The 56,351-nt window shown below is 66.4% G+C and carries 56 protein-coding genes, 1 tRNA gene and 3 pseudogenes (1 of these 60 running past the window's edge); 30 read left to right on the plus strand and 30 right to left on the minus strand.

Going from position 1 to position 56,351, the window contains the following annotated elements:
- Window positions 1-443 precede the first annotated feature (443 nt).
- Window positions 444-1,322, minus strand: a complete 879-nt coding sequence (locus ACLMAL_RS32240) for a CHAT domain-containing protein (protein ID WP_412002522.1) — start codon at window positions 1,320-1,322, stop codon at window positions 444-446.
- A 572-nt stretch (window positions 1,323-1,894) separates the two neighbouring features.
- Here ACLMAL_RS32240 and ACLMAL_RS32245 point away from each other — a divergent pair.
- Window positions 1,895-2,690, plus strand: a protein-coding gene (locus tag ACLMAL_RS32245; RefSeq protein WP_412002575.1) for an IS5 family transposase whose coding sequence is annotated in 2 segments (ribosomal slippage) — window positions 1,895-2,215 and window positions 2,217-2,690 — 795 coding nt in all. Because the reading frame shifts where the segments join, the coding sequence is not laid out codon by codon here.
- A gap of 578 nt (window positions 2,691-3,268) precedes the next feature.
- Entirely contained in the window at window positions 3,269-3,553 is a 285-nt protein-coding gene (locus ACLMAL_RS32250) for a hypothetical protein (protein ID WP_412002523.1), read from the plus strand.
- 267 nt (window positions 3,554-3,820) lie between these two features.
- Here ACLMAL_RS32250 and ACLMAL_RS32255 read toward each other — a convergent pair whose 3' ends face one another.
- The 6 genes from ACLMAL_RS32255 to ACLMAL_RS32280 form a co-directional block, all read right to left on the minus strand.
- Complete coding sequence (locus ACLMAL_RS32255; RefSeq protein WP_412002524.1) at window positions 3,821-5,965, minus strand: hypothetical protein; 2,145 nt, start codon at window positions 5,963-5,965, stop codon at window positions 3,821-3,823.
- 143 nt (window positions 5,966-6,108) lie between these two features.
- A complete protein-coding gene (locus ACLMAL_RS32260; protein WP_412002525.1) occupies window positions 6,109-7,476 on the minus strand; it encodes a hypothetical protein in 1,368 nt (455 codons plus the stop codon).
- Entirely contained in the window at window positions 7,473-7,673 is a 201-nt protein-coding gene (locus tag ACLMAL_RS32265; RefSeq protein WP_412002526.1) for a hypothetical protein, read from the minus strand. Before ACLMAL_RS32265 ends, ACLMAL_RS32260 begins: the two co-directional genes overlap by 4 nt.
- A gap of 13 nt (window positions 7,674-7,686) precedes the next feature.
- Window positions 7,687-8,808, minus strand: a complete 1,122-nt coding sequence (locus tag ACLMAL_RS32270; protein ID WP_412002527.1) for a tyrosine-type recombinase/integrase — start codon at window positions 8,806-8,808, stop codon at window positions 7,687-7,689.
- Window positions 8,805-9,263, minus strand: a complete 459-nt coding sequence (locus ACLMAL_RS32275) for a hypothetical protein (RefSeq protein WP_412002528.1) — start codon at window positions 9,261-9,263, stop codon at window positions 8,805-8,807. The genes ACLMAL_RS32270 and ACLMAL_RS32275 overlap by 4 nt, the downstream gene beginning before the upstream one ends.
- A gap of 109 nt (window positions 9,264-9,372) precedes the next feature.
- Window positions 9,373-9,457, minus strand: a tRNA-Leu gene (locus ACLMAL_RS32280).
- Between the two features lie 457 nt (window positions 9,458-9,914).
- Between ACLMAL_RS32280 and ACLMAL_RS32285 the strand changes: the two genes are divergently transcribed.
- The 5 genes from ACLMAL_RS32285 to ACLMAL_RS32305 all read left to right on the plus strand — a co-directional run bounded on the left by ACLMAL_RS32285 (window position 9,915) and on the right by ACLMAL_RS32305 (window position 13,064).
- Window positions 9,915-10,271: a helix-turn-helix domain-containing protein gene (locus ACLMAL_RS32285; protein WP_328400971.1), complete on the plus strand. Its 357-nt coding sequence runs from the start codon at window positions 9,915-9,917 to the stop codon at window positions 10,269-10,271.
- Between the two features lie 214 nt (window positions 10,272-10,485).
- On the plus strand, window positions 10,486-11,847 hold the full coding sequence (locus ACLMAL_RS32290; protein ID WP_328400969.1) for a M20/M25/M40 family metallo-hydrolase: 1,362 nt from the start codon (window positions 10,486-10,488) through the stop codon (window positions 11,845-11,847).
- Window positions 11,848-11,867: 20 nt separating this feature from the next.
- On the plus strand, window positions 11,868-12,395 hold the full coding sequence (locus ACLMAL_RS32295; RefSeq protein ID WP_412002529.1) for a YbhB/YbcL family Raf kinase inhibitor-like protein: 528 nt from the start codon (window positions 11,868-11,870) through the stop codon (window positions 12,393-12,395).
- A gap of 247 nt (window positions 12,396-12,642) precedes the next feature.
- Complete coding sequence (locus tag ACLMAL_RS32300; protein ID WP_412002576.1) at window positions 12,643-12,897, plus strand: Tn3 family transposase; 255 nt, start codon at window positions 12,643-12,645, stop codon at window positions 12,895-12,897.
- Window positions 12,894-13,064 carry a hypothetical protein gene (locus ACLMAL_RS32305; protein ID WP_412002530.1) on the plus strand — a complete coding sequence of 57 codons (171 nt, stop codon included), beginning with the start codon at window positions 12,894-12,896 and terminating at the stop codon, window positions 13,062-13,064. The genes ACLMAL_RS32300 and ACLMAL_RS32305 overlap by 4 nt, the downstream gene beginning before the upstream one ends.
- A 1-nt stretch (window position 13,065) precedes the next feature.
- On the opposite strand, the gene ACLMAL_RS32310 is transcribed toward ACLMAL_RS32305, so the two are convergent.
- The 6 genes from ACLMAL_RS32310 to ACLMAL_RS32335 form a co-directional block, all read right to left on the minus strand.
- A complete protein-coding gene (locus ACLMAL_RS32310) occupies window positions 13,066-13,209 on the minus strand; it encodes a hypothetical protein (protein ID WP_412002531.1) in 144 nt (47 codons plus the stop codon).
- 13 nt (window positions 13,210-13,222) lie between these two features.
- Window positions 13,223-14,674, minus strand: a complete 1,452-nt coding sequence (locus ACLMAL_RS32315; RefSeq protein WP_412002532.1) for an amidase — start codon at window positions 14,672-14,674, stop codon at window positions 13,223-13,225.
- A 213-nt stretch (window positions 14,675-14,887) separates the two neighbouring features.
- Entirely contained in the window at window positions 14,888-15,082 is a 195-nt protein-coding gene (locus ACLMAL_RS32320; protein ID WP_412002533.1) for a hypothetical protein, read from the minus strand.
- A 240-nt stretch (window positions 15,083-15,322) separates the two neighbouring features.
- Window positions 15,323-16,051, minus strand: coding sequence for a GTP cyclohydrolase II (locus tag ACLMAL_RS32325; protein WP_412002534.1), 729 nt, complete (start codon window positions 16,049-16,051; stop codon window positions 15,323-15,325).
- A gap of 95 nt (window positions 16,052-16,146) precedes the next feature.
- The gene (locus ACLMAL_RS32330; RefSeq protein ID WP_412002535.1) at window positions 16,147-16,983 is read right to left on the minus strand and encodes a GTP cyclohydrolase II; all 837 of its coding nucleotides are present in this window, start codon (window positions 16,981-16,983) and stop codon (window positions 16,147-16,149) included.
- Between the two features lie 215 nt (window positions 16,984-17,198).
- A complete protein-coding gene (locus ACLMAL_RS32335) occupies window positions 17,199-18,668 on the minus strand; it encodes a carbohydrate kinase family protein (protein WP_412002536.1) in 1,470 nt (489 codons plus the stop codon).
- Between the two features lie 487 nt (window positions 18,669-19,155).
- Between ACLMAL_RS32335 and ACLMAL_RS32340 the strand changes: the two genes are divergently transcribed.
- Both ACLMAL_RS32340 and ACLMAL_RS32345 read left to right on the plus strand, forming a co-directional pair.
- On the plus strand, window positions 19,156-19,434 hold the full coding sequence (locus tag ACLMAL_RS32340) for a hypothetical protein (RefSeq protein ID WP_412002537.1): 279 nt from the start codon (window positions 19,156-19,158) through the stop codon (window positions 19,432-19,434).
- Between the two features lie 55 nt (window positions 19,435-19,489).
- Window positions 19,490-19,906: a hypothetical protein gene (locus tag ACLMAL_RS32345; protein ID WP_412002538.1), complete on the plus strand. Its 417-nt coding sequence runs from the start codon at window positions 19,490-19,492 to the stop codon at window positions 19,904-19,906.
- A gap of 46 nt (window positions 19,907-19,952) precedes the next feature.
- Here the strand turns inward: ACLMAL_RS32345 and ACLMAL_RS32350 are convergent, their stop codons facing one another.
- From ACLMAL_RS32350 to ACLMAL_RS32360, 3 genes are read right to left on the minus strand one after another with little or no spacing between them, the layout of a single operon-like run.
- Complete coding sequence (locus tag ACLMAL_RS32350; protein WP_328400949.1) at window positions 19,953-21,029, minus strand: quinone-dependent dihydroorotate dehydrogenase; 1,077 nt, start codon at window positions 21,027-21,029, stop codon at window positions 19,953-19,955.
- A gap of 4 nt (window positions 21,030-21,033) precedes the next feature.
- Window positions 21,034-21,315, minus strand: coding sequence for a DUF5703 family protein (locus ACLMAL_RS32355; RefSeq protein WP_328400947.1), 282 nt, complete (start codon window positions 21,313-21,315; stop codon window positions 21,034-21,036).
- Window positions 21,315-22,337, minus strand: coding sequence for a YncE family protein (locus ACLMAL_RS32360; RefSeq protein ID WP_412002539.1), 1,023 nt, complete (start codon window positions 22,335-22,337; stop codon window positions 21,315-21,317). Before ACLMAL_RS32360 ends, ACLMAL_RS32355 begins: the two co-directional genes overlap by 1 nt.
- Before the next feature lie 165 nt (window positions 22,338-22,502).
- Here ACLMAL_RS32360 and ACLMAL_RS32365 point away from each other — a divergent pair, with 165 nt between their 5' ends.
- The 4 genes from ACLMAL_RS32365 to ACLMAL_RS32380 are packed head-to-tail and all read left to right on the plus strand — an operon-like array spanning window position 22,503 to window position 25,656.
- Window positions 22,503-22,859: a hypothetical protein gene (locus ACLMAL_RS32365; RefSeq protein ID WP_328400943.1), complete on the plus strand. Its 357-nt coding sequence runs from the start codon at window positions 22,503-22,505 to the stop codon at window positions 22,857-22,859.
- Window positions 22,860-22,865: 6 nt separating this feature from the next.
- The gene (locus ACLMAL_RS32370; protein WP_412002540.1) at window positions 22,866-23,399 is read left to right on the plus strand and encodes a hypothetical protein; all 534 of its coding nucleotides are present in this window, start codon (window positions 22,866-22,868) and stop codon (window positions 23,397-23,399) included.
- Window positions 23,399-25,492 carry an MMPL family transporter gene (locus ACLMAL_RS32375; RefSeq protein ID WP_412002541.1) on the plus strand — a complete coding sequence of 698 codons (2,094 nt, stop codon included), beginning with the start codon at window positions 23,399-23,401 and terminating at the stop codon, window positions 25,490-25,492. Before ACLMAL_RS32370 ends, ACLMAL_RS32375 begins: the two co-directional genes overlap by 1 nt.
- A 17-nt stretch (window positions 25,493-25,509) precedes the next feature.
- Window positions 25,510-25,656 (plus strand): hypothetical protein, encoded by a 147-nt coding sequence (locus tag ACLMAL_RS32380; RefSeq protein WP_412002542.1) that lies wholly within the window; start codon window positions 25,510-25,512, stop codon window positions 25,654-25,656.
- Between the two features lie 27 nt (window positions 25,657-25,683).
- Here the strand turns inward: ACLMAL_RS32380 and ACLMAL_RS32385 are convergent, their stop codons facing one another.
- Entirely contained in the window at window positions 25,684-25,989 is a 306-nt protein-coding gene (locus tag ACLMAL_RS32385) for a hypothetical protein (RefSeq protein WP_412002543.1), read from the minus strand.
- Window positions 25,990-26,037: 48 nt separating this feature from the next.
- Here ACLMAL_RS32385 and ACLMAL_RS32390 point away from each other — a divergent pair, with 48 nt between their 5' ends.
- Entirely contained in the window at window positions 26,038-26,388 is a 351-nt protein-coding gene (locus ACLMAL_RS32390) for an HPF/RaiA family ribosome-associated protein (RefSeq protein ID WP_406230527.1), read from the plus strand.
- A 397-nt stretch (window positions 26,389-26,785) separates the two neighbouring features.
- Here ACLMAL_RS32390 and ACLMAL_RS32395 read toward each other — a convergent pair whose 3' ends face one another.
- Entirely contained in the window at window positions 26,786-26,965 is a 180-nt protein-coding gene (locus tag ACLMAL_RS32395; RefSeq protein ID WP_412002544.1) for a hypothetical protein, read from the minus strand.
- 439 nt (window positions 26,966-27,404) lie between these two features.
- On the minus strand, window positions 27,405-27,899 hold the full coding sequence (locus ACLMAL_RS32400) for a hypothetical protein (RefSeq protein WP_412002545.1): 495 nt from the start codon (window positions 27,897-27,899) through the stop codon (window positions 27,405-27,407).
- Between the two features lie 170 nt (window positions 27,900-28,069).
- Between ACLMAL_RS32400 and ACLMAL_RS32405 the strand changes: the two genes are divergently transcribed.
- Window positions 28,070-28,210: a hypothetical protein gene (locus ACLMAL_RS32405; RefSeq protein WP_412002546.1), complete on the plus strand. Its 141-nt coding sequence runs from the start codon at window positions 28,070-28,072 to the stop codon at window positions 28,208-28,210.
- A 12-nt stretch (window positions 28,211-28,222) separates the two neighbouring features.
- A pseudogene (locus tag ACLMAL_RS32410) lies at window positions 28,223-30,988 on the plus strand (Tn3 family transposase); the annotation flags it as partial.
- A 78-nt stretch (window positions 30,989-31,066) separates the two neighbouring features.
- Here the strand turns inward: ACLMAL_RS32410 and ACLMAL_RS32415 are convergent.
- Window positions 31,067-31,906, minus strand: a complete 840-nt coding sequence (locus tag ACLMAL_RS32415) for a dienelactone hydrolase family protein (protein ID WP_412002547.1) — start codon at window positions 31,904-31,906, stop codon at window positions 31,067-31,069.
- A gap of 74 nt (window positions 31,907-31,980) precedes the next feature.
- On the opposite strand from ACLMAL_RS32415, the gene ACLMAL_RS32420 reads away from it, so the two are divergent.
- A complete protein-coding gene (locus ACLMAL_RS32420) occupies window positions 31,981-32,967 on the plus strand; it encodes a GlxA family transcriptional regulator (protein ID WP_412002548.1) in 987 nt (328 codons plus the stop codon).
- A 67-nt stretch (window positions 32,968-33,034) separates the two neighbouring features.
- Here the strand turns inward: ACLMAL_RS32420 and ACLMAL_RS32425 are convergent, their stop codons facing one another.
- Window positions 33,035-33,646, minus strand: a complete 612-nt coding sequence (locus tag ACLMAL_RS32425; protein WP_412002549.1) for a recombinase family protein — start codon at window positions 33,644-33,646, stop codon at window positions 33,035-33,037.
- Between the two features lie 116 nt (window positions 33,647-33,762).
- Here ACLMAL_RS32425 and ACLMAL_RS32430 point away from each other — a divergent pair, with 116 nt between their 5' ends.
- The gene (locus tag ACLMAL_RS32430; protein ID WP_412002550.1) at window positions 33,763-34,224 is read left to right on the plus strand and encodes a YrdB family protein; all 462 of its coding nucleotides are present in this window, start codon (window positions 33,763-33,765) and stop codon (window positions 34,222-34,224) included.
- 252 nt (window positions 34,225-34,476) lie between these two features.
- Here ACLMAL_RS32430 and ACLMAL_RS32435 read toward each other — a convergent pair whose 3' ends face one another.
- From ACLMAL_RS32435 to ACLMAL_RS32450, 4 genes are all read right to left on the minus strand, one after another.
- A complete protein-coding gene (locus tag ACLMAL_RS32435) occupies window positions 34,477-35,340 on the minus strand; it encodes a heme ABC transporter ATP-binding protein (protein ID WP_412002551.1) in 864 nt (287 codons plus the stop codon).
- A gap of 391 nt (window positions 35,341-35,731) precedes the next feature.
- A complete protein-coding gene (locus tag ACLMAL_RS32440; protein ID WP_412002577.1) occupies window positions 35,732-36,805 on the minus strand; it encodes a FecCD family ABC transporter permease in 1,074 nt (357 codons plus the stop codon).
- A 358-nt stretch (window positions 36,806-37,163) separates the two neighbouring features.
- On the minus strand, window positions 37,164-38,270 hold the full coding sequence (locus tag ACLMAL_RS32445) for a heme/hemin ABC transporter substrate-binding protein (protein WP_412002552.1): 1,107 nt from the start codon (window positions 38,268-38,270) through the stop codon (window positions 37,164-37,166).
- 20 nt (window positions 38,271-38,290) lie between these two features.
- Entirely contained in the window at window positions 38,291-39,265 is a 975-nt protein-coding gene (locus tag ACLMAL_RS32450; protein ID WP_412002553.1) for an aldo/keto reductase, read from the minus strand.
- A 294-nt stretch (window positions 39,266-39,559) separates the two neighbouring features.
- Here ACLMAL_RS32450 and ACLMAL_RS32455 point away from each other — a divergent pair, with 294 nt between their 5' ends.
- The 8 genes and pseudogenes from ACLMAL_RS32455 to ACLMAL_RS32490 all read left to right on the plus strand — a co-directional run bounded on the left by ACLMAL_RS32455 (window position 39,560) and on the right by ACLMAL_RS32490 (window position 44,457).
- The gene (locus tag ACLMAL_RS32455) at window positions 39,560-40,489 is read left to right on the plus strand and encodes an undecaprenyl-diphosphate phosphatase (RefSeq protein WP_412002578.1); all 930 of its coding nucleotides are present in this window, start codon (window positions 39,560-39,562) and stop codon (window positions 40,487-40,489) included.
- A gap of 13 nt (window positions 40,490-40,502) precedes the next feature.
- Entirely contained in the window at window positions 40,503-41,273 is a 771-nt protein-coding gene (locus ACLMAL_RS32460; protein WP_412002554.1) for a histidine phosphatase family protein, read from the plus strand.
- A gap of 71 nt (window positions 41,274-41,344) precedes the next feature.
- Window positions 41,345-41,929 (plus strand): DUF3090 domain-containing protein, encoded by a 585-nt coding sequence (locus ACLMAL_RS32465; protein WP_328400927.1) that lies wholly within the window; start codon window positions 41,345-41,347, stop codon window positions 41,927-41,929.
- A gap of 3 nt (window positions 41,930-41,932) precedes the next feature.
- Complete coding sequence (locus tag ACLMAL_RS32470; protein ID WP_412002555.1) at window positions 41,933-42,733, plus strand: SCO1664 family protein; 801 nt, start codon at window positions 41,933-41,935, stop codon at window positions 42,731-42,733.
- Between the two features lie 61 nt (window positions 42,734-42,794).
- Window positions 42,795-42,982 (plus strand): annotated as a pseudogene (locus ACLMAL_RS32475) (aldo/keto reductase); the annotation flags it as partial.
- Window positions 42,935-43,366: an aldo/keto reductase gene (locus tag ACLMAL_RS32480; protein ID WP_412002579.1), complete on the plus strand. Its 432-nt coding sequence runs from the start codon at window positions 42,935-42,937 to the stop codon at window positions 43,364-43,366. The pseudogene ACLMAL_RS32475 and the gene ACLMAL_RS32480, both read left to right, overlap by 48 nt.
- Before the next feature lie 116 nt (window positions 43,367-43,482).
- Window positions 43,483-43,740: pseudogene (locus ACLMAL_RS32485) on the plus strand (MarR family transcriptional regulator); the annotation flags it as partial.
- 246 nt (window positions 43,741-43,986) lie between these two features.
- The gene (locus tag ACLMAL_RS32490) at window positions 43,987-44,457 is read left to right on the plus strand and encodes a nitroreductase family deazaflavin-dependent oxidoreductase (protein WP_412002580.1); all 471 of its coding nucleotides are present in this window, start codon (window positions 43,987-43,989) and stop codon (window positions 44,455-44,457) included.
- A 55-nt stretch (window positions 44,458-44,512) separates the two neighbouring features.
- Here the strand turns inward: ACLMAL_RS32490 and ACLMAL_RS32495 are convergent, their stop codons facing one another.
- Entirely contained in the window at window positions 44,513-45,379 is an 867-nt protein-coding gene (locus tag ACLMAL_RS32495) for an LLM class flavin-dependent oxidoreductase (protein WP_412002556.1), read from the minus strand.
- A 275-nt stretch (window positions 45,380-45,654) separates the two neighbouring features.
- Between ACLMAL_RS32495 and mshC the strand changes: the two genes are divergently transcribed.
- Together mshC and ACLMAL_RS32505 are read left to right on the plus strand one after the other, a co-directional pair.
- Window positions 45,655-46,893, plus strand: a complete 1,239-nt coding sequence (mshC, locus tag ACLMAL_RS32500) for a cysteine--1-D-myo-inosityl 2-amino-2-deoxy-alpha-D-glucopyranoside ligase (RefSeq protein ID WP_412002557.1) — start codon at window positions 45,655-45,657, stop codon at window positions 46,891-46,893.
- A 227-nt stretch (window positions 46,894-47,120) separates the two neighbouring features.
- Window positions 47,121-48,221, plus strand: a complete 1,101-nt coding sequence (locus tag ACLMAL_RS32505) for an MBL fold metallo-hydrolase (protein ID WP_412002558.1) — start codon at window positions 47,121-47,123, stop codon at window positions 48,219-48,221.
- 583 nt (window positions 48,222-48,804) lie between these two features.
- On the opposite strand, the gene fadD11 is transcribed toward ACLMAL_RS32505, so the two are convergent.
- The 3 genes from fadD11 to ACLMAL_RS32520 form a co-directional block, all read right to left on the minus strand.
- Window positions 48,805-50,622, minus strand: a complete 1,818-nt coding sequence (gene fadD11, locus ACLMAL_RS32510) for a fatty acid--CoA ligase FadD11 (RefSeq protein WP_412002559.1) — start codon at window positions 50,620-50,622, stop codon at window positions 48,805-48,807.
- An 83-nt stretch (window positions 50,623-50,705) separates the two neighbouring features.
- Window positions 50,706-51,812 carry a methyltransferase gene (locus ACLMAL_RS32515; RefSeq protein WP_412002581.1) on the minus strand — a complete coding sequence of 369 codons (1,107 nt, stop codon included), beginning with the start codon at window positions 51,810-51,812 and terminating at the stop codon, window positions 50,706-50,708.
- A gap of 359 nt (window positions 51,813-52,171) precedes the next feature.
- Window positions 52,172-53,056 carry a LysR substrate-binding domain-containing protein gene (locus tag ACLMAL_RS32520; RefSeq protein WP_412002560.1) on the minus strand — a complete coding sequence of 295 codons (885 nt, stop codon included), beginning with the start codon at window positions 53,054-53,056 and terminating at the stop codon, window positions 52,172-52,174.
- 70 nt (window positions 53,057-53,126) lie between these two features.
- Here ACLMAL_RS32520 and dapA point away from each other — a divergent pair, with 70 nt between their 5' ends.
- The gene (gene dapA / locus ACLMAL_RS32525; RefSeq protein WP_412002561.1) at window positions 53,127-54,074 is read left to right on the plus strand and encodes a 4-hydroxy-tetrahydrodipicolinate synthase; all 948 of its coding nucleotides are present in this window, start codon (window positions 53,127-53,129) and stop codon (window positions 54,072-54,074) included.
- Between the two features lie 409 nt (window positions 54,075-54,483).
- Here dapA and ACLMAL_RS32530 read toward each other — a convergent pair whose 3' ends face one another.
- On the minus strand, window positions 54,484-55,659 hold the full coding sequence (locus tag ACLMAL_RS32530; protein ID WP_412002562.1) for a lipase family protein: 1,176 nt from the start codon (window positions 55,657-55,659) through the stop codon (window positions 54,484-54,486).
- A gap of 214 nt (window positions 55,660-55,873) precedes the next feature.
- Here ACLMAL_RS32530 and ACLMAL_RS32535 point away from each other — a divergent pair, with 214 nt between their 5' ends.
- On the plus strand, window positions 55,874-56,351 hold the 5' portion of the coding sequence (locus tag ACLMAL_RS32535) for a dienelactone hydrolase family protein (RefSeq protein WP_412002563.1). Its footprint extends 245 nt past the window's final position; 478 of the gene's 723 nt are visible here — the first part of the coding sequence; it begins with the start codon at window positions 55,874-55,876; its stop codon lies beyond the right edge, outside the window.

Raw genomic sequence — 56,351 nt, forward strand, 5'->3', positions numbered from 1 at the left:
GAATCTCAGCCCAATCCTCCACGGAAAGCATCCCTTCGTCCTCCTGGCTCGGTTAGAGCCAGGGTCTGCGGACAGGGGGTCAAAATTCAGATGCCACGCGGTGATCAGTTTTCACGTTCCGCCGACACCGACGAGCTGTCGGATGCGAAACACCTGCCGCCTTCGCTGCCTGATTCACCGATCCAGTTGCGTTGAACACCAATCGGATAGGCTCGCGATCCACCGAACCGGACCGTTGCGTCGAACTCACCGATCGATCACCGAACTGACCAAGACCACCCGAAAACGACACGGCCGCCGCAACCTCTCAATCGAGAATGTTGCGACGACCGCATGAACCCGCCTCATCTCGGGCCGTTGGCGTCCGCTTGGAACGTCCGGAACTGCCGATTTGCGAGAGTTTCGACGGGACCGCGCCCTGAGGCGAAAGGTACGTTCAACCGTTACTGCTTCGGCACGGCTACGAGTTTCACCGACTTCGGCTCAATACCGTCCGCGACCGCTAGGCACGCCGCGTCATGATCCCCGCCTTGCAACTCCACGCCCGCTCGCCCGGCCAAAAACGCAGCCCACACAGAGTGGCCATTAGCTACCGACGAATAGAAGCTGGTGGCGAATACCATTGCGTCCACGTCAGCCACGCTGCCCCGCATACCTATTGCCAGTGGCGCGAAATGCTCAACGAGCGCCTCTGCCGTCGCAGCCGAGTCACAGGCGTTGAGCACCACCAGTTTCGGCGGCTCGTCGGTCGCCGCACACGCCGCCGCCAAAGCACTCTCGGTGACCACAACGCCCTCGTGTTGCTCGTCCAGATCTCGTTCGAGCGCGATCAGCTTGTCTCCACCGTGGCCGGCGAAGTGCACCACGTGTGGGCGGAACTTTGCGATCCCTTCCTGAAGGTCCGCAGCCGTCGCGGACAGCCTTACATCGAACTCGACGAGGTCACGGTGCAAAGCGGCTTCCACGGCCTTGCGGATACGGGTGTGTTCGCGCGTGATCCGCAAGTCTCCCTCGGGCGAGGCGCCCAGCATCAGGATTCGGAGTGTCTCCACCGCAGGTTCGGCCGATGCACGGACGAGTGTGGCCTTACCTGAGATCACGTCGTACTTCGCACCGGTGTGATCGAGTGTGTCACTGCCGAAGGGGCTTTGAAGTACTTGGACTTCCCGCAGGCGCATTGTCTTCGATTTGCCATTCGGCAGCGTGTCCGTCACCTCGTCACCGTCTTCGACGTCAGCATCTACTCTGAAAGTGATTCCATGCTGGGGGCCGAGGTCCATGGCCTCAATATCGAATACAGTCGCTGTACCGTCGTCAGCCACGCGGCGTAGCTTCATTCTCTTGCCCTGCATGTTTCGTGGAACCATCCGAGCCCCTTCGACGTCACCTTGGCTGTCAGAAGTGTAGTCATGGGACGGTTACGGGCCGCAGCACCTGGCTGACGCCCTCGGCTAAGGCATACTTGGAAGGCGTCCCGCTCGGGCTGATGCCTTGTGTCCTGCATTGCCGCTGATCCCGAAACAGTGCAGGCCCAGCCTCATCCATTGAATTCCCTTAGACCATGTCTCACGTCGCAGAATCAGGAAGCGCAGTCGGCAGCCAGTTGTACTCACCACTCCTGGGGGTGCGCAGTTCGAGCCAGTTGATAGCATGAGTGCCGGTCGGACAGACTGCTTCGGCGTACGCGACTAGGAGGTGGTCGCCGCCATTGATTTGGGTCAGGCCAGGCCGAATATTTCGGGGGCATGCGTATAGATGTACGTTTGCCGAAAACCCACCTCCTTCGCGCACTATCAAAGAACCGCATCTGACGTTGATGTGATGCCTGCAGGGCGTCGGGAACCGTTGTGCTGCATGATGTCTCGTCGTGGTCATCGAGTTCTCCAGCCGGTTGGTGTCCGATGAGTTGTGGGAGCTGGCCGAGCCGCTGCTGCCGAAGTTCAGCCCTCGCACGCAAGGCGGTGGGACCGCACCGATCGACCAGCGGTCGGTATTCACGGCTGTGGTGTATGTGCTGACCAGCGGTTGTGCGTGGCGGATGCTGCCGCCGTCGTTCGGGGTGACCGTACCGACTGCGCATCGCCGGTTCACCGTGTGGATCTGCGTCGGTGTCTGGCGGCGGTTGCATCGGGCCGTGCTGGACCAGCTTGGCAGCCGAGGATTGATCGACTGGTCACGAGTGGTGATCGACGCATCGTCGGTGCGAGCAAAAAGGGGGACCTCTGACCGGTCCGTCCCCGGTGGACCGCGGCAAGGCGGGCTCGAAGATCCACGTGCTGTCCGATCGCGCCGGAGTGCCTTTGTCCGTGGGCGTTTCGGCGGCCAACACCAACGACGCCGAGGCGTTGAAGCCACTGGTCCAGGCAATCCCTGCGATACGGTCGCGGCGCGGGCAGCGTCGGCGCAAGCCCGCGAAGCTGCACGCGGACAAGGCCTACGACACCGCCGAAATGCGCAGTTGGGTGCGCGATCGCGGCATCGCGGTCCGCATCGCCCGCAAGGGTGTCGAATCCTCGCAGAGACTGGGTCGCCACCGTTGGGTGATCGAGCGCACGATTTCCTGGCTGACCGGCTATCACCGGCTCAACATCCGATATGACCGCAAGGCAATCCACTTCTGCGCGTTCCTCACGCTGGCCGCGGCACTCACCTGCTTCAAGAAACTGATGAAGCCGAAACCTCCGACGTGAGACACGGTCTTAGGAAGATAGGAAGTTCGGTGATTCACTGGTTCCGTGCGCGAACCGCAGGATCTGCCCGATGAGGTGATCAACGCCGTATGGGATGAGGTCGGTCCCGACATCGACCGTGCGCTAGATCGTGTCCGTTCAGTTCGTGCGTTTCGGACCGCTCCAGGATCTGTGCTCGCAGGTGACGACGCAGTGTTCAGACCTTCCCCCTACTCTGTTAGCGGGGCTGTCGTATCGTGTCTGACCTCGGGCATGGACCACCTGCATGCCCTGAAGTCACATGTCGTCGGCGGGCCCATGCTCCACATCTCATCGCCATTCAGCCTCGCCCGCGGCGCCCTTGAAAATCTGTCGATTGCGTACTGGATCCTGCATCCGGCTGAGCGGGCTGATCGAGTGCAGCGCGCCCTTCGGTGGTGGGCGCAGAACTGCCTGGATGCGGAGCGGGCTCTCCGGCCGGTAGGAGCTATCGAAGACGGCGAGACAGAATCGGCTCTGCTTCAGCTGGAGGAAGTGGCACGACGGACCACTGGCGTCACCGCCGCCCTATCCGCAGGGGCCACAGCAGTACAGTGGCGGTGAAGTACACCGACCAGCACGCGGTAGAGGCTCGGCAGGTCCTCTTTGCATGGCAACTGTGCTCCGGGTTCGCGCACGGTCGAGGCTGGGCGATCCATGGAATGTCCAGCGCCGAGACTCTCCGCGTCGCCGAGCAGGATGAAGAGATTGTCCAGTTGTCGCCAAACGACACAGCCATTCTGTGGGTGACCCTTACGTCGCTCAGTCTGACCTCAGAGACCTTCCACATTCTCGACCAAAAGGCAGGCGAGGCTTCCGAGCAAAGTTCAGCGGCCGAGCGCTAGTCGAACCCAACCGGAAGTGACCGGGCCGCCTATGAGCCCCACAGGACCGCTGCGCGGACGGGAAACCAGCAAGCCGCCGCGCCCCTTTCCTCCCGACTCGTCATGATCCCAGGCTCTGACTCTGGCTGCACTTCGGGAAAGTGCGCTGTAATGGCTCATATCGCGCGTTGGGTCAGTCGTTGGTCTTGGCCGCGGGAATGCGGCCAAGACTATCTGGGCCTGCCCGGAGAGGTTCGGCCGGCAGCGGCCACGCAACTTCCGAGGGTGTCAGGGTGGTGACTGCGACGTATCCACCAAGCCGTGCGGTGCGTAACGCCGAAACGGTTCGTCCGGGCATCTGATTCGTAAGGTCAGGTATGGCTCTTGGTGACAGATATCGTGGTCCGCCACCGTTCGTCGCTCGCGTCGCGTGGCCAGCTGCGCAACAGACCGCGAGGGTTTTGCGGCTTGGTCTTCAGACTGCGCTTCGTGTAGTTCGTATCGAGTCGCGAGCCAGGCGCGCCAGAGTGCACGTTGTTGCCGGTGGCGGGATATGCGCTCTCGACGCAGCTGCGGGAGGCCGTGTGCGGTCGCGATGTCGTCGAGAGTGGTAGGACCTTCGTAGATGCGGCCCTTGGTGTGGGTGAGAAGCCCGGCGGTGGTAAGGGTCGCCAGCGCGGCGTACCCGCTGCTGCGGTTCATTCGGGCGGCCGCAATTGCTTCTGTCGGAGTCGCTGCCTGATCGCCGAGCACGGTTTCGTACAGCCGGCGGCAGTGCAGTCCGAGGATGCTCCAGGCCGGATGCACCGGCTCTACCCGAACCGTTTGGCTCCCTGCCGGATTCGATGAGTCCGGATGGTCGTCGACTTGGGGTCTGACCAATGCATAGGCATCAGCGAGGAGCCCTGCGCCACGTCGTGTCCTCAGAATAGGAGAGCCGGGGAGGTCGCGAAGTTCGCGCAGGACCTGCCAGACGGTGGTCTCCGGGATTCCCGCGGCCATGAGCGATACCGACCGGCCGCCCAGCTCCACGATCGGGACACCGCGCACGACGGTCCCGCCGATCGCCGAGCCATACGCCAATGCCTGAAGGACAGCGAGCGCGCTCCAGCGTCGGGGGGATCGTGGCCATTGCGCGTCGACCCACTGTGTCGCGGCGGTGAGCCAGCGAGCTTGTTTTTTCGTTCGCGAATTGTCTCCCCACCACCCCCCTGTGTGCTCTTTGGACTTGTGCGCGAGTGAGCGGAATTCGAGTGCGATCCGGTTCGCCCAGCGGCAGGCCGCATCCCAGTCGCGACCTAGCGCGGCGTCAGCCCCAGCCCCGTAACGGTGGTAGGCGTCAGCGAATCCGGCCCAGGTCCCACCTGCGGCGGGGAACTGTGCACGAATGTCGTTGAGGCAGTACCCGCGCAGCACGGCGGCGGCGAGGACGGCCTGGCGGGCAGCGGAGCGGTCCAGGCGTCCGTCCCGCGCGCGCCAGCGACCGTTCGCAGGTGCCGAGCCGTTGATGGCGAATGCGCGCACCGCGCTCGGCATCGGTGTCCTGAGCCGGATCTGCGTGCGCAGTCGTGCACGGTCGCCGCTGTCCTCCCATAGCGGGGAGGCCTCGGCTCCGGCGGTGCCCGTCGCGCGCGATGTGTGCACAGTGGTCGCGCGCACCGTGCATGGAGCCGATGCGGAGCCGGCCGGGTCATGCGGGAGCAGTGCACGGTCGTGCATCTCCAGCAGTCGGGACAGGCGGGGAACGAACCCGGCGTCGGAGCGGACGGTGAGCGCTTGGACCGCGTCGTCAAGGCTGCCGTCGAGTTCGCGGAATCCGCCTTCACGACAGCGAGATCCGGGCGGGGTGATGCAGCCGGTGGCGGGGTTCAGCATCGGGGTGATGTCGAGGCTGGGTAGCTGCTCGGCGAGCAGCCGTAGCAGAGGTTCGAGGTCAGCTCTGGTGAGAGCGATGCCCATCGGCAGTGGGATCAGGACGTGGCGGCCACCGCTGGTGCTGCGGTCGGCGATCGCCTTGCCGCCGCAGTCGCCGATCCAGCGCAGGCACCGCGCGACATCATTGTCGACGCCTTGGCGGCCACAGTGTTTGGCGTCGAAATCCAGTGCGAGCAACCGCGTACGGCCGCGGAGGTACAGCGGCACCGCCGCGGGATAGGCGGGCAGTCGGCGGGTCAGCTGCTGAGCATGCGCGCGATAAACGCCGTCTTCGGGGCTCCACAACCGCATGGAGCGGCGGGCGGCCAGCAGAGGCGCCAGGGTGGTGAACAGCGCCTGCGCTTGCGCGTAGGTATCGCTGGAAGGGGTTGGGGGACAAGGGAGTAGGGGTTGCCCAGGTAGGTCAGGAATGGCTGTGCGCGCTGGTGCGTCGCCCGAGAAGAGGGCCGTTGCAGGCGCGTGCAGGCGTGAGCTACCCTGGGACGTGCTAAGCCTCATTAGCGCGACCTTCGGGTTGTGAAGCGGGCCCTCAGTTCCAGCTGGGGGCCTTTGCTATATCTGGAGTTGCGATCAGGGGCAGGATCGGTGCGGGGGCCGTCTATTTCTTGTGTTTCACATGGGCTCACCCACTCGCTGACCGATCAGGCTGTTCGGATCGGAGTTCTTACCTCCTGCTGTTGGTTGATCGGCAGGCCGAGGGATTGTGCTCGGTACACGATGCGACCGATGGTGGATGCGTGGAAGCGCTCACCGGTTTCTTCTGCCATCTCGTTGGCGATGAATTGATGGGCCAGGCCACGCGCGGCTTTCTCGAGCACCGAGATCAGGTGCTGCTCAGGCATCGGGGTCTGCCTACGGCTCCTCATGTGCCGTGCGATGTGGACGATGATGTCCGCGTCGTTCTCTGAGATCCCGGCGGCAGCAGTGGCCGCCTGCACCGCTTCGGAGGTCGGAGGTGAGGTCACCTCGGCAACGGTGGCCCCCGATGTGGGCGAGGCCGTGCTGGGGAAGACAGTGGAACCGTAGGCCGGGACAAGGGTGATCGGCGACGGCGCAGGGACCGGCGCGGCTTGGGGTAACTCGGCGATCTCAGATGGGCTGTCGTCGGTGTCGTGAGCTGCCGATGTTGCCGACACTTCGTCGATCATCTTGGCGTAGCGTGCAGCCAGCCAGGCATGCAGCCACATGAGGACCACGACCATGGTCGGCGCGACACTGTACTGCGCGGCGCGCCCGAAGTTCGCGGCCGCCAAGTGCGGTCCGGCGTTCAGCGAGACGGTGGCGAGCAGCAACGCCGCTTCGAAAAGCACAATGCGCGAGCGATCGACAAGCCTGCCCAGCCGGGCCGCGATGGTCGCCTGAGCCATGATCTCGAGGATCGGGATAGAGATCAGAGCCTCTAGACCGAAAGACAAAATCCACAGCACCAGCACCGGCCCCGTCGGGTCGGCGTGGTCCGGCGCAAAATTCATGCCTACGTTGATCGCTGACCACAACAGCGCACCGACTATCGCGACGCGCAGTCGGGTCGACATACCCGTGGTGCGCCGGTAGAGCATGCCCACCTGTGTGTCGGGGCTGGTTTCGCGCCGCCGCGCCGCCAATGCCCGCTCGTGCCAACGACGCTCGCTGGCAACGGCCCGACGATCCTTAGCCGCCTGCTTGTGGTCGCGGTAGACGTCGGCACCCTCCAGCGCCGCGATACGTGCACGCTGACGTCGCTTCTGGCGGCGCAGCCGGACATGGAGCCGGTATTCGGCCGCGATCTCGTCTTCGGTCATCGCGCGATACAGCAGCGGATCATCCTGGATCGTGACTGTGTCGTAGGCATAGTCCAGCCACTGTCGCAGCGGGCGAGAACCCGGGCCGCTGCGGCGAATCAGCCCCCACCACAGCCGCGTCCACGGCCGCCGGATGGCAGTCGGTTCGGGTGCCGACGCGGTTGAGGTTGCGGTCGTGTCGGCCGAATCGTCGACGTGTGACGCCCGGTCACGGGGTGGTGCGGTCATCGGGTGGGGTCCTTCCAGCAAAACGGGCTCAGACCGGCATGGGCCCAGGCGGGATCGTCACCTGACAGCAGCGGGTGCAGCTCACCGGTGAGCGCGACGAGCGCTTCGACGACTTCTTCGCCGGTGAACGCGGGAGCGGAGTCGGATCTGAATTCGCCAGCGTGGGTGGCTTGTTCGTGGATCGCGGAGGTTGTCATGAGCTGATCTCCCTCAGATGTTTCGGCCCGACTTGATGCCAGCGCGCGTCGGCGGCAGGCTCGGCGGCGATCCAGAAATCGCTGCGCGACTCCCGGCATGGTCGAGGCTGGGTTCTGTCGTGGCCAAGGGGTGGGGTTCACCGGTGAGGTGAGCAATAGCGGTGGCGACTTCGTTGATGGTGGCGGTGGTGTAGATGCCGGTGGTGCCGCGGCTGGCCTGGCTGTGTCGGGCGAACTCGCTGGCCACGGCGTGGTTGTAGTGGCGTTCGATCCATGTGGTGGTGGTGTGGCGCAGCCAGTGAATGGAGATGCCGTGCGTCTGCACCCACGGCAAGTGGCGGCCGAGGCGTTCGAACAGCGCGTTGTAGCGACGGCGGGTGATGGGCTTGCCGTTGCGTGCACGCAATAACTGTTCGTTCGGCAGCGCATCGCGCTCCTCGCCGTGGCGGCACAACGCGCGCATCAGGGTCGGGGAGACCGGCTGCCAGAGTTCGGTGCCACCCTTTTCCCGCAGCAGGATCAGCGACTGGACCGGGTCCAAGTCCTGCGGACGCAAGCTCAGCGCCCCGCCACGGCGGCATCCGGACTCGGTGTGAAGCCGCAGCAGCAGGGTGTCGAGCTCGGGGTCGTTGCCCGTGGTCGAGGCGACATGCACGATTTGCGCGAGCAGATTCGCCGGCAGCGCGCGCCGGTTGGAACGGGTGCGTTTGGGTTTCTTCAGCCCGGCGACGGGGTTGTCACGCGGGTCGATCGTCCGATTGTCCTCGGCGTGCCTGTACAGCCGTCGCAACGCGTCAGTGACGTGGCGGACCACATCGTTGCCTCCGCGGTCGCTGCGACGGATCACCCGCTGTGCACGGATCGCCTCGCACAACACCTGAAAATCGGCGGTCGTCGACTCGTCCAGACGCCGCTGGGCCCACCCGGGCTGGGCGAGGATCTTGTCCCAATAGGTCTGGTAGTGATCGCGGGTGCGCCCCTGCGGCATCGAGGCCAGCACCTTCGGGATGTGCTCGGCGAAAGTCGGCACCGCACGAGCGGTTTCGGTCCCTGCTGCCAGATCGGCGAGGGTGAGTCCGAGACTTTTCATCATCGTCTGCATCGCGGCGATGTCGGAGTCTGTGCGCGTGCTCATGCGTCGGCTCCTTCGGCGAAGCGGCGCGCAAGGATCTCATCGAGCACGTGGGCCGGGTACACCACCAGCAGAGACTGTTCGGGGTCGGCGGCCAGCAGAACGCGGTCGTGGATGGCGATGTGTGCGCCGCGGCGTACGGCCGCGGGCAGGGACAGGTGTCCGTGCTTGGTGACGCCGCGGCGGCCGTAGCCGGGGCGGGTGATCACGATCAACCCGCTGTTGATCCGCCACGACAGCAGATCCCCGGGACGCCAGTCCAACGCGGTCAGGACGGCCTTGTCGATCACGCGCCCGTTGGTATCGACCGGACGGATGCTGTGTACCGCCGAGGACTTGGGCGGTAGCTCGACGTTGCCCAGCGGCAACCCCGGCGCGCCGGGAATCGCATGAATGCCATCGGTGGCGTTGAGCGCAGAGAACGATGGAATGACCGGTGCGAGTGTGTCATGGCTCACAGGAATCACCCCCGGAGGGGGTGAAACCGCAGGTCGCGAGAAAATTCCCATGATGGGTGTCCAGGCTGAGCCTGGACCCCTTTTCTGAGGCATATTTGCCACAATTTTGTGTCCGGAGGGGGACTTGAACCCCCACGCCCGTTAAAGGGCACTAGCACCTCAAGCTAGCGCGTCTGCCATTCCGCCACCCGGACCGGTGGTGCTCAGCAAGGTTATCGGATGTGAGTGCGTGGAACCAAATCGCGCGTCTACCTGGCAATTCTCGGGGATGTGGCCGGGAGGCCATGCGTTCACGGAGGAAGTGGCGAATGCACGGCGCCGTGGCCGGGTCAGCAGAGTTCTTCGATGGTTCGTTCGAATCCCAGCGGACTGTGGCCGTCGGCGATTTGGCGGTCGATGAGATTTTTGATGGGGGCGAGATGTCGAGGGCTACGCCGGCGTCGCGGCTATCGCCTTGCCCATCGCGCCGAGTCCGAGGACCGTCACCGGAGGGTGCTGGGTTTCCGCCATTGCGGGTCGTCCCCTTGGTTGGTGAATGTGGTGGTCAGCGCGCTGGAACCAAGGTTGCTCTTTGCCCGACGGACCGACAAGTACCTACTATTCGGTCGGGTACTTACCACTCGGTTTGTGAACAGGTAACGAGGTCGGACCATGGGCGAAAAGAGATCCGGACCATACTTCTGCGGCATCGACGCGGCGATGGATGTCGTCGGCGGGAAGTGGAAGGTGCTGATCCTCTGGGAGCTGGAGAACCACGGTGTGCGCCGCTTCGGTGAACTGCGCCGCGGCCTGCCGGGGGTGTCGGAGAAGATGCTCATCCAGCAGCTGCGCGAGCTCGAGCAGGACGGCATCGTGGACCGCGAGATCTATCGCGAGGTCCCGCCACGGGTCGAATACCGCCTGACCGAGCTGGGCACGGCGCTCAACGCCGCACTCGAACCGCTCGGCGCTTGGGGCCGCGCCCGCATAGATCGCATCGGAGCGGCCAAAGTCCACTCGTCCGCGTGATCGAGTGCCACATCGTGGTGGCCCGGTCTCGCGTTTCGCCCAAGCCATGTGCCACTCGCCGGCGATCACCCGGGCGGTTTTCCGCTCAGGCTGATGTTGGCCGCGGGCGTCCGTAGGATTGCCCACCACAAGCGGTGCTGTGCAGGCGTCCTTCACCCGGCGCGGCGGGAGGCGCAGCATGGGATCCCGGCGGGTAGATGGTAGGAAAGGGTACGTGTCAGCAAGTGGCGAAGGATCCGGCCCGAAAAGTAGCAGTCGTGCGGTGTCGGAGGTGGTGGAGCTGGTCAGTGCGCTGATCCGGTTCGACACCTCCAACACCGGCGATCTGGCAACCACCAAGGGTGAGCGCGAGTGTGCGCAGTGGGTGGCCGATCAGTTGCATCAGGCGGGCTACACCACCGAGTACGTGGAGTCGGGTGCGCCGGGACGCGGAAATGTGTTCGCGCGGTTGAAGGGCGCCGATTCCAGCCGGGGCGCGCTGATGATGCACGGTCACCTGGATGTGGTGCCGGCCGAGGCCGCAGACTGGAGTGTGCACCCTTTCTCCGGCGCGGTTCGTGACGGTTATGTGTGGGGGCGTGGCGCGATCGATATGAAGGACATGGTCGGCATGATGCTGGCGATCGCGCGCCAGTTCAAGATCGAGGGGACGGTGCCGCCGCGCGATATCGTGTTCGCCTTCCTCGCCGATGAAGAGAACGGCGGCAAGTGGGGATCACAATGGCTGGTGGACAACCGGCCCGATCTGTTCGCCGGGATCACCGAGGCAGTGGGGGAGGTCGGCGGGTTCTCGCTGACGGTCCCGCGCCCCGACGGCACCGAACGCAGGCTTTACCTGGTGGAGACAGCGGAGAAGGGGCTGGGCTGGATGCGGTTGCGCGCCAAGGCCCGTGCGGGCCACGGCTCGTTCCTGCACGAGGACAATGCCGTCACCATCTTGGCCGACGCGGTCGCCCGACTCGGCAAACACACCTTCCCACTGGTGCTTTCGGATTCCGTCGCCGAATTCCTGGCCGCGGTATCGGAGGAGACGGGCCTGCAATTCGATCCGGCGAGCCCCGACATCGAGGGCCAACTCGCGAAACTCGGCACCATTTCCCGCATTATCGGCGCGACGCTGCGTGACACTGCGAATCCGACCATGTTGCAGGCCGGTTACAAAGCCAATGTCATCCCACAGACCGCGGAGGCGGTCGTGGACTGCCGCGTGGTGCCCGGACGGCAGGAGGCATTCGAGCGCGAGGTGGACGAACTGATCGGCCCGGACGTCGAACGGGAGTGGATCACCAAGCTCGATTCCTACGAAACAACCTTCGACGGGCATCTCGTCGACGCTATGAACGACGCCATCCTCGCCCACGACCCACAGGGCCGCACCGTGCCATACATGCTTTCGGGCGGCACCGACGCAAAGGCGTTTGCGCGCTTGGGTATTCGCTGCTTCGGCTTCGCACCGCTGCAGCTGCCGCCGGAACTGGACTTCACCGCGCTCTTCCATGGCGTCGACGAACGCGTTCCGGTGGACGCGCTCGAGTTCGGCACCCAGGTATTGGAACATTTCTTGTTGCACAGCTGAATCAATCCGGAGAGGACCCCATGACCTACAACCCCTACGACGCGCTCCCGCAGGTGCCCACCTTCACGGTGACCTCGGAAGACATCACCCCAGGCGAGTCGCTGCGCAACGATCAGGTGAGCGAGTTCTTCGGTGTCGGCGGCAAGGACATCTCGCCGCAGTTGTCGTGGTCCGGATTCCCGGAGGAGACAAAGAGTTTCGCGGTTACGGTGTACGATCCGGACGCACCGACCGCGGCGGGCTTCTGGCACTGGGCCGTCGTGAACATCCCGGCGACGACCACCTCGCTGCCTGCGGGCGCGGGGAGCAAGGGCGGCACGCTGCCCGAGGGTGCGATCAACCTGCGTAACGACGCGTCGTTCCCCGGCTTCGTCGGCGCCGCGCCCCCCGCGGGCCACGGACCGCATCGGTACTTCGTGGTGGTGCACGCCGTTGATGTGGAGAGCCTGGAGGTCCCCGAAGATGCGACACCGGCGTTCCTCGGATTCAACCTGTACTTCCACACCCTCGCCCGCGCGACCGTGGTCGCCACCTATGAGGTGAAGTAGTCTCGAAAACCGTTGTGGCCCTGAGCGAGACTTGGGTTCCAGTGGTTGTTGCAACACTCCTGTGAAGGGGTGTTGTGGACTTCGAGATTCGGGCCGACCGTGACAAGTCGCAAGGTTCCAGACGGTTGGTCCGCGAGCGAGCTGCATACCTGCAGCTTGTGCGCGAGAGGCTGAGCAACGAGGAAGCGTGCCGGATCGTCGGGATCAACGCGAGGACCGGCAGGCGATGGGCGAACGGACGCAACGCATGTGGCCGATTCAAGGCGGCACCACCGAGCAATGCGGTGGTGCCGCCTTCGCCGTCAGAGCCAGGTCGCTACTTGTCCGAGGGCGACCGTATCCATACCGCCACGACCTCGGACGGCGAATCTTCCATGGCAAGAAAGGCGAGATCACCCGCAACTACTACGAAGGGATGGAAGACCAACTCTCCGCCCTCGGGCTCGTCTTGAACTGTGTCGTACGTACTGTGGGAACACCGTCTACATGGATCGGGCAGTGAACCAGCTCCGTGCCCAGGACTATCCGGTGCTCGATGCCGATGTCGCCCGGCTCTCGGCGTTCATCCGGGACCACATCGGCATCGATGGGCACTACGCGTTCCACCTGCCCGATCCGGGCGGGAATCATCGGCCGCTGCGCGACCTCGACAGCGCCGACGACGACTGACTCATCGGGCCAACCGTCCGGACAGCGGCAGGATCGTCACGGCCTTGCCGCCGTCGGTCGTGCAAGTCCACCGGTCGACGTCATCGACCGTGCTCCGTGCGGCCAGCTTGTCGTTCGTCGTCTGCACCTCGTCCTCGACGGGCACCCGGTAGTACGCCCTACTCCGGTGCCTGGAAGCCGCCGATCTTCTGCTCGAGCAGTTCGGCCAGCCGAAGCGGGGTGCGGTCCTCGAACATCGGACCGATGAGCTGCACTCCCACCGGCAGCCCCTCGGGGGACCGGCCCGCAGGTATAGCGGTGGCAGGCAGGCCGGGCATGGTGGCCACACCGGCCCAGACGAGCTGGTCGAAGTACGGGTACTCGACGCCGTCGATGTCGATGTGCCGGTTCTCCAGACCTCCGTTGTGGTTGTGCGGGAAGGCGGGAGTGGGCGTGATGGGGCACACCACGGCATCGAACTCGGCGAAGAGCTGCCGCCAGCCGTGGCGGTGGAGTTCGCGACGGTTGTTCGCCTCGACCCAGTCGCGGTGGCTGAGCACCATGCCGCGCAACCGCGCCGCATCGAGACTCCGGTCGTCCGCGCTCAGGGCGGCGGCGTGGGTCTGCAGCTGTTCGTACACGTCGACGGAAATACCTGCGGCGGCGTTCGACAGCATCAGCAGCATGTAGAGCGTCGCCGCTTCGGTCGGATCGGGCAGCAGCGGACTGCGCCGTTCGACGCGGGCGCCCTCGTCGACGAGCGCCTCGGCGACCCGGTTCACGCCCGCCCGCACCGCCGATCCGGTCGGAATGAGCGGATGGTCCTCGATGATCAGGACACGGAAGTCCGACAGCCGCTCGTGGCGCGCGGGCGGCAGTGCGACGTCGTAGGCGACGCCGTGGGTCAGCGGGTCCGGTCCGGCCATCACGTCGAGCAGCAGCGCGAGGTCGCGGGCGGTGCGCGCCATCGGGCCGACGACGGCGAGGTCGAGGTCGATCGGCAAGGGCGGCGCGGGCGGCGCGACCATGCCGCGGGCCGCCACCAGCCCGAGTGTCGGCTTGTGCGCGTAGACACCGCAGAAATGCGCGGGGGTGCGCAGCGAACCGGCGAGGTCGGAGCCGATGGACAGCGCACCGAATCCGGACGCCAGGGCCGCCGCCGAACCGCCGGACGACCCACCCGACGTGCGGCCGTGATCCCACGGATTGTTGGTGGTGCCGTAGATCTCGTTGAAGCTCTGGATATCTCGCAGCATCAACGGCACATTGGTCTTACCGAGCAACACCGCGCCGGCCGCCTTCAACCGCGACACCTGCACCGCATCCTCGGCCGGCACATAGTTCGCGTGCTGCGGCATGCCCCAGGTCGTGGGCAGCCCGGCCATGTTGTAGGACTCCTTGACCGTCACCGGAATACCGAGCAGCGGCCGGTCCTCGCCGCGGGCGCGCGCCTGGTCGGCATCGCGTGCGGCGGCCCGCGCACGGTCGAAGTCCGGCACACAGATCGCGTTGATCACCTTGTCGTCCCGCTCGATACGAGCGATCGCCTCCTCGGTCAGTTCCACCGAGGTCACCTCACCGGCCCGCAACGCCGCCAACAGTTCTTCTGCCGACTGAAGATTCCATTCCATGAATCCGACGGTATCGGCGCGCCACAGAAGCCATAAAATGCCGATTCGCACAACGGGAAAGTCGAACGGACCACCTGCGCCGGTGAAGTCACACGCTCGTTCTGCCATCGAGGACGGCCCACCCCAGGTCACAGCGTCGGCAGCGGGCCAACTCCATGAGCACAGGGCATAAGAATGCTGCGCCGTGCAACGGGATAGATGTCTCAATACTCATCATGTTCCTGCCCCGGCCACAGACAATTCGCCCGCCCGCTGGCCATGGCGCGCGGCGGGATCGGTGTCGGCCTGGAAGTTCAGGAGACCTTCATCGGACACCCGCGGGTACTTCGCGAGGCTGCGAACCGACATATGCCCGGACAGCTTCATCAGCACCGGCGTGGACGCGCCCTTCTCCGCAGCGTGGGTCAACCGCGAATGTTCTCGCCCGGGTTCTGTCGGTTCGACGCGGTGCCGGAGCTCCTCGGCGCCGGATCTCGGGCGACTATCCCTGCCGCGGAACCCAACTCCCGTCCACGCAAAACGCTCGGCTGGGAAACCACAGCCGAGCGTCTGACTGAGCTCCTGGCCGAAACCAGTTGACCAACAGCGTGTCGCAACGACCCCTAGAATCCGCCAGATGCTCAGGGCCACAACGATTTCGATTGACACTCATCGTAACCGGACGTCGGGGATCGTGACGGTTCTCACCGCGAGAGCGAATCGCCGCATGCACCAGGACACCGGCGGACACCACCACGGCCCATGTGACCGCCGAAACCTCGACGACCAGCCCACATCCTCGAGCGGGATCATGTGCCCGCGACGTTCCCGCTTGGCCTCGAGATACTTGCGCGCCTTGTCGCTGCGCGGCCGCGTCCCCAAAGGCACCACCGTGACGGTGATGGCCTGATCCCGCACCGCACGCACCTTGTCCGGATTGTTGGTCAACAGCCGCACCGAGCGCAGCTCCAATGCCGTCAGCGCCTCGGCGGCGAGTCGGTAGCACCGCATATCCGAACGCAGTCCGAGGCGCTCGTAGCTGTCGAACGTGTCGACTCCCAGACGCTCACTGGTGCGCAGGCCGCGCGCCTTGTTGATCAGACCGGCGCCGCGCCCTTCCTGCTCCAGATACACGAGCACACCGCACCCGGCGTTCTGGATGAGGTCCATCGATTTGTCCAGTTCGGGACCGCAATCGCAGTCCTCGGACTGCAGGGCGTCGCCATAGAGACAGCGGGAATGGATTCGGACCAGACAACCGTCGGTGATCTGGCCGAAGACGAGCGCATGACCGCCGTCTTCGCCACCGGGAATCGGCATGACCCGGACGCGGAGCTCACGCCCCTTACGAGTCAGCCGATGCCCGGTGGCGGAGAGGCCCGATGCCGCTTTGGCCATGCTCCTCCGATGCATAGTGAAGCGGTGCACGAACTGTGAAATTGCCAGTCGCACAATGCATCCATGGTAGCCGGAGGTCAGTTCCCATGGCACTGCTACGCGGGGACGGCGGCTCGCTGGGGGACTTCGTAACCGATGTGCTGCGCGGCATTGTCGACAGCGGGTTGCGTGGCGGGAGCCGACAGGCCCGGTTCGGCAGGCAGGTATGCGACGGCTTCGCTCGGCATCGCCCCGGGCTGCGGGGTGGGATCGTGGCTCGGCTCTTCCGCCGCGGCAGCGGAGGTGCGCCGCCAGAACGCCAGACGGCTCTTGCGGACGCCCCTGAGTCGACGACTGCGGCGTGGACGCTGCACAGCCGGGAAAGTGCCCAAGGCATCCGATTCCCAGTCTGCGGGCGCCCATGGCGCGTCGTCGGTCGGAATCCAATGACGCCGACGTCGACGTTTGGCCTCCAGATACGCGGCAGCGCGTGCGCTCAGTGGACGGGTGCGCAGCGGAACGACGGTCACCGTAAGGCCGGCCAACCGAAAATCCTCGGCCTTGGCCGGGTTGTTGGTCAGCAGCTGCACCGATCGCAGCCCGAGTTGCACCAGACTCCTGGCCGCGTGGTTGTAGGTGCGGGCATCCGCCGGGTAGCCGAGTGCCTCGTAGCTGGCGAAGGTGTCGCTGCCGGTGCGCTCACTCTGCTGATAGCCGCGCGCCTTGGCGATCAGCCCGACACCGCGGCCCTCCTGCTCCAGATACACCAGGACGCCCGCGCCTGCCGCCTGGATGAGGTCGAGTGCCTTGTCGAGTTCGGGCCCGCAGTCACAGTCGTCGGAGCCGAGCGCATCACCGTAGAGACACCGGGAATGCACCCGCACCAGGCACCCGTCGGTGAGCTCACCGAAGACCAGTACATATCCGTACTCGGCGCCACCGGCGACTTCCATGACAGAAACCTGTATTTCGCGTCCCTTGCGGGCGAACCGATGAGTGGTCGCACCGAGTAGGGACCCGGCTGTGATCAATGCTGCCCCGGACCCGAGCCGGAGCGACGCCGTTGGATGTGCGTGGTCACGACGGGGACTGTAGCGGATGTGTGGTGTCGTGCAGATGAAGTGCGAGACATGGTGGTAAAAAGTCGCCGTTCACGATGATGCGATGCTCACCGATTCGCGGCATAACGCTCGACGATCTGGTCGATATCGCCGGTCAGCGGCATGGCGCTCGGCACGTCACCGAGCTTCTGCGTCAACAGCATGGCCGCGGTCGCCCAGTCGAGGTCTTCCCGGCCGAGCGACCCCTCCGAAACGACCACCCGGTAGGCGAGGGCCGCGGAGAAGGCGGCTGCCGCACCCGGCGCGTTCTTGAGTGCCTGCGGAAAATGCGTGACGTCGACGTTGAGCCGATCCGATCGCATCGCACACTGGAATTCGCCGACCGTACACACTGCGCCGACCCCGAGCCCGCGCAGCCGCTGCGCGACATCGTCGCTCGACGCGGTGGTCACGGCCGGGAGCATTTTGTCGAGCTCGTCAGCGGAACCCACCAGGTAGTCGACCGCATCGAGATAGCGATAGAGATCCTGTGGTACCCGCAGACTCGGGGTCGGACAGACGATCAACCGCGGTTTGGGTCGCATGCTCGCGACCATGGCCAGCACCTGTCCGATGATGCCGATCGGGTGTTCGAATGTCAGCAGCACCACATCCGAGGCGCTGAGCGCCGCACGCACATTCGGACCATCGAGATCCGCTCCTTCCAAGCGGACCCGATCGTCCTGCACGCCGATCAACGCCATGTCGCCGCTCGAGGTCATGATGACCGCGGTGATCGGTGAGGGTGCGCGAGTGGCGGTCTTGATCAGCTCGGTCCTGACACCGGCCGTGCCGAGGTATGCCCTGATGCGACGGCCGTTTTCATCGTCCCCGAGCGCGGAGACGATGCGGACCTGGAGTCCGAGGCGCGCGGCCGCCACCGCCCGGTTGAGCCCTTTGCCGCCGGGATGCTCGCTGTAGCCGTTGCCGCGAGCGGGCGCGTCCACCGCGGGGATGCGGTCGACACGGAAGAGGTGGTCCATGACCGCGTCACCGACCACCGTCACCATGCCCGGTCGGGGCTGCGAGTTCGGCAGCGTCACTACGATTTTCGGTGTGGGGGCCATCTGCGGGATGGTGTAGCTGGATTCGCCTGCGAGCAGGCCGGCCAGCGCGGTGAACGCGTCGTGCTCCGAGGAGGTGCGCAGCCGCTTCACCGTCGGTGCCTCGGGAATGGCCTCGGCCCGCAGCGTCTCGTGCAACCGCTGCCACATCTCGGCCAGATACTCCCGCCGCTGCCCGAGGTTCTCGGCGTAGAGGCGATCGAGATCGATTCCGTCCGGGGGGCTTTCACGAAACAACCCGAGCGAGAGTGCCGCATCGGCGATCAAGCGGTCGGTCGGCTGCAAGCGGCGTGCCATGTCGCTGACGACGGGCAGCATGGATTCCTCCGGTGACCGGCCCGTCCGCAGCGCGCGCTGCCGGACGACCACCAGGTCGAGCAAGGGCTCGACATCGATCTCGGTGTTGCGCAAGCGATCCGAGCTCAGGCCGGAGTACTTGCACAGCCGCGTGAGGATATTGCGTATCGCGACCATGCGAGAGTCCTGCGGAAGGTTCTGCAAGATCCGCCCCTCCCTGGGTGCTGTCGATTCGTTGTGCTCTGCCGGCGAACTACCGGACGATCGGGGTTTAGCGCGAACACGATCCGGCAATCCCCAACTTACTCCGGCAATTGACCATCATGAAGGGCAAATGCCACACTGGTTTCGGCGATCTGATCGCCCACCAGACGACTCGGGAGGGTTTGGTGATGAGGGTGCTGCTCCTGATGCGACATGCTCGGCGGCGCGGACAACACTGCGTCGGCGACTCCGAAACCGAGCAGGAGACCAACCGCGCCACGGTCTAGGCGAACGGTTCGCGTTCACCCGGACATCCGACAGAAATCAGCCGCCGTCGTCGCTCCGCTCCGCTTCTTCCGATGGCAGCAAGACCCGGTCGATACGAGTTACTCGGATCCACCGGGGCCCACGCTCCCCGGCCGCAGCATCGGTGACGATTCCTCAGCCCATGGAGACAGCCGTGACGATCTACGAAAGCAGCCGGTCTATGACCAGCAGCGTCACGCCCGAATGGGCATGGCGAGCAGGCCCCGAGGAACCGGCGTGGCGACTGAGCTGGTTGCCCCATCCACTACCCCGCGAACAGGCACTGGCCGGCATGGAACTGCAGGAGATCCTCAGCCATCCGGACCTGGCATCGGACCCCGCCGCGCAGGCGCTGGCCGATCGACTCGGAATCACCGTGCGGCAAGCCATCGGCCTGTTGCATCAACGGATGCTCGACAGGAGTCATTCGTGACCATGTTGTACCCCCCAGAGCTCACCAGGCTCGAGCTGTTGCACCGGAGGCACCCATGAACGTGCATATGACCGAATGGACGATGATCAGTGACATAACCCCCGAATCTGCGTACAAGACCACCGGATCGGGGGCGGCAGTGTGGTCGTTGAGCTGGCTGCCCGACCAACTGCTGACCAGGGAACAGGCTTTGGCCGGCATGGAACTCGACGAGATCCTCAGCGATCCGAGCGGCGTGCATGACCGGGATGCGCACTTCGAAGCGACCAAGCGAGCGGACACCATCGGCATCCGCTGGGAGCAGGCGGTGATCCTGCTGTCCAAGCGGATCCTGGCGCGTATGCATCAGCATGTGGGCGAGATGCCGGAACCTGAGGGTGCCGCGGCCGGTGCACCGGTCACGACTGGGCGCACCTTCCGCTCACGCCGCATTTCGATGCATCGCAGTGGGCCGCCTCGCGTGCTCGGATAGCAGCGCGGCACACCATGCAAGGCTGCACCGAATGCCGCCGCAGGTGTCAGGAGCGATCGCCGTGCTCGGCGCCGATCGCGTCGGCGATCGATTTGTACCCGTTGTCGCGCAGCCGGGCGGCGATGCCGCGATGGATGTTGCGAGTCCAGAAAGGGCCGCCGTAGATGAAGCCGGTGTAGCCCTGCAGCAGGGTAGCGCCCGCGAGGATCCGCTCCCAGGCCTGGTCGGGGGTTTCGATGCCGCCGACGGAGATGAGGACAAGGCGGTCGCCGACGCGGCGGTAGAGGCGGCGCAGGACATCGAGGGAGCGCTCGGCGACGGGAGCGCCGGACAGGCCGCCCGCACCCATGGCTTCGACCTCGGCGACAGGAGTGTGCAGACCGTCGCGGCGGATGGTGGTATTGGTGGCAACGATGCCGGCCAGGCGCAGTTCGACCGCGAGGTCTGCCACCGCGTCGATGTCCTCGTCGGAAAGATCGGGGGCGATCTTCACCAGCACCGGAACCTGCACGCTGTCGAGCACGGCCTGCAGCACCGGGCGCAACGATTCGACGGCCTGCAGGTCACGCAGGCCGGGGGTATTGGGAGAGCTCACGTTGACAACAACGAAATCGGCGAGCGGACCGAGCAGCGCCGCGCTGATCGCGTAATCGGCTGCGGCGCCCTCCGGTTCGACGATCTTCGTTTTGCCGATGTTCGCGCCGACCGGGACTCCGCCGCGGCGGCCACGCAGCTGCTCGGCCGCGGCGGCCGCGCCGTGATTGTTGAAGCCCATCCGGTTGATGAGGGCATGATCGGCGGGCAGCCGGAACAGTCGCGGGGCGGGATTGCCCGGCTGGGCCCGGGCGGTCACTGTGCCGATCTCGGCGAAACCGAAACCGAGCGGTGCCCACGCATCGACGCCGTCGGCATTCTTGTCGAAGCCGGCGGCCAAGCCGAGCGGCGCAGGGAACTCGACGCCGAAGGCGGTGTTGCGCAGGATGGGATCGTCGGAAACCAGGACCTTCGACATTGCCCAGCGCGAGGGCGGGAAGCGGTCGGCCAGTTTCATTGCGGCAAAGACCAGATGGTGGATGCGTTCCGGCGGTAGCAGGAACATCAAGCGCAATAGCAGTGCGTACATCGGTTCACATCCCCGGTTCGGGCTGGGGTAGCAGCGCGGTTTTTCGGCGGCGCAGCAGCACTCGGCGGCTGCCGTCTGTATAGGCGCGCACGCGAGAGAGTTCCCAGCCGCCGAATTCGGCTTGAATGGCCAGCCGCATGGACGCGGTCACCCGATTCACCTCCGGCGGTAGTCGCAGCGGCACGTATTCGTAGTCGTCACTGGTGGTTTCCCAGCTCGCGGGGAGCGCCGCGCGATGGCTGCGGGTCCTTCGGTGCTGTGGTGGTTGGTCATCCTTCGGCGCCATCACTGCCCTCCCTTCCGCTGGTCCGCCCGGATTCGCTGCAGACCGTTCCCGGTCGCGGATCCGACGAACAGATCGCCGGTGCGCTCGTCGATGGCGACCGAATTCGGCTGCCGGACCGTCGGAAATCGGCCCACTTCCTTCGGTATACCCGTCGACAGATCGAATCCGACGACTTCGTTGGTCTGCGTGCACGTCACCCACACGGTCTCGGACCGTTGGTCGTAGGCAAGCGCGTAAGGCGACGATCCTACCGGGAAACGCTGCCGCAGGACGAGCGGTCCGGCCGTGTAGACCAACAGTTCGTTACCTGCAGTGTCGGTGACGACGATGCGGCCGAAGTGGTCGGTGATCAGGTTGGTGGCGCCGTCCCCGGCACGCAGCGCCAACCCGAGCTGGTCTTTGCCCAGGTCGAGTTCGGTGAGCGAGGTCTGGCGGCGGTCGAGCACGCTCACCCGATCGCCGGTGAGGGCCAACGCGTCGGCCGAAGCGAGCCCGGACACGGTGTCGAGGACCTCGCCTGCGGGAGACAGGACGCGCACCTTGCCGTCAGCCGTGCCGACGACGAGTGCGCCGTCGCCGCGTTCTTGCACCGCGTGCACGTCACCATCGACGGTCACCGCAGTGGTTGTCGACGCCGCGGAGTCGACGCGCAGCACCCGATTCGGCAGGGCGACAAGAACTTCGCCGTCCTGTCCCGAGGCGAGGGCAGCGGCCTTCGCGGGCAGCGCGACCGCGCGCACCACAGGCGGGGTGGCGGCCGGGTCGATGAGCAGCAGCGCCGTCGCGCTGCTGTCGAGCGCTGCGAGCAGACCGGTTCCGGTGACGACGAGCAGGTCGGTGATCGGTGTGGTGACCGACAGAACTTGATCGGCCGGTGCGGCGGTTGTATCCGAGGAGACCGCGGCGGTGGCCGGTGGTCTGGTCGGCAGGTCTTTACCGTCGGTGTCGGAGGAGCATCCGGCCAGCAGCACCAACACCGCGACACCCGCAATGGCCGAGGGGACCGAGCCGCGAGGGCGCATCCACCGAACTCCTTCTACCGACGTACTACCGACCGATCATCCACAACATCACCATCTGACCATGATGGCGCACCGGCGCGGCCGACCGGGGTGGCGGCTCGAGGAGAATGTCGGTGTTCGGGGTTACGGTTAGGTTGAAACAGTGTCCAACTCAGGGAGATCCGGTTGAAAGCCGACCACCCATCGGGATTTGCCATCGATGACATAACCGTTGGTCCGTTTGCTCACGGATTCGGCACCACCGCCGACGGCAGGCCCTACGCCTTCCGTACAGTCCGCTCGACCGTCACGCTGGAGATCTACCGTGCCGACCTCGACAGCGACGTGCCAGGCCCCGAGGACGTCGTCGCGATCGCCCAGGCCCGCGTCACCGACATCGATCTCGACGACGAACGCAGTGTGGTGGCGCTGGTGCGGGACATGATTCCGGACGCGGCGCCGGTCGAAGCGGCCGCCGAGCGTGACATGACGACGGTTCGGGCGCTGCTCGGACGAATCAGTTCTGTCATCGATGGTATGTAGATGGTGATGCCAACCACACGATTCGCCCGCACCGCGCTGACCGCGGCGGCCCTCATCACGCTGGCCTCGGCCGCGGCATGCAGCTCGGGACCGGACGAAGCGGCCGTCGATGCCGCGCGCTCCTCGGCCAACGCCTCGCTGTCCTCATCGGTCGCCGCCTCCTCGAGCGCCGCGCACCGGCCGCTGCCGACCGCCGCCGAACTGGACGCGCAGATCAAACGCGCACTCGACCCGGCGCTGCCCGACAGCGAACGCACCGATCTCATCGAAGACGGCGAGGTGTTCAAGGACGCCATCCCGGACATGTACAAGGCGCTGCAGGACAATCCGCGCGCCGTGTACGGGGTCACCGACCCGATCTTCGACAATCGCGACGGCACCTTGACCGCGACCATGCGCCTGGACAAAGACGGAACCGGTTCCGCCGTGCGCACCACCGTGGTGCATTTCGTGCTCATCGACGGCAAGTGGAAGATCTCCCACACCGATTTGTGTGGCATCCTGCGCTCGGCCGATTACCGTACCCCGGCCTGCGGCTAGTGCTGGATACCGGCCTGGCACGGTGGGGCCATGTCGTCTATCGCCACCGGTATCTCGTGCTCGCGGTGTTCGCGCTGGCCGTTGTCGCCTCCGGCTGGTACGGCCGTGATCTGTCGGGCAGGCTGACCCAAGAGGGCTGGTTCGACGAGAGCAGCGAATCGGTGGCCGCCTCCAAGATCGCCGACGACACCTTCGGTCGCGATACCGACAGCGACATCATCGCCGTCTACACCGCGCTCGAGGGCAGCACGGTCGACGATCCGGCGGTGCGTGCCGCGGTGACGACCGCACTGAATCAGGTGCTTGCCCAGCACCCCGACCGGGTCCAGAAGATCGACAGCTATTGGGACAGCCCGTTCGCCTCGCAGGCCACCGACGCCTCGCACACCCACGCCTTCGCCAGCATCGGACTGCGCGGTGCAGGCACCGCCACCGTGGAGAACTACGCCGCGGTCAAGGACGAGCTCGGCGCCGGACCGGCCGGTAGCGGGCCCGGCGGCACGACGGTGCAGCTTGCCGGGTTGCAGCCGGTCGTCGAGGGCATCAACCAGGGCATGCAGCACGACATCAAACGCGCCGAAATGATCGCACTGCCGATCGTGGCGATCCTGCTGTACTTCGTCTTCGGCGGGGTGATCGGCGCACTGCTTCCCGTGCTCATCGGCGGGATGACGGTGCTCGGCACGCAGGGCACCATGCGCGTGCTCACCGACCACATCAATGTCAACGTATTCGCCAGCGCGGTAGTGACTTTGGTCAGTCTCGGGCTCGCCATCGATTACGGGTTGTTCACTGTGACGAGGTTCCGGGAGGAGTTGGCCTCCGGTCACACGGTGGAGGAGGCGACCGCGCGCACCGTCGCCACCGCGGGGCGCACGGTGTTGTTCTCGGCGGCGATCATCGCGATCAGCCTGGGCGCGTTGTTCATCTTCCCCATCGGCGTGCTGCGCTCGGTGCCCTACGGCGGCATCAGTTCGGTATTGCTCGCCGCGCTGCTGTCGGTCACCGCACTGCCCGCGGTGCTCAGCATCGTCGGGCGGCGCATCGATCTGTGGGGCTGGCATCGCTTCTCCCATAGCAAAACCGATGCCCAGATAGATGCCGGATTCTTCTCGCGGCTCGCCACCACGGCGATGCGGCGGCCGTGGCTGGTCGCGGCGCCGATCGTGCTGGTGTTGCTGGCGCTGAGTATCCCGTTCCGCCACATCGAGTTCGGCGGGCTGAGCGAGCGCTATCTCGCCGAGGACAATGCGGCCAGGGTGGCGCAGGAACGCTTCGACGAGCTTTTCCCGAGCTTCCGTACCGAACCGCTGAAACTGGTGGTGATCGGCGCGAATCCGCAGCAGCTCAGTGACATCCGGTTCGAGGCCAACCAGGTTCCCGGGCTCACCGGGCGCTTCGAACCCGGCGCGCCGACCAAAGACGGCATCAATGTGTTGAACGCGGGCCTCGCCGACAAGCGTGACGCCGACGCGGTGATCGCCGCACTGCGCGCCATCCCCGAACCGCCCGGCGTCGAGGTCATGGTCGCGGGTGTGCCTGCGCTGGAGCGCGACAGCATCAACGGACTGCTCGACGGGCTACCGGTACTGGCCGCGATCCTGGTGGTCGCCGCGCTGGGACTGATGTACGCCGCGTTCGGATCCTTCGTCCTCGCGCTCAAGGCCGTCCTCATGAGTGCGCTGAGTCTAGGCTCCACGCTGGGCATCCTCACCTGGATTTTCGTGGAAGGCCACGGCGCGGGGATCTTCCATTTCACCCCGGGCCCACTGATGTTCGCGGTGCTGGCGCTGATCGTGACGGTCATCTTCGGACTGTCCACCGACTATGAAGTCTTCCTGCTCTCGCGCATGGCCGAGGCCCGCGCGGGCGGCGCCGACCCACCCGAGGCGATCCGCTACGGCATTGCCCACACCGGCGGCGTCATCACTTCCGCCGCGGCGATCCTCATCGTGGTGACCGGCGCGTTCGGCTTCTCCGACCTGGTGCTGATGAAGTACATCGCCTACGGCATGATCGCCGCGCTGATCATCGACGCGACGGTGATCCGCATGTTGTTGACGCCCGCGGTGCTGAAACTGATCTGGCGCTGAGCCGAAGGAGAGCGATCGTGCGTGCGATCAAGGGTGCGAATCTGGTTGTGGTGTTCCTGCTGGAGCTGGGGGTGCTTGTGGGGGTGGGAATCTGGGGTTCACCCTGCCTGCAGGCACCGCAACCCGGCCTGGGAATCCTGAAGCTGGCCCCAGCCCCAAAGTAGAACTGTCCGCGGTTGACGGGGTGTGAGTCAGTCCGGGATTTCCGCTTGGTCTGTGGTGCGGTCGTGGTCGCGTAGCATGCGCAGGACGGTGGCAGGGGAGGGATGGTGGCCCTTCTTCTTGCCTTTTGCGAGCACGAGGCGGCCCGCGATGTCGCGCAGGCTGAGTACCGTGCCGAACTCGATCGCCGCTGGGCTACCAGGAACTCCGGGGTATCGCTTTCGCCAACAATTGGGCGACCCAGACCGCTCAGTCCGATGATCATCGGGGATTACGGTGAGTACCGAGGTAAAGGAGGAGCAGGCTAGGGCGGCGGAGTCGATGACGAACACCATCCGCCTCTGTCCGAGTAACAGTTGCCACCTACCGGAATGGATACGCACATGCAGATTCTGATCAACACCGACAGCAACATCGACAGCGGCGAAAAGCTGATCCGGCACGTCGAGGAGGAGATCGCTTCGACGCTCGAGCGCTTCAGCGACCAGATCATCAGCGTCGAAGCCCACCTCAGTGACCAGAACGCGGGTAAAGGCGGACCGGATGACAAGCGATGCGTGCTGCAGGCTCGTCCGACCGGTCAGCAGCCGGTCGCGGTGACCCACAACGCCGCGACGATCGATGACGCCTGTCGGGGCGCGGCCGAGAGCATGGCACATCTGCTCGCCAGCCGGTTCGGCCGGCTGCACGAGACAAAGGGTGGCGACTCCATCAGGCACCCGCACACGAACTGAGTCAGCAGCACCGGGTTGTTCGGTATTCGGGGTGGCCCATCGATCTGTTGACTTGCTTCAGACATATGGTGGCCCAGATTCGAGAAAAGTCACGGTAACGAGTAACCGCAGGTAAGAGTCCCTTATCTGCTGTAGCGACGGTGCTGAGCTGGACGAACGGCACCGTTTGGCCGGGTGACTCCGCGAATTATCTGCGGCAGAGCATGCTCCGGCCACCTGTCGGTGGCGCTAAAGGTTGAAACGGCCGAAGAATCGTCTCAGGCGCCCGCACCGCTTCCTCCCCCCCGCGGTGCTACGGCAGATAGTTTTCCGAGCCGCCCGGTCGCGCTGGGTTCGCCGGTCAGAAGTGGGTACTTCGTTCGGGCCGAACTTCAGGATTCCAGGGCCGCTCAGGGGCTCACATGGCGGGGCTGGAGAAGTCGTTGCTGCCGGGTGTGGTCTTCGCGGGGTACGTGACACGACCTTCGCGACGCAGCCGCCGCATCCTGCGGCCGAGCAGGAAGAAGACCAGCGCGAACACGACCAGGCCGCCGGCGGGGATCGCGATCGCCAGGAGCAGGCCTGCGTGTGCGCTCATGGGGGCCATCCTGCCTGTCGAACGCCCGCACCTGCCGCATTGGGGGTGGTTCGAGTCGGTCAACGGAGGGTCATGAGAGTTTCCGGCTCAATGGCATTCATGATCGTGTCATGGCCGGCGAAACACCGCACGACGAGCCGTTTCGGCTACCAGTTGAGGACGTATTCACGCTGACGGGCCGAGGAACCGCGGTCGCGGGGTACAGCGAGTCGGGCACTGTGAAGGTTGGTGATCGGCTCAGGGTGATCCGCGCCGACGGTCGGCTGGGTCCGTCGGACACGTGTTGGTGGATAGATGTGACATGCAGGGTCGGTCGGCAGCCTGGAGAATCTGCACCTATCGGCCTCATCTTCCGAGAGCTTCGGAAATCGGACTTCGAGCCTGGCGACGTCATCGTCGGGGACACCGAAGGCTCGTAGCTCCAGCTCTCCAACCATCCTCAACTGCCGCATAGTGCGCGCTCGAAGTCGCTGCACGGGTTGTCGGCAAACGATCGCTTACTGAGCACCTTCGAGCGGAGCCCCGGAGCCTGCGGCTTCCGGGGCCTGCTGAAGGGGTCATAGACCGATATCCGGCTTTGGGGTCGCAGCCGCGGAAAAGCGCGGCGGTAGGCAGGTGCCCGAAGCGTGGTCTGGTAGGTGTTGGCAAGGGTGTAGCGCCAAAACCCGAACGTCACCTCGGCCACGACTTTGCCGTGGACTTCCGGGATAGTGCCGTTCAGAGTGGCCCGATTGCGAGCTGTTTGGATCGCCTTCATCAGCCGGGTGTTGGTTATCCATGGCATGTTGGGATCGGTGTACCAGTCGCCGTTTCCGTTCCGCGCACGTTGATGGAAGACGATCAGCTGGGTGTCGAGAGCGTTGCGCAGCACGATCTCGAACGATCCCAGCGTCTCGTGCCAGACACCGGCGACAAGCTGATTCCACTCGTACAACCGTTCTCCGGCCGCGTCCGAACCAGCGATCTGTGCGTAGCGGTCGAACCGACCCGGGGACAGAAACCGCCGCAGGTCCGCAGCCGCCCATCCAGGCCCGGGAATCCTGAAGCTGGCCCCAGCCCCAAAGTAGCTCCGCGCTCAGGGTGATTCGTCTACCGTTGCCGGGCGTGCGTCAGGAGTGGTCGACCGAGGATTTGATCGGGTCGTGGACGCTGGTCGGTGAAGACTGGCGGCTGGTGGGCAATAAGTCGGGCGCGACCCGTCTCGGCTTCAGCCTGTTGCTGAAATTCTTCGAACTCGGGGGCTGATTCCCCACCGGGCCGGAGGAGTTACCGGCCGCCGCGGTGGCGTATATGGCCGATCAGGTCAAGGTCGCTCCAGCGCTGCTGGACACCTATCGCTGGAGCGGCAGCACGATCGAGTACCACCGGGCGCACGTGCGGGATGCGTTCGGCTTCCGGGAATCGTCACGCAGCGACGAGGACAAGCTTGCGTCGTGGCTGACGGCGGAGGTGTGCCCGGTCGAGCTGCGCGACGAGCAACTGCGTCAGGCGCTGCTGGTACGCTGCCGGGCCGAGCGGATCGAACCACCCGGACGTATTGACCGGATCATCGGATCGGCTCGCACGACGTTCGAGAAGCGGTTCTGCGATCGCACCGTGTCGCGGCTGAGTGAGCTGTCGATCGACCGGCTGAACAACCTGGTCGCGATTGGTGCGGCTCCGTTGGCTAGTGGCCGGAATCTGTTGGCGGAGTTGAAGTCTGATCCAGGCAAGGTCAGTTTGGAGACGTTGCTGCGCGAGGTGGACAAGCTGGCGGCGGTGCGGGCGCTTGAGCTGCCACCGGATTTGTTCGGCGATACGAGTGAAAAGCTGGTCGACGCGTGGCGGGCACGAGCGGCGCGGTCGTTCCCGTCAGATCTGCGGGATATGCCCGAGCCGATCATGCTGACTTTGCTGGCGGCATTGTGCTGGGTGCGGTCGGCCGAGATCACCGACGCACTGGTGGATCTGCTGATCGAGCTGGTGCACAAGGTCAATACGCGGGCGGATCGGCGGGTGGAAAAGGAGCTGACCGAGGATCTGCGGCGGGTGCGGGGCAAGGAGAACATTCTGTTCCCGCTGGCCGAAGCGGCGGTCGATCATCCCGACGACATCGTGCGTGAGGCCCTGTATCCGGTGGTCGGGGAGAAGACGCTGCGGGAGTTGGTGAAAGAGGCGAAGGCCAACGACCAGGTGTTCCAGGCGCGGGTGCGCACGGTGCTGCGCAGCTCGTACTCGAATCACTATCGGCGGATGTTGCCGGCGTTGTTGGCGGCGTTGGATTTTCGGTGCAACAACACCGCCTACCGGCCGGTCATGGTGGCGATGGAGTTGCTGGCGCGCTACGCGAGCATCGACGGGAAGGTCCGCTTCTACGACAAACACGCGCTCGCCCCGCTCGATGGTGTGGTGCCGAAAGCGTGGCGGGAGGCGGTGGTCGATGAGAAGGGGCGCGTCGAGCGCATCCCATACGAGTTGTGTGTGTTGGTCGCGTTGCGGGACGCGATCCGAAGACGCGAGATCTATGTCGATAGCGGGAACCGGTGGCGCAACCCTGAAGATGATCTGCCCGGTGATTTCGACACCGCCCGTGAGGTGCACTACGCCGCGATCCGTCAGCCGCTGGATCCGACCGAGTTCATCGCGGGGTTGAAGCAGCGGATGAGCCAGGCCCTGGCCCGTCTCGATACCGGTCTGGCCCAGAACACTACCGGCGGTGTGCGATTGACGCGGCGGCGTGGTGAACAGTGGATCAGTGTGCCGAAGTTGGACAAACAGCCGGAGCCGGAGAACCTGGAGAAGATCAAGGCCGAGGTCGCCCGCCGCTGGGGCACCCTGAATCTCCTCGATGTGCTCAAGGACGCCGATTTTCTCACCGACTTCACCGCCGAGTTCACCTCGGTCGCCTCTCGTGAGGTGATCGACCGCGACACGTTGCGAAGACGGCTGCTGCTGGACCTGTTCGCGCTCGGGACGAACATGGGGATCCGGGCGATAGTGAACACCGGCGAGCATGAGGAGTCCGAGGCGGCGTTGCGGCATGTGCGTCGGCACTTCATCACTCGCGACAATCTGCGCCGCGCGACAACGAAACTGGTGAACGCCACGTTCGCGGCGCGGGATCCGAACTGGTGGGGCACCGGCACTGTGTGCGCGAGCGATTCGAAGAAGTTCGGCTCCTGGGAGTCGACCCTGATGACGCAATATCACCAGCGGTACGGCGGGTACGGGGTAATGATCTACTGGCACGTCGAACGCCGCAACGTCTGCATCTACTCCCAGCTCAAATCGTGCTCGAGCTCCGAGGTGGCGGCCATGATCGAAGGGCTGCTGCGGCACTGCACCGACGCCGAGATCGAAGCCAACTACGTCGACACCCACGGCGCATCGGTGGTCGGGTTCGCCTTCACCGAGCTGCTGGGGTTCAAGCTGTTGCCCAGGTTGAAGAACATCGGCTCGATCCGGTTGTACCGGCCCGACGACACGGCGGTGTACGGGGAGCTGGGTCCGGTGCTGACCCGCCCGATCCGGTGGGAGTTGATCGCGCAGCAGTACGACCAGATGGTCAAATACGCGACCGCGCTGCGCCTGGGCACCGCCGAGAGCGAGTCGATCCTGCGGCGGTTCACTCGCGGCGGCCCGAAACACCCCACCTATCAAGCCCTTGAAGAGTTGGGACGGGCGGTGCGCACGATCTTCGCCTGCGACTTCCTCGCGTCGGAAGAGCTCAGACGGGAGATCAACAGCGGGTTGCAGGTGGTGGAGAACTGGAACTCCGCCAACACCGTCGTGTTCTACGGCAAGGACTCCCAGCTCACCGGCGCCGACCGCGAACACGCCGAGGTCTCGATGCCGGCGCTGCACCTGCTGCAATCGGCGATGGTGCACATCAATACCCTTCTGCTCCAAGCCGTCCTGGAGAATCCGGAATTCCACGACCTGGTCGGCGACAACGAGCGCCGGGCGATGTCGCCGTTGTTCTGGTCGAATATCAACCCTTATGGCCGATTCCGGCTCGACATGGACACACGCGCCTGGACCTGAGCCGAGAACGTGTTGCGGGCTAGAGAATTCCTGCACTTCGGAAGTGGCCGCAAAGCTGGACCAGCAGTGGACGCTATGTCACTGCAACGGGACGTCCGCAGTCAGCCGGTCCACGAGAAAGGCGAGGATCTCGTCGCGGGCCGCGGCGGTCGGCTCCCCCGCCGTATCGACCAGATGCGCGGTGACCACACTGTGCGGGCAGCCGACGATCTGCGAGAAAAACGGCGGCGGAGAGGGATTCGCCGCGTCGGCGGGCAGCACTCGCGGCTCGAAACGCGGACCCAGCGCTGCGGCGTAGGCGGCGAAACGCTGCGCGGTGCAGAAGCGGTCGCCCTCGAAGCGATAGGCGCGCACCACGAGATCATCGCGATCGAGTCGCTCCCGCACGGCCGCGAGCTCACCGGGCGAAATCTCCAGTCCGCCAGGATCATCCAGTGGCAGCGACGGCTGGCACAGCACCGGCGCCAGCATCGCGGGCTCGAGCATCATGGTGAGCGCGAAATTCCCGGTGAAGCACATACCCAGCGCGCCGACGCCGAGACCGCCGCATTCGCGATGGGCCAGGGCTGCCAGCGCACGCAGCCACACCGCGACCGGGCTGGACTTGCCCGCGCCGAAGGCCCGGAATTCCGCGCTGACACAGGCTCGTTTGAAGACTTCCACGCCGGCCTCTGCCTCCGGATAGGCACCGTCGCGGCCGAACAGTGACGGCAGGTAGACGGTGAGCCCGGCGTCGCGCACCCAGCGGGCGAAGCGAGCCACATCGGGACTGATGCCGGGCATTTCCGCCATGACGATGACCGCCGGTCCGGTGCCGCTGACGTACACCGTGCGGGCTACTCCGTCGAGCGTGATCGACCGGGGTGCGAAATCGGCGAGGTCGTCGTCGAGAGAATCCTGCGGGAGAGATTGCTGCACACCCCAAACCCTGCCGCAGCAGGTCAGCACACCGCCATTGGCAAGATCGCCACTCTTCGGTCTAGTCTCGCCACATGATTACCCACCTTGCGCTGGACGGTGTGCTCGAAGGTGCACTCGGCCTCGGTATCGACATCGTCGACACGGCAGCCGGGATCGCCGGTGACACGACGGGCGGGCGGCTGCGGCAGCGCGTCGCATCACTCGATGGGCTGCCGGTCCGATCCAGCGGTGGGCGGCTGATCAGCGTCGATACCGAAACCCCGCTCGGCGCGGCGGAGTTCGAACCCGGCGATATTCTGGTGCTGCCGGGGCCGTCCGCGTCCAGCGAAGCGCGTGTCGCGGAACTGCTGACCCGACCCCAGACCATGCAGGCCGTCGAAATCATCCGGCGTGCCGCTGATTCCGGCGCTACGGTAGCTGCCTCCTGCTCGGCTGTCTTCGTGCTCGCGGCCTCGGGGCTGCTGTCGGGCCGGGCCGCCACCACTACTTGGTGGCTGGCGCCGCTGTTGGCCCGCCGCTTCCCCGATGTCACCGTGCACTCCGATCGCATGGTGGTCGACAGCGGCGCAATACTCACCGCCGGTGCGGCTTTCGCCCACACAGATCTGCTGCTGGCGCTGGTCGCCCGCCTCGGCAGCGGTGCACTGGCCGAGCAGGTGGCTCACTACCTGGTGCTCGATGCCCGCATGTCGCAGTCGCGCTACATGGTGCTCGAGCATCTACGGGCCACCGACCCGGTGCTACGCGCCGTGCAACAGCACGTGCACGCCAATCTGCACCGGCAACTATCGCTGGACGAATTGGCCAGTGTCGCAGCGGTTTCTCCGCGCACTCTGACCCGCCGCATCCGCGACCGCGTCGGCGTCTCACCCACCCAGTACGTTCATCGCCTCCGGGTCGGGCAGGCGGCCACCCTACTCACGACCACGCGCGAGCCCGTCGACGTGATCGCGGGCGCGGTGGGTTACGCCGATCCGGCGGCCTTCCGACGCATCTACCGCAGGCACACCGGCGAGACACCGACCGCCACCCGCACCCGCGCGGCCGAATCGACCTAATAGGAGTGCCGTTAACGGTCGTGTCACCTGGTACATGAAGCCCTGTTCAGCCAGGTAGCCACCGCGATCACTGTTCTTGTTCGGTCGCCAGCGTGAGGTAGCGGTGCAGTGATGTCTTCGAGATGCCGGTCTTGCTCGTGATTTCACCGAGGCTGTTTCCTTGTTCGCGGAGCAGCCGGGCATAGTCGATCTTGCCGTCAGGCCAGGCGGTGGGTCGGCCGATGTGGCGGCCCTTGGATTCGGCGACGTTGCGGGCGTGGGCGGCGCGTTCGGCGGTGAAGGTGCGTTCCATCTCCGCGAACAGGGCGAGCAGCAGGAACGCGATGCGGGCCATGCCTTCGTCGGCGGTGTTGATCGGGATGGGGTCGGCCAGCGTGCGCACACCGATTCCCTTTTTGCTGAGGTCGTGGACGAGGTTCAGTACCTCGCGCAGGTTCCGGCCGAGCCGGTCGAGTGTGTAGGCCACGATGGTGTCGCCGGGGCGTGCGTATTCGAGCAGTTTGGCCAGTCCGGGCCGGTCGACGGCCGCCCCGGTCTTTTTGTCGAGGTAGATCCGCTCATCTGGCAGGCCTGCGGCGGTGAGGGCGTCGAGTTGGCGTTCCAGGCTTTGCTTGGTGGTCGAGACTCGGGCGTAGCCGAGTTCGAGTCCGCCGACCGGATGCTGTGGCGCGTTCGCCACACCCGAAATGTACCGGAATTCGCTGCCGTACATGCCTTTCGGAACATCTTCGGTGGAACGATTTCCGGAACGAATGCCGTTCCGGTTCGCCCTGGTGTCCGATCACCGACCGCGGCGTGTTCGGCGCGACGTCGGGTTGTTCCACTTCCAAGGAAGCGGAACAGATAGCCAACCCGGCTACCGTCCAGGACAAACGGACCTGGATGGCTCTCCGGCCAAGCCGGAACCTCAGCTTCAGGCGGCCTTACTTTGGGGCTGGGGCCAGCTTCAGGATTCCGGGGCCAACCCGGATCGTCGCGGGTCTGGGCGCGCCCGCACTGTTCACCCTCATGTGGGCGCTGTTCGGTACCGGGACGACCGCGAGATTTCAGCCGTACGGCGGCTGGCGTCTGGCCCTCGAATTGTTGTGGTTCGGCGGTGGCGCGCTCGCCTGGTATCAGGTGGCCGGACCGATCGCCGGTGTCGGATTCTTCGCGATGTGGGCGATCACGGCCGCGGTGCGCGCCGGTGCGCAGGGTGGATTGATTGTCGATATCGGGCAGGCGGAAGTATTCCCGACAGCGCGTGACCGCCGCTAGATCCGTGCTGCTGCCGGCCGATCACACGGTAGGTCACGATCTCCATCCTCCGACGCCGATCACGAGGGCCCGATTCATATTGCTTCTCGGCAGGACAACATCCGGGCGCCGGTGCGTACGCACGGCGTCCCAGTCCGTGGCCGAGCGTTGCTGCAGCCGCTCGCGGCAACCACGCTCGTCGGTTCTTTTGCTCCCCGACCCACGTCATGACAGCTTCGGTCGTCCGGGGCTTCGACCCGAGGACCGTACGGCTCAGCGGCGGACCGGCAGGACGAGTTGGGCGCCGGTTACCGGGTGGTCGAGTACCTCGACGGGGTGTTGGTAAACGCGACTGAGCAGTTCGGTGGTGAGGACGGCGCGAGGCGGGCCATCGGCAGCGACACGGCCGGATTCCAGAACGGCGACACGATCGGCGTAGGCGGCGGCGATGCCGAGGTCGTGCAGGACGACGACAACGGCCGCGCCTTCATCGGCGCGGGTGGTTGCGAGGTTCAGCACGGCCTCTTGATGGCCGAGGTCCAGGGCGGCGGTGGGCTCGTCCAGAAGCAGGGTTGCGGTGTCCTGGGCGAGGACGCGGGCCAGCGCGACGCGCGCGCGTTCGCCGCCCGACAGTGTCGGAAACGACCGAGCCGCAAGGTGTTCCACGTCGGTGGCGGCCATGGCGGCGGCGATCTTCTCGTCGTCGAGCGCACGCAGCCGGGTGCGCACCCACGGCGCACGTCCCATGGCGACGACTTCGCGCGCGGTGAACGGGAACCCGACGGTGTGGCTCTGCGGGAGCACGGCGCGCCGGCGCGCCATATCGAGCGCAGACCAGTGGGCCAACGACCGCCCGTCGAGTTCGACCGCCCCTTCGGCCGGGGCGAGCTCGCCCGCGAGGGCGGCAAGCAACGTGGACTTGCCGGCACCGTTCGGGCCCACCAATGCGACGACCTGCCCGGCAACGACCTCGAAGTTCACCGCCTCGAGCACACGACGACTTCCCGATCCGGTGGCATCACGTCGATCGATGCTCACACCGACAGCGCGCAGCGTGACCGAATCCCGTTCGTGCGCTACCGGCAGCTCGTGCGTCCGCGCAAAAACCCCGCCGAGCCCGTGCCGCATGCCGCTCATGTGCCGCCCCCAATGACCACCTCGGCCACGCGGCCGGTTGTCGCAGGCGATTCATCCGTCCAGGCAAGGACCCCATCGAGACCGAAGGGCATGCCTGTCACACGGTGACTCCGGCCGCCACGTCGCCCAGCGCCGGATAACTGGTTTGATTGCGCGCTGCGCGGACCGAACCTGCGGGGACGTCCCGACACGACGCGGTCGCGCCGCTCAGTGCGGGAGAACATGTCCGAGTCCGCAGCAAGCAGCAGGGCCTGTCGGAACTGTTCCGACCGTGCCGCGCCATCGAAACTCCGGTCAGTGCTCTGGCGGCAGCCGCCACGCAACGACCACCAGCCGTTTACCGGCGCAGAAGCCGCGGCCGAGGTACGCGGGAAATGCGTCGATGAGCCGGTCATGCCCATCCTCCCGCGCGGGCGCGTGTTCGGCGCAGCAGCCAGAAGAAAAAGGGGCCGCCGATGAGGGAGGTGAGCATGCCGAGGGGGAGGTCAGCGTTATCGACGAGGGAGCGGGCGCCCACGTCGGCGGCGAGCAGGACCACCGCGCCGATGATGGCGCTCAAGGGGATCAGGACGCGGTGGGCGGGGCCGACGAGCATGCGGACCAGGTGCGGGACGATCAAGCCGACGAACAGGATGATGCCGGTGAAGGCGACGCCCGCGGTGGCCAGGATCGCGACGACCAGGATGACGTTGCGGCGCAAGCGTTCTACGTCGACACCCAGATGGCGGGCGGCGGACTCGCCGAGGGCCAGCAGGTCCAGGCGCGGTGCGATGAGGATCGCGGCGAGCACGCCGACAGCGGTGAGTGGCGCGACCACGCGCACCGAGGCCCAGGTGGCGCCGTTGAGACTGCCCAGTTGCCAGAACACGATCTGATCGCGGGCGGCGGGAGAAGCGACGAACAGCAGGAAGGCGATGAGGCCGCCTGCGAAGGCATTGATCGCGACGCCGGTGAGCACCAGGGTGACCACCTCGGTGCGCCCATTGGATCGGGCAAGCACATACACGAGCAGGGTGGTTGCCAGCCCCGCCACGAACGCCGCCGCCGCGACCGACCACGCGGCGACGAACGCGCCGCCGAACACGATCACGGTCCCCGCACCGACCGCGGCACCCGCCGACACTCCGATCACACCGGGCTCGGCGAGCGGATTGGCGAACACGCCCTGCAACAATGCACCCGCTGTCGCTAATGCCGCACCCACCAGCATCGCCAGCACCACCCGCGGGAAACGGACCTGCCACAACGTCACCTCACCGGCAGGATGGGCGGGCATCGGCCCCCAGTCCAGACCGATCCGATGCACCACACTGCCCGCCACCTCGGCGGGCGTGGTCGGCACCTGCCCGATCGCAGCGGAAGCCAGTGCGAGCAGAACCAGCACGGCCACCGCGACAACGAAGACGATCGCGGTGCGCGAACGGCCACGGGATTTCGGAGCAGTCGGCTGCGGGCTGTGCGGCATCGACCGATCGATCGAGGTGCTCCCCGACGTCGCTCCGCTCACCACAGCACCTCGCCTGTGCGTGCTGCCACCGGCCTCGGAGTCCCGTTCCTTCGAGACTCTGCGGCGATCCGGCCGGAATCTGTGCCGGTCTGCACCGCCTGGGACATGCCATTGCGGTCGCAGGCGATGGCTCTTCGACCCGACACCGCCCCGAACAGGTTCGTGCCGAACGGGTCGGTTGCCCGAACCGCCGGGGCGGTCGTTCCGATGAGGCTCGAACTCGTGCCGAATAGACCGGCTTCGATCCCGAATACACCAGAAGCTGCTTCGAACGGACCCGAGTCCGTTCCATCGACTACTTGCGCGCCGCCCGTGCTCATGCCGGTCGGGTGCCGTACACGGCCTCGCTCAGGGCTGCGATGACGCGGCCGGTGTTCGGGCCGAAGCTCAGCAGGACCGCGTCGGACATATCGACCACACGTCGGTTGCGGCCTGCGGGAGTTTGCGCGATGCCGGGGACCTTCTCCAATCCGTCGACGCCGCCGACCGAATGCAGGCCGTCGGTCATGACAAGCAGCACGTCGGGGGCGGCGCCGATCATGGCCTCGCTGGTGATCGCGACGAAGGGTTCCTTCAGTCCTGCCACGGCGCCCGCGTCCTTGGCACCCAATGCGGCGATGAGTGCATCCGCGCCGGAGCCGGGGCCAGCGAGCATGGTGATGGCGGTGCTGCGCAGGTAGAGGAAGGCGATGGTGAGGGGCTTGTCCTGCCTCGGGACGGCGGCGCTCGCAGCGGCGATCTCGTCGCGGGTGCGCTGGGCGAGAGCCTGCCCGCTGTCGGGAACGCCGAGGGCGCCTGCGACGGCCTCGATCTGGGGCACCACACCGTCCATCGTGCGTTGCGGGTCGAAGTACACGACGGTGACACCTGCCGCGCGCAACTGCTCGCGCACCGCGGGCGCGGCGCTGGTGCTGTCGGTGAGGAACACCGAAGGACGCAGCGCCAGAATTGATTCCACGTTCAGCGAACCGCTGCCGCCGGTCACGTTGGGCACGTTCTGCACCGCGGGGAACGAGGCAGCGGTACTGCGGCCGACGATTTTGGGACCCAGGCCCAACGCCCACACGATCTGCGCGAGGGTGCCGTAGCGGTCGGCGGCGATAATGCGGCTCGCGCTGGTGACGGTGACCTCGGAGCCGTCGAACGACCGCACCGTCGCAGGCAGGGTCGGGGTCGGTTCCGGCCCGATCGGCGTGGGGTCGAGATTCGCCAGCGTGGCAGTGCTCTGTCCCTGACGCCCGGAGGTCGTGGCATCGCTGCCGGTGCCGCACGCGGTGACCCCGACGAGGATGGCCAGCGCGAGGACGGCATAGACCGCACGCTCCCATCCACTTCGGACGCCGCCGATCGGTCGCGCCTGGACGGGCGCGGGCCCGGACAAGCACGCCGGAGAAGCTGAATGCCTCGACGTCACACACCTCATGCAGGCAAGGCTAACTTGCGTCATTCCGTGCGTGCACTGACGTCGTCCAGAGCGGCCGCGATGGCACGCGGCAGTTCGAGAGCCTCCGCGGCGAGCACACCGGTGAGCTGCCCGATGTCGCGGGCGCCGACGATCATGCTCGCGACGCCGGGGCGATCCCGAATCCACGCAAGCGCCACCGCGAGCGGCGAGGTGGCCAGGCCGTCGGCGGCGGTGACCAATGCGTCCACGACCCGGGTTGCGCGCTCGTCGAGCCGGTGGCGGATCTCGGCAGCGGTCGCCTCGTCGGCGCCCCGCGAATCGGCGGGCACACCGTCACGGTATTTACCGGTGAGGATGCCGCCCGCCAACGGGGCGGACGCGATCAGTCCGACGCCGTGGTGATCGGCCGCAGGCAGGAAAGAAACTTCGGAGCCGCGCGCCAGCAGCGAATACGGCGCCTGCGCGACGGAGATCGGCGCAATGGCGGCGAGACTGGCCAACTGCCAAGCGCCGAACCCGCGCACGCCCGCATACCGGACCCGCCCCGAGCGCACCGCGAATTCGAGGGTCGCCGCGACTTCGTCGAGCGGAGTCCGCGGATCCCAGGCGGCGACGTTCCAGATGTCGAGGTAGTCGGTGCCGAGCTCGAGCAGCGTCCGGTCGAGTTGACGCAGCAGGGTGCGCCGCGAGGTGTCCACCGTCGGGCGGGCCGGTTCCGGCTCGGGCACCGACGGACCTGCGGGTGCAGGCGAAATCCTCGGCAGCACACCGGCACAACCACTGAGCACCAGATCGTCACGCGAGACCAGGTCACCGAGCAGCTCGGCCAGGATCCGTTGCGCCGCACCGCCGCCGTAGGCGGGGGAGGTGTCCACCAGCGTGCCACCAGCATCGGTGAACGCCACCAGCTGCACGGCCGCTTCGTCGGAATCCGTATGCGAACCCCACGTGTGGGTCGCCAAACCGATCCGGGACACCCGTAGGCCACTGCGACCGACCGTACGCTGTTCCATCACCGTGTCCACGATTTCGTCACGGCGCCAAGCCTAGAGCGTGCGAGCGGATGCGGGCGGTCACGTGCACTGTGCGTCGCATTGCCGCTGTCACCGCGTGTCGCGGGCGCGACGGACCCGCGACGGATCGCAGCGCTGGTCACCGCCCCGACACCCGATCCTCGCTTCGACACTGTACTGTCGCTGCGTGATTGCGGCGGTGATCATGTCAGTGCGACCCGCCTGTGGACCAATTGCCCAGCCGGAACGGATATTTCGGGCAGAAGCGGAGGACGGTACGTGGTCGGCGAGTCCATGACCTGGGTGCAAGCGCTGATACTCGGGCTGGTGCAGGGGCTCACCGAGTTTCTGCCGATTTCCTCCTCGGCGCACCTGCGCATCGTGTCGGCGGTGTTCTTCGGCGACGACGCGGGCGCCTCGTTCACCGCGGTGACCCAGCTGGGCACCGAGGCCGCCGTGCTGGTGTACTTCGCCAAGGACATCTGGCGCATCGTGCGCGCCTGGTTCACCACCCTGGTGCGCAAGGTGTCCGGGCCCGCCAGGCAAACCGTGCCGCTCACCGACCAGGTCACCACCAAGTTTCCCATCATGCGACCCGGCGAGCCCCTGCTTCTCGACGAGGACGCGCAGCGCGAACTCGACTACCGCATCGGCTGGTATGTGATCATCGCGACCATCCCCATCGGCCTGCTCGGCTTCCTGCTCAAAGACCAGATCCGCACGGGAGCCCGAAACCTGTGGCTGGTGTCGTTCATGCTGATCGCGTTCGCACTGGTCATCGCCGCCGGTGAGTACTACGGTCGCAAGATCCGCCCGATCGAGCAGCTGACCACCCGCGACGGGCTCGTCATGGGTTTCGCTCAGTGCCTCGCGTTGATCCCGGGTGTGTCGCGCTCCGGTGCTACTGCCACGGCCGGTCTGTTCCTCGGGCTCGAGCGCGAGGCCGCGGTGCGGTTCTCGTTCCTGCTCGCCATTCCCGCGGTGACCGCGTCCGGCCTGTTCAGCCTGCCCGATGCGTTCGAACCGGCAGGAGAGGGACTCAATGCCAGCGGCCCACAGCTGCTCGTCGCCACGATCGTGGCGTTCGGTGTCGGCTACGCCTCGGTGGCGTGGCTGCTCAAGTTCGTCGCCAAGCACTCGCTGGACTGGTTCGTCGGCTACCGTATCGTGCTCGGGCTGACCATGATGGGCCTGCTGGCGGGCGGGGTGGTGTCGGCGACATGATTAGGCTGACCGCATGACGGTAATCCTGCTGCGACACGGTGTGTCGACTTCGAACACCGCCCGCACACTCGCGGGCCGCAGCCAAGGCGTCGATCTGACCGAGCGCGGCAACGAACAGGCCAGGGCGCTCGCCGTCCGCCTCGCCGCACTGCCGATCGAGCACATCGTGCACTCACCGCTACTGCGCTGCCAGCGCACGGTAGCGCCGCTGGCGGACAAACTCGACCTGGAACCGGAATATGACGACCGGCTGATCGAGGTCGACTACGGCGAATGGACCGGCAGGCCGTTGGCCGACCTGCTCACCGAACCACTGTGGAAGGTCGTGCAACAGCACGCCTCCGGCGCGGTGTTCCCAGGGGGCGAAGGGCTCGCGCAGGTGCAGGCCCGCGCGGTGGCCGCGATCCGCGAACTCGACCGGAAATTCGCCGAGCAGCACGGCCACGACGTGCTGTGGGTGGCGTGCTCGCACGGTGATGTGATCAAGTCGGTGCTCGCCGACGCGTTCGGCATCCATTTGGACGGATTTCAACGCATCGTGGTGGAGCCCGCGTCGATCAGCGTCGTCCGCTACACCCCGACGGCACCGTATGTCTGGCGTGTCAACGACACCGGGACCGACCTTTCCGCGCTGGCGGCGTCCAATATGCCACGCCCGGTGGCCGATTCCCGCGCCACGCAGGACGCCGAACCGGTCGACACCTCCGGTCCCGTTCCTGGCGGGGAGGTAGGCGATACCGGAAGTGCGGATAATGGGAATGCGGAGCGTCGAGATTCCTTGTAAACGAGTAGTCGGCGTGTTGAATGTCTGTGCGCCGCGGGTAGTCGATCAGGGTCACGTATCAGGAGGTGCATGTGTCACGCGCAATCCATGTATTCCGCACCCCCGATCGTTTCGTCGCCGGGACTGTCGGTGAGCCGGGCGATCGTTCGTTCTATTTGCAGGCCGTGCAGGAACCGCGCGTCGTCAGCGTGCTGCTGGAGAAGCAGCAGGTGAAGGTGCTCGCCGACCGCATGGGTCTGCTGTTGGACGAGGTCGCGCGGCGCTTCGGCGCCGAGGTGCCGCCGCAGGCCGACGACGTGGCCGATGTGGATCCGCTGGTGACGCCGGTCGATGCCGAATTCCGGGTCGGCACCATGGGCTTGGGCTGGGACGCCGACGCGGGAGCGGTGGTGGTGGAGCTGCTGGCGATCACCGAGACCGAAGTGGACGAGTCGGTGGTGCTCGATGACACCGAGGAGGGGCCGGACGCGGTGCGGGTGTTCCTGACCCCCATCCAGGCGCGCGAATTCGCGCTGCGCTCGACCCGTGTCATCGCCGCGGGGCGGCCGCCGTGCCCGCTGTGCGGCGAACCACTCTCGGCGCGCGGGCACATGTGTGTGCGAACCAACGGATACAAGCGCGGGGACATTTTCGGCGCCGCCGAGCTGGAGGAGTAGCCGGTGGCCGCGTGGCACACCGCCGAGCTGACGGTGATCGGCCGGGTAACCGTCGCAAGCAATGTCACCCTCGTCTGTGACGTGCCCGCGAGCACGGATCCCGACGGCGCGCCACTGCGGGTGGTGTACAAGCCCGTGCGCGGTGAGCAACCGCTGTGGGACTTCCCCGACGGCACCCTCGCGGGCCGCGAGGTGGCCTCGTATCTGATATCGGATGCGCTCGGCTGGGGTGTCATCCCGGAAACCATCCTGCGTGAGGGCCCCTACGGTCCCGGCATGGTGCAGCGCTGGGTGGAGGCCGTGGACAACCACACCGCACAGGGCAACCGACTCGACCTGATCGACCTGGTGCCCGCGGGCGCGGTCCCCGACGGCTTCTGCGAAGTTCTGCGCGCCCTCGACCCGGCAGGCAACGAGGTGTCGCTGATCCACGCCGACGATCCACGCCTGCAGCGGATGGCGGTGCTGGACCTATTGCTCAACAACGCCGACCGCAAGGGCGGGCACGCACTCGAAGGCACCGACGGTCAGGTCTACGGGGTCGACCACGGCATCTGCCTGCACAGCGATCACAAACTCCGTACCGTGCTGTGGGGATGGGCAGGCCGCGGCGTCGGCCAGGATCTGCTCGACGACATCACCGCGTTCGCGAAGGCGCTGCCCGGTCAGCTTGCCGACACTCTCGCCCCGCACCTCACCGACACCGAGATCGGGGCACTCGCCGATCGGACCCAGGAACTGCTGGACGACCCGGTGATGCCGGTGCCGCGCACCGCCCGCCCGATTCCCTGGCCCGCGTTCTGATCGGCAGGGTGCCCCTGGCAGGGCCTCCCTCCGGTGTCGCGTCGTGTACCAGCCTTGGCGCATGCGCTACCGACTGTTCGGCTCGACCGGCTTACGAATCTCTGAACTCGTCTTGGGCACAATGGGTTTCGATGACGCCGAGGAAAGTCGACGCATCATCGACGCTTATGCCGACGCGGGTGGCAATGTCCTGGACACCGCATCGGCCTACGGCGAAGGAGAGAGCCTGCTCGGTGCGGTGATCCAACGCCGCGACCGTTTCGCCCTCGGCACCAAGTACACGCGGGCGCGAACGGCCGCCGGGTCTCGGCGGCCGAACTCACTGCCTGCGACCGTGCCGCGGCCCAAGCCGTCGCGGAGGTCGCCGCCGAGTTGGGCGTGCGTCCCGCGCAGGTGGCGCTGGCTTGGCTTCGACACAAGTCGGCGGCGGTCGTGCCGATCATCAGCGTCAGCAGTGTCGCCCAGCTCTCCGACAATGTGGGCACGGCGCAGCTCACGCTGACCGACGACGCGGTGCGACGGCTGGAGGCCGCGGCCCCGTTCCAGCTCGGGTTCCCCGGAGATTTCATGGCCGAATGCGAGCCGCATCCCTTCGCATTCGGGGACAGGGTCGCGTCCATCGACGGGCGCTGATTGCGCTGTGGTCAGACGTTCGCACAGAGCCGGACATGTCGGCTCCTTCGATTTCGCACGCGGATTAGTTATGTGGATAATGTTATTCACATAACTAATCTGTCGAAGGGAACTCCATGGACTTCGAGCAAGCCGACGCTCTCAACCAGGCCATCCGCCTACTGAGCCTGCGCCACCGAGCCAGGGCTGCGGCGCTGCTGGCCCCACTCGGCCTGCACCCCGGGCAAGAGGCGCTCCTGCTCGAACTCACCCGGACGGGCCCGATGATTCAGGCGCAGCTCAGCGAGGCGCTCGGCTGCGAGCCACCCAGCGTCACGCTCATGGCCCGCAAGCTGGAATCCTCCGGCCACATCCGCCGCAAACCCGCTCCCTCCGACAAGCGCGCCAGCATCGTCGAACTCACAGACAGCGGCAAAGCGCTAGCCCACCAGGTCAAGCAGCTATGGTGCGCTCTGGCGGAAGAAACCGTGGCCGGCCTGCCCGCCGAGACAGTGGCAGAACTACCCGGCATCCTCCAGACCCTGACCGGCAACGTGGATGCCAGGCGCCCCCGCCACCCACATGGCCGCCGGCGCGGTCTAGTCGCGGAATCACGGCAGGCCGGGCACATTGATCAAGACATCGTGTCGACCGGTGATGACGAACCGAGGGCGCCGGGGTGGGTCCGCGAGCACGTAGAGCAGATCGCACGCACCGGCACGACCGACGGCGTCACGGTCAGTGGCCTGCCCACCGTGCTGATGACCTACCAGGGCGCCAAGACCGGCAAGCTTCGCAAGGCGCCGCTGATGCGTGTCGAACACGAGGGGTGCTACGCGGCTGTGGCGTCCAAGGGGGGCGCGCCGACCAACCCGCAGTGGTACGCCGGCCTGGTCGCCGAGCCGGTCATCGAGCTTCAGGACGGCGCGATGACCCTGGGGTACCGGGCGCGCGAGGTATTCGGGGACGAAAAGGCCCTCTGGTGGCGCCGGGCGGTGGACGCGTACCCGGACTACGCCGACTACCAGCGCAAGACCGATCGCCGGATCCCGGTCTTCGTGCTCGAACCAATCAGCGTGGGCACACCGGCCGGTGACGGCACCGGGGGCTAGTGCGGCGGGCTCCGGCACGGTCGAGGACGCATGTGGCTGTCACTGCCGCAACAGCTCAACCCAACAGCGGGCGCACTTTCTCGCCGACGAATCGAACGAACTCGACCGGGTTCGGGTCGTCGTCGGCGGGTTCGAACACGACGGTGTCCGCGCCTGCGGCCGCGTACCGGCGCACCGTGTCGGCGATGGAATCGGGGTCGCCGGCGATGCCCGCACCCTCTTGGAATCCGTTCTGCTCGGCCTTTGCCGCCAGACGACGGTCTGCGTCGGGTCCGGTGGCCGCGGCCAGGTACACGATCACCCGATGCGGTTCGGTTCGCCCGGCTTCGGCGCGTCCCTCATCGATCAGCGCCCGCGCCGCGCGCACACCGTCGGGAGCGGTGCGCGAGGTGAGGATGGTGCCATCGGCGAGCTCGCCGGACAGGCGCAGCGTCCGCGGGCCACTCGCGGCGGCCAGCATCGGTGCAGGCACAGTCGGCGGCCAATCCAGCGCGACCTCGTCCAGCTGCACATAGCGCCCGGCGGTGGTGACGGTTCGACCGGAAAGCAATCCGCGCAACGCGCCGAGCTGTTCACGTAGCAAGGTCATCGGTGATTCGACGCCGGCACCGACCTGCGCCATCCATTCCTGCACACCGTGCCCGAATCCCGGCAGGAACCGCCCGGGGTGCAGCCGCAGCAACGAAGCGACCTCCATGGCGGTCAGTGCGACATTGCGCAACGGCACCGGCATCACCCCGATCCCGACGCGCACCCGCTCGGTCCGCGCCAGCACCGTCGCGGCCGCCGCGACACCACCGCCCCAGAAGCAGTCCTCCCACAACCAGAGTTCGTCCAGCCCGCTCTCTTCCGCGGCATTGCCGACTGCGGCAAGATGTTCCGGAGGAATCCGGGGGAGCGCTACGGCACCGAGAACAGTCATCCGGCCACGGTATCCCCGAGCACCGACAGATGCGCTGGATCCGGCCCGCAACCATCGGGCCGCGCGGCCCTATCGGTGACTGCGAGATCGCGATTCGCCCGGTTCGCCGACATCGCAATTCGACACCGCATCGCATCGAACCAGCGAGACCGTAAATGTTGACATCCGCCGGTCACGACATTTGCGCAGGTCGAAACCCGCCATAAGGGTGTGCTACGTCGCTAATCAGGCGGGGCGAAGGCCGATGATCTCGACCACACCTTTACCCTCGAATCATGCAGTCCTGGTCCGATACCGCTCTTCCCACCATCCCCGGCGCAGGGCCACCGTTGCGGTTGTTCGACACCGCCGACCGACAGGTCCGGCCGGTCACCCCCGGCCCCACCGCCACCATGTACGTCTGTGGGATCACCCCTTACGACGCCACCCACCTCGGGCACGCGGCCACCTACCTCACCTTCGACCTGGTGAACCGGTTGTGGCGGGACGCGGGCCACACCGTGCACTACGTGCAGAACGTGACCGATGTCGACGACCCGCTGTTCGAGCGCGCCGCCCGCGACGGCTTGGACTGGCGTGCGCTGGGCACCCGCGAGATCGAGTTGTTCCGTGCGGACATGTCCGCGCTGCGGATCGTGCCGCCACGCGACTACATCGGCGCCATCGAGTCCGTCGACGAGGTCGTGGAACTGGTGCAGAAACTGCTGGCCTCGGGTGCGGCGTATGTCGTCGACGATGCCGAATTCCCCGACATCTACTTCCGCGCCGACGCCACCGAGCAGTTCGGCTACGAATCCGGCTACGACCGCGCCACCATGGAGCGACTGTTCGCCGAGCGCGGCGGCGACCCCGACCGACCGGGCAAGCGTGACACCATCGACGCACTGCTGTGGCGCGCCGCGCGCCCTGATGAACCGTCCTGGCCCGCTCCCTTCGGCGCGGGTCGTCCCGGCTGGCACATCGAGTGCGCAGCGATCGCGCTCAACCGCGTCGGACCCGAGTTCGACGTCCAGGGCGGCGGCAGCGACCTCATCTACCCCCACCACGAGTATTCCGCCGCGCACGCCGAAGCCCTCATTGCAGGCCGCCGCTTTGCCCGCCACTACGTGCACGCCGGTCTGATCGGCCTCGACGGCGAGAAGATGTCCAAGTCCAAGGGCAACCTCGTCCTGGTATCCAAGCTGCGCCGCGCGGGCACCGACCCTGCCGCGATCCGCCTCGGCCTGCTCGCCGGTCACTACCGCCAGGATCGCATGTGGACCGACACCGTCCTCGCGGAGGCCACCCAGCGCGTGGACCGGTGGCGGCGCGCGACGTCGCTGGCCGCAGGCCCCACCGCCGAGGACACCATCGCCCGCCTGCGCCAGCACCTCGCCGATGATCTTGATACCCCGAAAGCCTTGGCTGCCGTGGACAACTGGGCCGACCAGGCCCTCGGTTACGGCGGCGCGGACCGCGACGCCCCGGCCCTCGTCGCGACCGCGGTCGATGCGTTGCTGGGCGTGCGGCTCTAAAGCCTCGTGCCACCCGCCCGTTTTCTGACGAGTGGTAACAGCTAGTGCGCAGTGGTGGTCTGCCTCTCGCCGTCGACCGGCCCACCACCGCCCGAATCCGGCACTGCGACCTGGTTCGGTGTTGTCCACGCATGTCGGCGGCGGCAGGCTGCTCGGTGAGCAGGGCGGCGGGCGCTCAGCCAGTGGTCTGCCTTGCCGGCGCTGCGATTCCGTGATCTGGTACACACGTGTGCAACATTCATCCGCGCGTTCTGATCGGTCGGCACACCGCGCTCGGTGGCGCCTTCGATGCCCTCGCGCAGATCGCGGCCGGTCGTTTGGAAGCATCCACCGAGCCGGACGGCGAACGAACGGTCGTGGCGCGCAGGCGTTTCTTCGGCGCCGACATCATCGACGCGCAAACCGCAGCGGTGCGCGCCGACCGGGTGGTGTTGTCGTGGGTGGGATGCACAACTTTCGCGCTGGCAATCGGCGGATCGGTGTTCCTGCTCGACGCGTGGGTTCCTCGGTTCACCAGTTCGGGGTATGTGCCCGCCACTGCGCAGGACCTGGCCGACCTGCGCCCCGAGGCGATCTTCATCGGGCACGGACATTTCGATCACGCGGGTGACGCGGGCCGGATCGCGCAGGCTTGCGGCGCGGTCGTACACGGCACCGCCGAGCACTGTGCCGCTATTCGCGCGCAAGTGTCGGACCCGTCGTTCCCGACCTCCGAGCTCGGCGACGCCGAGACCCTGATCGGTGCACGTCACGAATTCACTGTCGGCGACGTTGCGGTGACTGCCGTCCGTCACCTGCATTCGGCCCCGACCGCCCCGGACCGCAGCGATCCGGCGTCACCGTTCTTCCCGGCGCCGGATATACGCCCGATCATGCGGCACCCACCGTCGCTCGCAGGCGTCCTGCAGAACCTGCCGCGACTGCGCGATCCCGAAGGCGGTGTCCTGCTCTACCAGTTCCGGGTTCCCGGATTCACACTCACCTGGCACGACTCAGCGGGCCCGCTGAGCGAGAAAGCCCCGCACGTGTTCGACGTTCTGGCCGGCCTTGCCCCCACCGACGTCCAGATCGGTGCCGTCCAGGGCTACAACCAGATCACCAACGGCCTACGGGACCCCCGCCGCTACATCGAATCCCTCGGCCCGAACCTCTTCGTCCCCAGCCACCACGACAACTGGCTCCCCGGTTTCACCAGCCCCGCCGCCCGCTACGACACCCCACTGCGCACGGAACTGGCCCGCCTCACCCCCGCATGGCGCCCGGAATTGCGCACCATGCACGACCCGGCCGACTACCTCAGCCCGCAGCGACTGACCTTCTCGCTGTAGACCTTTCCCACCCCGACCGAATCGGTGCTGCCGAGCAGGACATGACTGCGGCAATCACCGAGAGGGCAACAGCTCGATGTTGTCGACATGCGTCCCGACCTAGGATTTCCCGTGTGAGTAGCCGAGACAAAGTGCACGAATTCGAAGTTTTGGCTGATCACACGCAGTTCTGCACCTTCTCTTTGCGGTAGAACTGTGGCCGTTGGACGAGCCCACCGAACTACGAGTGATCGAACAGGGCCCGTAGACCTCCAGCCTGACAACGCGAGGCCGCATATGCTGCCAACCCTCTGCATCCCCGGCCGGCAATAGACGTTGTCCATACCCAGGTCCGTAGCGTCTCAGTCGGCCAGTAACAATCCGCCCGCTGGATGCGTGGGCCGGGTGCAGGCGGATAGTGATCCTGCTCGCAGCTGCGCGCCCGCGAAACCACCCACACACCACCGCGCCTGTTCACAGTGGCACCGAGGTGATCCGAGGGATCACTGAACATGATGCAGCACAGGGTGTTTCATAGTCGAGAGGCTCTCGCGACCGCGCTCGAGCGGGTAGACCTGCTGCTGGTCGGCGACCACCAAACCCGCTATCCCGCAGACAGTTCCACCGACTCGGCAGGCTCGTGCACCGTCGCCTCGGGCTCGGCGGCATAGAGCTGCTCGATGGCCGCCGCGTATTTCGTGGCGATCGGCTTGCGGCGCAACTTCATCGTCAGGGTGACCTCGTCGCCGCCGGGTTCCCAGAACGTTGGCAGGATGGTGAAGCGTTTGATCTGTTCGACGCGCGACAGCTGCGCGTTGCCTGCGGCGACGCCGCGCGCAATCTCGGCGATCACGCCGGGATCGGCGGCGAGTGTGGCGGGGGAGGCGTCGGGCAGTCCGTGCTGCGCGGCATACGGTTGGGCGGATTCGGCGTCCAGCACGATCAGTGCAGTGTTGAACGGTCGCGCGTCGCCGATGGTGGCGAGCGCACCGACCAGTGGCGCGGCGGCTTTGATCGCGTTCTCGATGTTGGCCGGGGACATGTTCTTTCCCGCGGAGTTGATGATCAGTTCCTTCTTACGGTCCACCACCCGCAGGTATCCGTCGGCGTCGATGGTGAGGATGTCACCGGTGTGCAGCCAGCCCTCGGCGTCGATGGCTTCCGTGGTCTTCTCCGGCTCCTTGCGATAACGACGCATCACCAGGGGACCGCGGATCAGGAATTCGCCGTCCTCAGCGATAGTGGACTCCATGCCGGGCAGCAACCGACCGACCGTGCCCAGGCGCGCCTGCGCCGGCGGGCTGGCGCTGGCCACGCACGTCAGCTCGGACATGCCCCAGATCTCGGAGATGGGGATGCCGAGGCCTGCGAAGAACCCGAGGGTCTCCGGCGGGATCGGCGCCGCACCCGAAATCGCCCACTTCACCTGGTCCAGACCGAGTTTCGCGCGCAGCTTCGACAGCACCGCTGCATCGGCCTTCGCCCATTCCGCCGCCAGCTCCGCCTCGACCGGTCGTCCGTCCAGCTGTGCGGCCGCCTTGCGCGCTGCCACCTTCAGTGCCCACTGCAAAGCGGCGCGGGTGGCGTCGTCGGGTTCGTTGGCGACCGAGAATTCGACCGCGGCCTTGAGCTTTTCCCACACTCGCGGCACCGCACCCCAGATTGTCGGATGTACGTCCAATAATGCGGCGGGCAGCAACGCCCGGTCCGGCACGACGGTGATCTGGGTTCCGAAGTACTCCTGCAAATACAGCGCGGTCATCCGGTCGGCCATGTGTGCGCTGGGCAGGAAGGAGGTTTGGCGGTCGCCGAATTCGACCGGCAGCACCGCGTTGAAGGCGTGCGCCTCGGCATGCAGGTTCGCGTGGGTGATCTCGACGCCCTTGGGGTTTCCGGTGGTACCAGAGGTGTAGACCAATGTCGCGACGTCCTGAGGCTGCACGGCTTGCCAAGTCGCTTCGAAGTCGAAATCGGTGCGGCCCTTGGCTTTGAGTTCGGCGACGCTGATGGTTCCCGCATGCTCTGCATCGACGCACACGATGGTCTCGATCGGCACCCCGCACGACCGCACCCGGTCGACGTACTGTTCCTCGCAGATCACCACCCGGTTCTCGGCATTGGTGAACACATAGCTCAACTGCTCGGGAGCCAGGGTGTTGTACACCGAGAACGATGTCGCGCCGGTGTGCTGGGCGCCCACTTCCAGCGGATAGAACTCGACCCGGTTGGCCATCATCAGCGCGACGGTGTCGCCACGGCCGATCCCGAGGGCGTTGAGCCCGGCGGCGATGTGCCTGACCTGATCGGCGTATTCACGCCAGGTCAGGCTCTGTCCGCCTCCGATGGAGCGAACCGCGACCGCCTCGGGGTCGATCGCGGCGATGCGCTGGAACGCAGCACACGTAGTGTTCGGTTGATTCATCCCACAATCTCAATCACGTCGCCCGGCTTTGCTGTTCACGACGTTAGGGTGCGAGCCGAGCGGCGTGGGACGTTTCGCACTATTTAGCTGCTCAGACGCCACAGCGAGGTGATCTCCGCCACGCGAGCGGTATGCAGGGGATCGGTGGGCTCCAGCGGCCGGGTGTGGCGCGGCCGGGTGTCGAGGCGGTCGAGGACCCGCAGGCCCGCCGCGGCGATGGCGTCGGTCAGGTCGTTGCGGGTCCTCAGTCCGAGGTGCTCGGCCAGGTCCGACAGGATCAGCCAGCCTTCGCCGCCGGGCGCCAGATGGGCGGTGAGCCCGTCGAGAAATCCGTGCAGCATGGCGCTGTCGGGATCGTAGACCCCCTGTTCGACGGCGGCGGTGGGCCGCGCCGGCAGCCACGGCGGGTTGCACACGATCAGGTCGGCACGACCGTGCGGGAACAGGTCGGGCCCGATCACCTCGACACGACCGGCGAGCTCGAGCCGGTCGATGTTGTCGCGAGCGCAGACCAGTGCGCGCGGGTTGATGTCGGTGGCCACGACCCGCCCGATGCCGCGACGGGCCAGCACCGCTGCCAGCACCCCGGTTCCGGTGCCGAGGTCGAACGCGGTGCGGTCACCGCCGCCCGACAGTGGCGCCCGCGCAACGAGATCGACGTATTCGCCACGGACGGGAGAGAAAACCCCGTAGTGCGGGTGGATGCGCGCACCCAGCGCAGGCACCTCCACGCCTTTGGCCCGCCACTGCTGCGCACCGATGGCGCCGAGCAACTCGGTGAACGCAACGACCATCGGTTCGCCGGGCGACCCATAGGTTTCGGCGCACACCCGCCGCAGATCGGGCGCTCGACGCAACTCGAGGGTGTGGTCTGCGGACAGCTCGACGACCAGTTTCCCCAGCACCCGCGCGCGGTGGCCGCGGGCCCTGCGGTACAGGTGAAACGATTCCGCAACGCTGTCGCCCCGTGGCAGCGTGATGCGGTCGATGCGGCGACGCAGTGCCTGCAACAACTGGCGCGCTTGCTGAAAATCGCCCCGCCACAACAGCGCGGTGCCTTCACACGCCAGCCGGTAGGCGGTGTCGGCGCGCAAGGTGTCGTCGGCGACGACGACATGTCGCGGCATCGGTGCTGCGCTCTCGGAATGCCAGCGCGCGCTGCGGTCGGTGTCGGCTTCGGTCCAGTGCATGGTGGGCACGGGGGTGCTCCTCGTGATCGAACGTGCATGGGCACGGAGAGCACTTCGACCAGGAGGGAGAACAGCCGGTGTCGGACCCGGGAGGCGGGGTCGGAACGGGGAGGGCTAGCGGTCCTGCGTCGAAGCGCGAGCGAAGGAGTCGCCGAGGACCATGCCGAGCGTCACGAGAAGCCCTTCCACTGAGATACCCCACAAGACTCCCACACCGCGCGGGGTGTCGGAGGTCGGGGTCCGGGACAAGAGCCGGCAGCGGCTGCCGGCGTCGCGATCGATGAGCGGCAGGGCCGCTGCTGGAGGCCTGAAATGCCGTGGCGCCGGGGCGGGTTCGGCGAGGATCGCCCTGCCCGAGCTCAGGCAGACACTGTCGCGTTCATGGCGCAGGTGAAGGCGACGATAGCCGGATGGCGGTCAGCGCCTACGCGGAAGGCGATTCTGGTATGGCGTGCGATCGGGAGTTCGGTGAGGATCACTTCGGCCGGCGGGTGAGCGGCACTCAGTTCGGGAACCAGTGCGACGCCCTGTCCGGCGGCGACAAAGGCCAGCGCCGTGGCGAATTCGTCGATCTGGTGGCGAATGTGCGGGAGAAAGCCCGCAGCTCGGCAGGCGCGGATGGTCATGGTGTGGCAGCGGGTGCCGGTGGTGGCCACGATCCACGGCTCGTCACGGCAGGTGGCGAGCATCCCGCCGGGAGTGGCGGCGCGGGGCGTGGTCGAGGCGAGGAACATTGTCTCGCGGTAGAGGGGCTGGGTGCGAACTCCGGTTTCGGGTGGGAACGGCACCAGGTCGTAGTCGTGCACGAGTGCCACATCCAGCTCGCCGGCGCGCAGCGCGTCCGAAACCAGCGCTGGATCGAGCTCTGCCACCTGGGGTTCGAGGCCGGGATGGTCCGCGGCCAGCGTGTTCAGGGCCGCGGGGATGAAAGCCTGTGTGGCGGAAGGGAAAGCGCCGATCCGCAGTGGACCGGTCAGCCCCGCCTCAGTGTTGGCCAGATCGGCTTCGGCCTCTTCGAGCCGGGCCAGCACGGCTTCGGTGTGCCCGACGAGGGTGTGACCGGCCGGGGTGAGGGTCACCCGTCGACCTGTGCGCTGCAATAACGCCACGCCCGCTTCCCGCTCCAGCGCGCTCAGTTGCTGTGAGACCGCGGAGGGTGTGAAGGCCATGGCTTCGGCGACGGCCGCGATCGTCCCACGCCGCGCCAGTTCCCGCAGCAGTCGCAGGCGTCGAACATCGAGCATCAGCTGAGCTTACGCTCGAAGCCACAAATGCGAACTAGACCTGCGGTTATCCGCCGGACAAGCTGGACGTATGGCTCAGCACGAACCTCTGCAGGGGATATTCGTCCCGCTCGTCACCCCTTTCACCGCCATGGGAGAAGTCGCGGTGGAGGCCCTGGAATCCTTGGCTCACCGTGTCCTCGACGAGGGCGCGACCGGACTGGTCGCGCTCGGCACCACCGGCGAACCCGCCACCCTCGACGCCGACGAAAAGCACACTGTCCTTGCGGTGTGCGCCGAGGTCTGCCGCACCCGCAACGCACCACTGATCCTCGGTACCGGCGACAACAACACCCGCGCCAGCACCGCCGCGCTCGAGGCTCTCGAATCCCATCCCGAAATCACCGCGGCCCTGGTCCCGGTGCCCTACTACACGCGCCCGTCGGAAGCCGGTGTCCGCGCACACTTCACCCAGCTCGCGGCGGCCAGCCCGATCCCCGTGATCATCTACCACATCCCTTACCGCACAGCCCGATCCGTCAGCGCCGACACTCTGCGCGAATTGGGGCGCCTGCCCGGCATCGTCGCGGTGAAATACGCGACCGGTGGCATCGACGTCGATACCGTCGACCTACTCGGCGAGCTGCCCGAAGACTTCGCCGTCCTCGCAGGCGACGACCAGTTCCTGTTCCCCTTGATCGCCCTCGGCGCCACCGGCGGCATCCTCGCCTCCGCACAACTGACCACCGCACCCTTCGTCGCCCTGATCTCCACCTGGCGCAATGGAAACCATGCCCAAGCCCGCGCACTGGGAGCCGCACTGGCGAAAATGTCCGCCGCCGCCTTCGGCGAACCCAACCCGACGGTGATCAAGGCGGTCCTGCACGCCCAGGGCCGAATCCCCACTCCCGATGTCCGCCTGCCCCTGCTCCCTGCCGGACCGGACTCGCTCGCCCAGGTCATGCAACATCTCGCAGCCATTGCCGACATACCGATCCCCGATCGCGACCCGGTAGTCACGTCATCGAGTGGCGCGTGACCGGGTGCGCCACCAGCATGTTGGCACGACCATGTGCCACTCACCGCGGGGCCCGGGCCGGCGGGCGTGGTCAGGAAGCTGGATAAGAGCGCGCGTGTCATACAGTTTGCCGTCGAGGTGGATAGCGATCGACACACCGAGGAGCACGCTCCGAAGAACGCGCGGGCCAGCTGGTGCTTACCGAACCGCAGCGCTTCAGCCCGCAACGCTACCGACCCTTCGCACGCACCCTGCTCAACCAGCTGACGCCACCGCCGGCATGACAGTGCCCGCACCACCGCACCAGCTGAAACAGCTCAGTCCGCAGACTCATACACCGCCCGAACACCCGCCCCCGCATGACTATTCGCGTCGATCCGGTCACCCATCACTCCGCCCCCACCACGACATCCACCGAGGTGCGACCCCGCTACCGGCCCATCCAGGTGTCGATCCGTTCCAGGGCACCAGGAGTGAAGGCGCAGGTGATGTGATCGCACGGAAGCACCGTGAGCGACACGTCGGCCCCCGCGTTCTGCCAGGTCTGCTGCAGCGCCCGTGCGCCCGCGACCGGGATCCACGCGTCCAGCAGGCCGTGCCACAGGTAGATCGGCATGGTCGGTGTCGCGCCACCGGCTTTCGTCTCGCGGTAGACGCGGCGCACGAGATCGGTGTCGTAGGGGTCGACCTCCGTCAGCGAGCGCAACGGCACCGGCGCGACACCGAGCACCGCGGCACTCGTGCAGAGGTTCTTGTTCTGCTGCGCAGTCGACACGCCGACATCGTTGAGCAGGTCGAAGGCGCCGGGTGTCACGCGGGCCACGCCGAGTGCCGCCATCAGGTACAGCACCGAGGCCGGCGGTTTGCCGTCCATGGTCTTGCGCAGCAAGCTCAGATCCGCGGGCGTGCCACCCGCCGCGGCCCCCAGCATTCTCAGCTCGGGTGCGTAGGTGGGCTGCATTTGCGCGGCCCACACCGTCGCAATCGCGCCACCGCTGTAGCCGATCATCGCGGTCGGACTGCCCGCCAGCCCAGCGGACGGGAAGGCGAGCGCGGCACGGAGCCCGTCGAGCACCTCCCGGCCCTGAGTGGGTCCGTGTGCGTAGGCCATCCGGGGGCCTTGATAGTCGGTCATCACGACTGCGTAACCGCTCGACAGCAATTGGCGGGTGATATCGGGCGTCTCGATGGACACCGCATGGGTCAGTTGATAGGACGGGTTACATTTCAGGCCGACACTGTCGATCGCGTAGTTGTTGCCGACAACCCTGCCGTTCCACGCCTTCGGTTTCATGATCGTGGTCAACGTGGCGATCGCCGCACCGTCGGCGGCGGTCGTCTTGAACCACACCTGCCACGCGTCGAAGCTCGAAGTCAAGGCCAGCGGCGGCAGGATCCGCACCGAGCGGCTCGACAGGATCGCCCCGTTGGGTAATCCGTCGGTGGCGAAATGCTGATCGAGATAGGCGTCACCGGTGGGGTCGGGGTCGAAACTCGACGCGTCGACAGAAGATTGGGCCGCGACAAGGGTCGATGTCGTGAACACGGTGAAGGCCAAAGCAATTGCGACGAAAATCGCGCGCCATGGCGGCCGGAGTTTGACCACGTTGCCTTTCCGTCGAAAGCTGCACCACCGGAGCTCCGCCCACCGCGCAAGGCTTGCTGCGCGCTGTCGATCGGGTACCGCTCCGGACTCCTTCCGCGCAGACGTTAGCCGACCGAAGTGCGAAGTTCGGTGATTTCGATGGTCGTGTGCGATCGGAGATATTTGCCGACGCGGTGCTGTACACGTCTGAGACAGTGTCCTAGATTCGCTAGGCATGAAGACCATCGAGCTCGACGCGCCCGACGGCACCATCGAGGCGATCCTGGCCCGCCCCACCGGCGCGGGGCCGTGGCCGGGCATTGTGGTGCTGCACGACGGAGTGGGTTTCAGCGCCGATCTGCGCAGCAATGTCGAGATGCTGGCCGACTACGGCTACCTCACGATCGCCCCGAATCTGTTCTCTCGCGGCCGAGTTCGCTGCATTCGCTCGGTCTTCCGCGCACTGTTGGTCACCGGCGACGGCCCGCCGGTGCGCGACATCCTCGCCGCGCGTGACCGCCTGCTGGTCGACGCCGACTGCACACGCAAAATCGCGGTCGTCGGCTTCTGCATGGGCGGTGGTTTCGCGTTGCTCACCGCTCCCCGGGGATTCGACGCGGCGGCGCCGTTCTATCCGGGCCTCTACGGCGACTATCACGCCCGGCTGGAGGGCGCGTGCCCGGTGGTGGCCAGCTACGCGGCACTCGACCCGT

Origin of the sequence: Nocardia sp. CWNU-33, assembly GCF_046764895.1 — a bacterium.
In the GTDB taxonomy this organism is placed as follows: domain Bacteria; phylum Actinomycetota; class Actinomycetes; order Mycobacteriales; family Mycobacteriaceae; genus Nocardia.

Coding starts and splice junctions, on each gene's coding strand:
- ACLMAL_RS32350 (WP_328400949.1), bottom strand. CDS start 21,029: ATGTACGCACTGCTATTGCGCTTGATGTTCCTGCTACCGCCGGAACGC.
- ACLMAL_RS32265 (WP_412002526.1), bottom strand. CDS start 7,673: ATGACAACCTCCGCGATCCACGAACAAGCCACCCACGCTGGCGAATTC.
- ACLMAL_RS32360 (WP_412002539.1), bottom strand. CDS start 22,337: ATGCGCCCTCGCGGCTCGGTCCCCTCGGCCATTGCGGGTGTCGCGGTG.
- ACLMAL_RS32285 (WP_328400971.1), top strand. CDS start 9,915: ATGGGCGAAAAGAGATCCGGACCATACTTCTGCGGCATCGACGCGGCG.
- ACLMAL_RS32515 (WP_412002581.1), bottom strand. CDS start 51,812: ATGCACTGGACCGAAGCCGACACCGACCGCAGCGCGCGCTGGCATTCC.
- ACLMAL_RS32520 (WP_412002560.1), bottom strand. CDS start 53,056: ATGCTCGATGTTCGACGCCTGCGACTGCTGCGGGAACTGGCGCGGCGT.
- ACLMAL_RS32325 (WP_412002534.1), bottom strand. CDS start 16,051: ATGGCCAAAGCGGCATCGGGCCTCTCCGCCACCGGGCATCGGCTGACT.
- ACLMAL_RS32270 (WP_412002527.1), bottom strand. CDS start 8,808: ATGAGCACGCGCACAGACTCCGACATCGCCGCGATGCAGACGATGATG.
- ACLMAL_RS32355 (WP_328400947.1), bottom strand. CDS start 21,315: ATGGCGCCGAAGGATGACCAACCACCACAGCACCGAAGGACCCGCAGC.
- ACLMAL_RS32385 (WP_412002543.1), bottom strand. CDS start 25,989: ATGGTGTTCGTCATCGACTCCGCCGCCCTAGCCTGCTCCTCCTTTACC.
- ACLMAL_RS32255 (WP_412002524.1), bottom strand. CDS start 5,965: ATGAGGCTTAGCACGTCCCAGGGTAGCTCACGCCTGCACGCGCCTGCA.
- ACLMAL_RS32390 (WP_406230527.1), top strand. CDS start 26,038: ATGCAGATTCTGATCAACACCGACAGCAACATCGACAGCGGCGAAAAG.
- dapA (WP_412002561.1), top strand. CDS start 53,127: ATGGCTCAGCACGAACCTCTGCAGGGGATATTCGTCCCGCTCGTCACC.
- fadD11 (WP_412002559.1), bottom strand. CDS start 50,622: ATGAATCAACCGAACACTACGTGTGCTGCGTTCCAGCGCATCGCCGCG.
- ACLMAL_RS32370 (WP_412002540.1), top strand. CDS start 22,866: ATGCCAACCACACGATTCGCCCGCACCGCGCTGACCGCGGCGGCCCTC.
- ACLMAL_RS32335 (WP_412002536.1), bottom strand. CDS start 18,668: ATGGTCGCGATACGCAATATCCTCACGCGGCTGTGCAAGTACTCCGGC.
- ACLMAL_RS32495 (WP_412002556.1), bottom strand. CDS start 45,379: ATGACTGTTCTCGGTGCCGTAGCGCTCCCCCGGATTCCTCCGGAACAT.
- ACLMAL_RS32345 (WP_412002538.1), top strand. CDS start 19,490: ATGAACGTGCATATGACCGAATGGACGATGATCAGTGACATAACCCCC.
- ACLMAL_RS32260 (WP_412002525.1), bottom strand. CDS start 7,476: ATGACCGCACCACCCCGTGACCGGGCGTCACACGTCGACGATTCGGCC.
- ACLMAL_RS32330 (WP_412002535.1), bottom strand. CDS start 16,983: ATGGAAGTCGCCGGTGGCGCCGAGTACGGATATGTACTGGTCTTCGGT.
- ACLMAL_RS32455 (WP_412002578.1), top strand. CDS start 39,560: ATGACCTGGGTGCAAGCGCTGATACTCGGGCTGGTGCAGGGGCTCACC.
- mshC (WP_412002557.1), top strand. CDS start 45,655: ATGCAGTCCTGGTCCGATACCGCTCTTCCCACCATCCCCGGCGCAGGG.
- ACLMAL_RS32445 (WP_412002552.1), bottom strand. CDS start 38,270: ATGAGGTGTGTGACGTCGAGGCATTCAGCTTCTCCGGCGTGCTTGTCC.
- ACLMAL_RS32395 (WP_412002544.1), bottom strand. CDS start 26,965: ATGAGCGCACACGCAGGCCTGCTCCTGGCGATCGCGATCCCCGCCGGC.
- ACLMAL_RS32460 (WP_412002554.1), top strand. CDS start 40,503: ATGACGGTAATCCTGCTGCGACACGGTGTGTCGACTTCGAACACCGCC.
- ACLMAL_RS32315 (WP_412002532.1), bottom strand. CDS start 14,674: ATGGAATGGAATCTTCAGTCGGCAGAAGAACTGTTGGCGGCGTTGCGG.
- ACLMAL_RS32300 (WP_412002576.1), top strand. CDS start 12,643: ATGTGGCCGATTCAAGGCGGCACCACCGAGCAATGCGGTGGTGCCGCC.
- ACLMAL_RS32450 (WP_412002553.1), bottom strand. CDS start 39,265: ATGGAACAGCGTACGGTCGGTCGCAGTGGCCTACGGGTGTCCCGGATC.
- ACLMAL_RS32440 (WP_412002577.1), bottom strand. CDS start 36,805: ATGCCGCACAGCCCGCAGCCGACTGCTCCGAAATCCCGTGGCCGTTCG.
- ACLMAL_RS32420 (WP_412002548.1), top strand. CDS start 31,981: ATGATTACCCACCTTGCGCTGGACGGTGTGCTCGAAGGTGCACTCGGC.
- ACLMAL_RS32435 (WP_412002551.1), bottom strand. CDS start 35,340: ATGAGCGGCATGCGGCACGGGCTCGGCGGGGTTTTTGCGCGGACGCAC.
- ACLMAL_RS32295 (WP_412002529.1), top strand. CDS start 11,868: ATGACCTACAACCCCTACGACGCGCTCCCGCAGGTGCCCACCTTCACG.